The 57,027-nt window shown below is 61.0% G+C and carries 54 protein-coding genes and 2 pseudogenes (2 of these 56 running past the window's edge); 39 read left to right on the plus strand and 17 right to left on the minus strand.

Features of this window, described 5'->3' with window-relative positions; genetic code table 11:
* Positions 1-838 carry the 3' portion of an alpha,alpha-trehalose-phosphate synthase (UDP-forming) gene (gene otsA, locus SB772_RS12815; RefSeq protein WP_410833611.1) on the plus strand. 590 nt of this gene lie to the left of the window's left edge, so only the last 838 of its 1,428 coding nucleotides appear in the window; its start codon lies off the left edge, out of view; the stop codon is at positions 836-838.
* A 40-nt stretch (positions 839-878) separates the two neighbouring features.
* Here the strand turns inward: otsA and SB772_RS12820 are convergent, their stop codons facing one another.
* The 5 genes from SB772_RS12820 to SB772_RS12840 all read right to left on the minus strand — a co-directional run bounded on the left by SB772_RS12820 (position 879) and on the right by SB772_RS12840 (position 4,685).
* Positions 879-2,024 (minus strand): L-lactate dehydrogenase, encoded by a 1,146-nt coding sequence (locus tag SB772_RS12820; RefSeq protein ID WP_410833612.1) that lies wholly within the window; start codon positions 2,022-2,024, stop codon positions 879-881.
* A gap of 176 nt (positions 2,025-2,200) precedes the next feature.
* The gene (locus SB772_RS12825; protein ID WP_410833717.1) at positions 2,201-2,845 is read right to left on the minus strand and encodes a response regulator transcription factor; all 645 of its coding nucleotides are present in this window, start codon (positions 2,843-2,845) and stop codon (positions 2,201-2,203) included.
* Between the two features lie 42 nt (positions 2,846-2,887).
* Entirely contained in the window at positions 2,888-3,826 is a 939-nt protein-coding gene (locus SB772_RS12830) for a S1C family serine protease (RefSeq protein ID WP_410833613.1), read from the minus strand.
* Positions 3,827-4,031: 205 nt separating this feature from the next.
* Complete coding sequence (locus SB772_RS12835; protein ID WP_410833614.1) at positions 4,032-4,235, minus strand: hypothetical protein; 204 nt, start codon at positions 4,233-4,235, stop codon at positions 4,032-4,034.
* 9 nt (positions 4,236-4,244) lie between these two features.
* Positions 4,245-4,685 carry a hypothetical protein gene (locus SB772_RS12840; protein ID WP_410833615.1) on the minus strand — a complete coding sequence of 147 codons (441 nt, stop codon included), beginning with the start codon at positions 4,683-4,685 and terminating at the stop codon, positions 4,245-4,247.
* A 266-nt stretch (positions 4,686-4,951) separates the two neighbouring features.
* Here SB772_RS12840 and SB772_RS12845 point away from each other — a divergent pair, with 266 nt between their 5' ends.
* On the plus strand, positions 4,952-5,281 hold the full coding sequence (locus SB772_RS12845) for a DUF190 domain-containing protein (RefSeq protein WP_410833616.1): 330 nt from the start codon (positions 4,952-4,954) through the stop codon (positions 5,279-5,281).
* A 162-nt stretch (positions 5,282-5,443) separates the two neighbouring features.
* The gene (locus SB772_RS12850) at positions 5,444-5,812 is read left to right on the plus strand and encodes a DUF190 domain-containing protein (RefSeq protein WP_410833617.1); all 369 of its coding nucleotides are present in this window, start codon (positions 5,444-5,446) and stop codon (positions 5,810-5,812) included.
* Between the two features lie 67 nt (positions 5,813-5,879).
* On the opposite strand, the gene SB772_RS12855 is transcribed toward SB772_RS12850, so the two are convergent.
* Positions 5,880-7,112, minus strand: coding sequence for an NAD(P)/FAD-dependent oxidoreductase (locus SB772_RS12855; RefSeq protein ID WP_410833618.1), 1,233 nt, complete (start codon positions 7,110-7,112; stop codon positions 5,880-5,882).
* Between the two features lie 456 nt (positions 7,113-7,568).
* On the opposite strand from SB772_RS12855, the gene SB772_RS12860 reads away from it, so the two are divergent.
* Entirely contained in the window at positions 7,569-7,850 is a 282-nt protein-coding gene (locus SB772_RS12860) for a hypothetical protein (RefSeq protein ID WP_410833619.1), read from the plus strand.
* Positions 7,851-8,356: 506 nt separating this feature from the next.
* Positions 8,357-8,836 carry a glycine zipper 2TM domain-containing protein gene (locus tag SB772_RS12865; protein ID WP_410833620.1) on the plus strand — a complete coding sequence of 160 codons (480 nt, stop codon included), beginning with the start codon at positions 8,357-8,359 and terminating at the stop codon, positions 8,834-8,836.
* Positions 8,837-8,851: 15 nt separating this feature from the next.
* Here the strand turns inward: SB772_RS12865 and SB772_RS12870 are convergent, their stop codons facing one another.
* Positions 8,852-9,136 carry a hypothetical protein gene (locus tag SB772_RS12870; RefSeq protein ID WP_410833726.1) on the minus strand — a complete coding sequence of 95 codons (285 nt, stop codon included), beginning with the start codon at positions 9,134-9,136 and terminating at the stop codon, positions 8,852-8,854.
* On the opposite strand from SB772_RS12870, the gene SB772_RS12875 reads away from it, so the two are divergent.
* The gene (locus SB772_RS12875) at positions 9,092-9,787 is read left to right on the plus strand and encodes a phosphatase PAP2 family protein (protein WP_410833621.1); all 696 of its coding nucleotides are present in this window, start codon (positions 9,092-9,094) and stop codon (positions 9,785-9,787) included. The genes SB772_RS12870 and SB772_RS12875 overlap by 45 nt on opposite strands.
* An 86-nt stretch (positions 9,788-9,873) precedes the next feature.
* On the opposite strand, the gene SB772_RS12880 is transcribed toward SB772_RS12875, so the two are convergent.
* Positions 9,874-11,787, minus strand: a complete 1,914-nt coding sequence (locus tag SB772_RS12880; protein WP_410833622.1) for an SMP-30/gluconolactonase/LRE family protein — start codon at positions 11,785-11,787, stop codon at positions 9,874-9,876.
* Positions 11,788-12,058: 271 nt separating this feature from the next.
* Here SB772_RS12880 and SB772_RS12885 point away from each other — a divergent pair.
* The 3 genes and pseudogenes from SB772_RS12885 to SB772_RS12895 all read left to right on the plus strand — a co-directional run.
* Positions 12,059-12,628, plus strand: a pseudogene (locus SB772_RS12885) (LysR substrate-binding domain-containing protein); the annotation flags it as partial.
* A 364-nt stretch (positions 12,629-12,992) separates the two neighbouring features.
* Positions 12,993-13,226 carry a hypothetical protein gene (locus SB772_RS12890; RefSeq protein WP_410833623.1) on the plus strand — a complete coding sequence of 78 codons (234 nt, stop codon included), beginning with the start codon at positions 12,993-12,995 and terminating at the stop codon, positions 13,224-13,226.
* 116 nt (positions 13,227-13,342) lie between these two features.
* Positions 13,343-13,576: a hypothetical protein gene (locus tag SB772_RS12895; protein WP_410833624.1), complete on the plus strand. Its 234-nt coding sequence runs from the start codon at positions 13,343-13,345 to the stop codon at positions 13,574-13,576.
* A 150-nt stretch (positions 13,577-13,726) separates the two neighbouring features.
* Here the strand turns inward: SB772_RS12895 and SB772_RS12900 are convergent, their stop codons facing one another.
* The gene (locus SB772_RS12900) at positions 13,727-15,940 is read right to left on the minus strand and encodes a beta-glucosidase family protein (RefSeq protein WP_410833625.1); all 2,214 of its coding nucleotides are present in this window, start codon (positions 15,938-15,940) and stop codon (positions 13,727-13,729) included.
* A gap of 504 nt (positions 15,941-16,444) precedes the next feature.
* Between SB772_RS12900 and SB772_RS12905 the strand changes: the two are divergent.
* The 5 genes and pseudogenes from SB772_RS12905 to SB772_RS12925 all read left to right on the plus strand — a co-directional run.
* Positions 16,445-16,715 (plus strand): annotated as a pseudogene (locus tag SB772_RS12905) (cupin domain-containing protein); the annotation flags it as partial.
* Between the two features lie 274 nt (positions 16,716-16,989).
* The gene (locus SB772_RS12910; RefSeq protein ID WP_410833626.1) at positions 16,990-17,406 is read left to right on the plus strand and encodes a universal stress protein; all 417 of its coding nucleotides are present in this window, start codon (positions 16,990-16,992) and stop codon (positions 17,404-17,406) included.
* A 314-nt stretch (positions 17,407-17,720) separates the two neighbouring features.
* The gene (locus tag SB772_RS12915) at positions 17,721-18,008 is read left to right on the plus strand and encodes a DUF4148 domain-containing protein (RefSeq protein WP_410833627.1); all 288 of its coding nucleotides are present in this window, start codon (positions 17,721-17,723) and stop codon (positions 18,006-18,008) included.
* Entirely contained in the window at positions 18,008-18,976 is a 969-nt protein-coding gene (locus SB772_RS12920) for a LysR family transcriptional regulator (RefSeq protein WP_410833628.1), read from the plus strand. The genes SB772_RS12915 and SB772_RS12920 overlap by 1 nt, the downstream gene beginning before the upstream one ends.
* 117 nt (positions 18,977-19,093) lie before the next feature.
* A complete protein-coding gene (locus tag SB772_RS12925; protein ID WP_410833629.1) occupies positions 19,094-20,239 on the plus strand; it encodes a porin in 1,146 nt (381 codons plus the stop codon).
* 43 nt (positions 20,240-20,282) lie between these two features.
* On the opposite strand, the gene SB772_RS12930 is transcribed toward SB772_RS12925, so the two are convergent.
* Positions 20,283-21,533: an MFS transporter gene (locus tag SB772_RS12930; protein WP_410833630.1), complete on the minus strand. Its 1,251-nt coding sequence runs from the start codon at positions 21,531-21,533 to the stop codon at positions 20,283-20,285.
* A 108-nt stretch (positions 21,534-21,641) separates the two neighbouring features.
* Here SB772_RS12930 and SB772_RS12935 point away from each other — a divergent pair, with 108 nt between their 5' ends.
* The 12 genes from SB772_RS12935 (at position 21,642) to SB772_RS12990 (ending at position 33,030) form a co-directional block, all read left to right on the plus strand.
* Complete coding sequence (locus SB772_RS12935) at positions 21,642-22,541, plus strand: LysR substrate-binding domain-containing protein (protein WP_410833631.1); 900 nt, start codon at positions 21,642-21,644, stop codon at positions 22,539-22,541.
* Positions 22,542-22,837: 296 nt separating this feature from the next.
* Positions 22,838-23,884: an LLM class flavin-dependent oxidoreductase gene (locus SB772_RS12940; protein ID WP_410833632.1), complete on the plus strand. Its 1,047-nt coding sequence runs from the start codon at positions 22,838-22,840 to the stop codon at positions 23,882-23,884.
* A gap of 47 nt (positions 23,885-23,931) precedes the next feature.
* A complete protein-coding gene (locus SB772_RS12945; protein WP_410833633.1) occupies positions 23,932-25,404 on the plus strand; it encodes an aldehyde dehydrogenase in 1,473 nt (490 codons plus the stop codon).
* 10 nt (positions 25,405-25,414) lie between these two features.
* Positions 25,415-25,729, plus strand: coding sequence for an NIPSNAP family protein (locus SB772_RS12950; protein WP_410833634.1), 315 nt, complete (start codon positions 25,415-25,417; stop codon positions 25,727-25,729).
* Between the two features lie 70 nt (positions 25,730-25,799).
* Positions 25,800-26,834: an ABC transporter substrate-binding protein gene (locus tag SB772_RS12955; protein ID WP_410833718.1), complete on the plus strand. Its 1,035-nt coding sequence runs from the start codon at positions 25,800-25,802 to the stop codon at positions 26,832-26,834.
* Positions 26,835-26,869: 35 nt separating this feature from the next.
* Positions 26,870-27,754 (plus strand): ABC transporter permease, encoded by an 885-nt coding sequence (locus tag SB772_RS12960; RefSeq protein WP_410833635.1) that lies wholly within the window; start codon positions 26,870-26,872, stop codon positions 27,752-27,754.
* A gap of 1 nt (position 27,755) precedes the next feature.
* Complete coding sequence (locus SB772_RS12965) at positions 27,756-28,553, plus strand: ABC transporter permease (RefSeq protein ID WP_410833636.1); 798 nt, start codon at positions 27,756-27,758, stop codon at positions 28,551-28,553.
* Complete coding sequence (locus tag SB772_RS12970) at positions 28,550-29,632, plus strand: ABC transporter ATP-binding protein (RefSeq protein WP_410833637.1); 1,083 nt, start codon at positions 28,550-28,552, stop codon at positions 29,630-29,632. The genes SB772_RS12965 and SB772_RS12970 overlap by 4 nt, the downstream gene beginning before the upstream one ends.
* A gap of 101 nt (positions 29,633-29,733) precedes the next feature.
* Positions 29,734-30,417 carry a GntR family transcriptional regulator gene (locus SB772_RS12975; protein ID WP_410833719.1) on the plus strand — a complete coding sequence of 228 codons (684 nt, stop codon included), beginning with the start codon at positions 29,734-29,736 and terminating at the stop codon, positions 30,415-30,417.
* 222 nt (positions 30,418-30,639) lie between these two features.
* The gene (locus SB772_RS12980; RefSeq protein WP_115103593.1) at positions 30,640-31,227 is read left to right on the plus strand and encodes an amino acid synthesis family protein; all 588 of its coding nucleotides are present in this window, start codon (positions 30,640-30,642) and stop codon (positions 31,225-31,227) included.
* On the plus strand, positions 31,217-32,038 hold the full coding sequence (locus SB772_RS12985) for an alpha/beta fold hydrolase (protein WP_410833638.1): 822 nt from the start codon (positions 31,217-31,219) through the stop codon (positions 32,036-32,038). Before SB772_RS12980 ends, SB772_RS12985 begins: the two co-directional genes overlap by 11 nt.
* 68 nt (positions 32,039-32,106) lie before the next feature.
* The gene (locus SB772_RS12990; protein ID WP_410833639.1) at positions 32,107-33,030 is read left to right on the plus strand and encodes a flavin reductase; all 924 of its coding nucleotides are present in this window, start codon (positions 32,107-32,109) and stop codon (positions 33,028-33,030) included.
* A 99-nt stretch (positions 33,031-33,129) separates the two neighbouring features.
* Here SB772_RS12990 and SB772_RS12995 read toward each other — a convergent pair whose 3' ends face one another.
* From SB772_RS12995 to tssK, 7 genes are all read right to left on the minus strand, one after another.
* On the minus strand, positions 33,130-33,417 hold the full coding sequence (locus SB772_RS12995) for a hypothetical protein (protein ID WP_410833640.1): 288 nt from the start codon (positions 33,415-33,417) through the stop codon (positions 33,130-33,132).
* 26 nt (positions 33,418-33,443) lie between these two features.
* A complete protein-coding gene (tssE, locus tag SB772_RS13000; protein WP_410833720.1) occupies positions 33,444-33,875 on the minus strand; it encodes a type VI secretion system baseplate subunit TssE in 432 nt (143 codons plus the stop codon).
* Between the two features lie 10 nt (positions 33,876-33,885).
* Positions 33,886-36,615: a type VI secretion system ATPase TssH gene (gene tssH / locus SB772_RS13005; RefSeq protein ID WP_410833641.1), complete on the minus strand. Its 2,730-nt coding sequence runs from the start codon at positions 36,613-36,615 to the stop codon at positions 33,886-33,888.
* Between the two features lie 149 nt (positions 36,616-36,764).
* Positions 36,765-37,250 (minus strand): Hcp family type VI secretion system effector, encoded by a 486-nt coding sequence (locus SB772_RS13010; protein ID WP_410833642.1) that lies wholly within the window; start codon positions 37,248-37,250, stop codon positions 36,765-36,767.
* A gap of 104 nt (positions 37,251-37,354) precedes the next feature.
* Positions 37,355-39,076, minus strand: a complete 1,722-nt coding sequence (locus SB772_RS13015; RefSeq protein WP_410833643.1) for an OmpA family protein — start codon at positions 39,074-39,076, stop codon at positions 37,355-37,357.
* A complete protein-coding gene (locus SB772_RS13020) occupies positions 39,076-39,684 on the minus strand; it encodes a DotU family type IV/VI secretion system protein (protein ID WP_410833644.1) in 609 nt (202 codons plus the stop codon). The genes SB772_RS13015 and SB772_RS13020 overlap by 1 nt, the downstream gene beginning before the upstream one ends.
* A gap of 74 nt (positions 39,685-39,758) precedes the next feature.
* Complete coding sequence (gene tssK / locus SB772_RS13025; protein WP_410833645.1) at positions 39,759-41,108, minus strand: type VI secretion system baseplate subunit TssK; 1,350 nt, start codon at positions 41,106-41,108, stop codon at positions 39,759-39,761.
* A 541-nt stretch (positions 41,109-41,649) separates the two neighbouring features.
* Between tssK and tssB the strand changes: the two genes are divergently transcribed.
* From tssB to SB772_RS13090, 13 genes are all read left to right on the plus strand, one after another.
* Positions 41,650-42,165 carry a type VI secretion system contractile sheath small subunit gene (gene tssB / locus SB772_RS13030; protein WP_410833646.1) on the plus strand — a complete coding sequence of 172 codons (516 nt, stop codon included), beginning with the start codon at positions 41,650-41,652 and terminating at the stop codon, positions 42,163-42,165.
* Between the two features lie 73 nt (positions 42,166-42,238).
* The gene (gene tssC / locus SB772_RS13035) at positions 42,239-43,774 is read left to right on the plus strand and encodes a type VI secretion system contractile sheath large subunit (RefSeq protein ID WP_410833647.1); all 1,536 of its coding nucleotides are present in this window, start codon (positions 42,239-42,241) and stop codon (positions 43,772-43,774) included.
* Between the two features lie 144 nt (positions 43,775-43,918).
* Entirely contained in the window at positions 43,919-46,417 is a 2,499-nt protein-coding gene (locus tag SB772_RS13040) for a type VI secretion system Vgr family protein (protein WP_410833648.1), read from the plus strand.
* Position 46,418: 1 nt separating this feature from the next.
* Positions 46,419-48,395, plus strand: coding sequence for a hypothetical protein (locus SB772_RS13045; RefSeq protein ID WP_410833649.1), 1,977 nt, complete (start codon positions 46,419-46,421; stop codon positions 48,393-48,395).
* Positions 48,392-49,102 (plus strand): hypothetical protein, encoded by a 711-nt coding sequence (locus SB772_RS13050; RefSeq protein ID WP_410833650.1) that lies wholly within the window; start codon positions 48,392-48,394, stop codon positions 49,100-49,102. Before SB772_RS13045 ends, SB772_RS13050 begins: the two co-directional genes overlap by 4 nt.
* Before the next feature lie 53 nt (positions 49,103-49,155).
* On the plus strand, positions 49,156-49,422 hold the full coding sequence (locus SB772_RS13055; protein ID WP_410833651.1) for a hypothetical protein: 267 nt from the start codon (positions 49,156-49,158) through the stop codon (positions 49,420-49,422).
* Positions 49,419-49,853 (plus strand): hypothetical protein, encoded by a 435-nt coding sequence (locus tag SB772_RS13060; protein ID WP_410833652.1) that lies wholly within the window; start codon positions 49,419-49,421, stop codon positions 49,851-49,853. Before SB772_RS13055 ends, SB772_RS13060 begins: the two co-directional genes overlap by 4 nt.
* 46 nt (positions 49,854-49,899) lie before the next feature.
* Positions 49,900-50,604, plus strand: coding sequence for a hypothetical protein (locus SB772_RS13065; protein ID WP_410833653.1), 705 nt, complete (start codon positions 49,900-49,902; stop codon positions 50,602-50,604).
* Entirely contained in the window at positions 50,601-51,347 is a 747-nt protein-coding gene (locus SB772_RS13070) for a hypothetical protein (protein ID WP_410833654.1), read from the plus strand. The genes SB772_RS13065 and SB772_RS13070 overlap by 4 nt, the downstream gene beginning before the upstream one ends.
* A 46-nt stretch (positions 51,348-51,393) precedes the next feature.
* Positions 51,394-52,089: a hypothetical protein gene (locus SB772_RS13075; RefSeq protein ID WP_410833655.1), complete on the plus strand. Its 696-nt coding sequence runs from the start codon at positions 51,394-51,396 to the stop codon at positions 52,087-52,089.
* A gap of 44 nt (positions 52,090-52,133) precedes the next feature.
* Positions 52,134-52,391 carry a PAAR domain-containing protein gene (locus SB772_RS13080; RefSeq protein ID WP_410833656.1) on the plus strand — a complete coding sequence of 86 codons (258 nt, stop codon included), beginning with the start codon at positions 52,134-52,136 and terminating at the stop codon, positions 52,389-52,391.
* A complete protein-coding gene (locus tag SB772_RS13085; RefSeq protein WP_410833657.1) occupies positions 52,388-53,782 on the plus strand; it encodes a hypothetical protein in 1,395 nt (464 codons plus the stop codon). Before SB772_RS13080 ends, SB772_RS13085 begins: the two co-directional genes overlap by 4 nt.
* Before the next feature lie 52 nt (positions 53,783-53,834).
* Positions 53,835-57,027 carry the 5' portion of an ImcF-related family protein gene (locus SB772_RS13090; RefSeq protein ID WP_410833658.1) on the plus strand. The gene runs 377 nt beyond the window's last position, so 3,193 of the gene's 3,570 nt are visible here — the first part of the coding sequence; it begins with the start codon at positions 53,835-53,837; its stop codon lies off the right edge, out of view.

The raw sequence follows: 57,027 nt of genomic DNA on the forward strand, positions 1-57,027 counted from the left end.
GCATTTTTCTCACTACGTCGAATCGGAAGCGCAGGCGCAACGGTTAAGTCAGGATCGCCTTCGGGCGTTCGATCGAACGCTGCGAGTCGGCGCTTATCCGATCGGCATCGACGTCGGCGACTTCATTCGTCTCGCCAATTCGAAGGAAGGACAGGACATGTTTGTCCGGATGCGCGACGAATACTCTCGGCGGCGCTTGCTGGTGGGTGTCGACCGGTTGGACTACTCAAAGGGGCTGCCGCAACGCATCCATGCTTTCCGCGAACTGCTGACCTGCTACCCGGAAAACCGCGATAGCGCGACGCTGATCCAGATCGCGTCTCCTAGCCGCGAGGACGTCGGCGCCTACGACGATCTGCGGCGTCAGATGGATAGCCTGTGTGGTGCGATCAACGGCGACTTCGGCGAACTGGACTGGATGCCGCTGCGCTACATTCATCGCAACGTGGCCCGTAAGCGTCTGCCGGGCCTCTATCGCGCGAGCCGGGTGGCGCTCGTCACGCCCTTGCGGGACGGCATGAATCTGGTCGCGAAGGAATTCATCGCCGCGCAGGATCCCGCCGACCCGGGCATGCTGGTGCTCTCGCGCTTTGCCGGCGCCGCGGAGCAATTGAAGGAAGCGCTGCTGGTCAACCCCTACGACACGCAAGGTACGGCGCAGGCCATTCAGCGGGCGCTCACGATGTCGCTCGACGAGCGGATCAACCGGCATGAAGCGCTTCTTCAGCGGATCCGCAAGTTCGACGTGCACTGGTGGTGTTCGACGTTTCTGCAAGCGTTGGAAGACTGCGGCCCGAGAGAAGAGGCGGCGAACGGTATCCGCCGAACCTCCGGCTGAACCCCATCCACCGCCCAGGCGTGGCGCCCGGCGCGGGTCTTCAACGCCTGTCGGGCAACAGGATCCGTTCGTCCACCTGACGGATGTCGGTGTGGCCGCAAAAGGCCATGGTGATGTCAAGTTCCTTGTGGATAATCTGCAGGCACTGTGTGACACCCGCCTCGCCCATCGCACCCAGGCCGTAAAGGAAGCTGCGGCCGATCAGCGTGCCCCTGGCGCCGAGCGCAACGGCTTTCAGCACGTCCTGTCCGCTGCGGATGCCGCCGTCCATCCATACCTCGATGCGCGAGCCGACCTCGCGTGCGATCTCGGGGAGCGCAGAGATCGAAGAGGGCGCACCGTCGAGTTGACGGCCGCCGTGATTGGAGACGATCAACGCGTCGGCGCCGCTGTCGGCGGCAAGGCGCGCATCTTCGACATCCATGATGCCTTTCAGAATGAGTTTGCCACCCCACAGCTTCTTGACCCACTCGACGTCTGCCCAACTCAGCGCAGGATCGAACTGCTCGGCGGTCCACGAGCTCAGTGACGACAGATCGCCCACCCCCTTCGCATGACCGACGATGTTGCCGAAAGTGTGCCGCCGTGTGCCGAGCATGCCGAGGCACCAGCGCGGCTTGGTCGCCAGATTGACGAGGTTCGCGGGCGTCAGTTTGGGCGGCGCGGATAGCCCGTTCTTGATGTCCTTATGGCGTTGACCGAGGATCTGCAGGTCTAGCGTCAGCATCAGCGCGCTGCACCGTGCCGCGCGAGCCCGCTCGATCAACCGCACGATGAAATCGCGGTCGCGCATCATATAAAGCTGGAACCAGAACGGCTTGCTGGTCGCGGCGGCAACGTCCTCGATCGAGCAGATGCTCATCGTGGACAAGGTGAACGGGACGCCGAACTTCTCGGCCGCGCGCGCCGCGAGAATTTCGCCGTCGGCATGTTGCATGCCGGTCAGCCCCGTCGGCGCGAGCGCCACGGGCATGGCGACCTCCTGACCCACCATCTCCGTTCGCGTGCTGCGGCCCGCCATGTTGACCGCCACTCGCTGGCGCAGCTTGAAGCGCTGGAAGTCGCTTTCATTCGAGCGGTAGGTGCTCTCGGTCCACGAGCCGCTGTCGGCGTAGTCGTAGAACATGCGCGGCACGCGCCGTTGGGCAAGCACGCGTAAATCCTCGATGCAGGTAATGGCGGGCACGGTTTCTCTCAGCACAGGGAAGAACGACGAGTGTACGTGCTCGCGACGGTCGCGCGGTATTCAGGGAATTCCTGGGAAAAATGCAGGCGCTTTGTCGACCAATGGTTGCGCTTGAGCAAAGCCAATGGCGAAGATGTGCAAATGAGCGTGAAGTGGCTCGGCAAATAAACGACGCGCTACACCATGATGAATCCGTGCCGCATGCCGAGCATCACCGCTTCGGTGCGGTTGGTCGCGCCCAGCTTGCCGAAAATGGCGGCAAGGTGGAATTTCACGGTGTTGTCCGAGATATCGAGCTGCCGCGCGATCTCCTTGTTGCCGAGCCCTTCGGCGAGCATCGTCAGGACTTCGATCTCGCGTGACGTCAGGGTTTCGAAGGGCGCACCGGACGCCGTCTGCCGCGGCGGTGTCCGTGCACCGAGCAATCGCCCGAGGATCTCCGGCGAGAGTACGTAAAGGCCCGCGGCCACCGCTTCGATGGAGGCGACGATCTCGCCAGGCAACGCGTTGCGCGGCAGAATCGCCGCCGCATCGCCCGGCAAAGCGTCGAGGATCCACTCGCTGTCGGCCTCGTCGGTCAGCATGACGAGCGCCGATGGCACGTGCTCTATGTCGAATCCGGCTTTGGGTGCTTCGCTTGCCCCGGGTTCCACGTCGATTACGATCACATCCGGGGCCGAACCGGCAAGACTGTCGGCGAGCATGCCGGCGTCGGCTGCGCTGGCGGCGAGTCGGAGTGCCGGACTCGCCTCGACGAGCGCTTGCAGGCTTGCGCGCACCTGCGGCGAATCAGCAATGATCGCGACCCGGACGGGGCTCATCTGTGCCATCTGTCCATCCGACGTTTGACCGGTTCCCGGACTTCACCGGCACGGATCCCGTTGCGGGCGTTCACCCACGGTGACCGAACACTCGCTGCGTTCACCGCCCCGGATCAGCGCGATCTTCAACTGCTGTCCGATGCTTCCGGAGCCAAGTGCAGTGTGCACGTCGTCCATGTCGCGGCAAGGTTTGCCGTCCAGTTCGATCAGCACATCGCCCAGCAGCACGCCCGCTTGCTCCGCAGGACCGCCCGGCGCGAGTGAATTGACCAGCAATCCGTAGCTGGAAGACAGGCTCATTTTCGCGATCCACGCATCCGACAGGTTCACCTGTTGCGTGCCGATGCCGAGGTAGCCTCGCGAGACGCGCCCTTTAGCCAGCAGTTCGTCGGCGACGCGCTCCACGGTTATTCCGGGGATCACCATACCCAAGCCACGCGCCAGCGCCGACGTGCAAATGCCCATGACCTGCCCGCGCACATCCGCGAGGGCCGCGCCGGAGAAACCCGGATGCAGGCCGCCGTCGAGCCGCACGAACGCATCGAGCTGACCGCCTCGCCAGGTGCGCCAGGGACCGCCTGCGCTGCCGATCACGCCAAAATCGGCACTGGGGCCGAATCCGTCTCCCCGCGCGACTGCGAGTACAAAATGGCCTGCCTTGAGCGAGCGGGCATCGCCGGACGCGACTGGGTCCAGCTCCACACCGTCCAGTTTCAGCACGGCGACGTCGGTACCGGTATCCCGGCCCGCGAGGACGGCGGGGACCGTGCGGCCATTAGCCAGCGTGACGTCGATTCCTTCCGCGCGTCTGAGCGTGTGTGCAGCCGTGACGACAACACCATGCCGCCAGATTACGCCGCTTGACGCAATGCGATGCCGCCCGTGTACCGCGACGACGCTCTGCCCGACCCGCTCGACGATTGCCGCCAGATTGTCGGAGAGGTCCTGTAACGGATTGCCGCTGGATGTTGAGGTTTCCATGTGATTTCTCCTGCCTGCGCCTGTCGTTCGCGACACGAACCACTCGTGCCTCACGCCGCCCATTGCGCACGAACCCCATGCAAGTCGAGCGGCGACGAACGAACTCAGAATGACAGAACGACGATCGGCGCACACCACCCGAACGGGTAGTCGGCCACGCGAGCGCGCTGCGGCGTCGAATGACGATGTCGCGGGTCAGCCGGCACTAGCGGCGTCCGCTGCGGCCCCACACGTAGCGCACCCAACGTTGCCACCGGCTCTGTGGCGGCGCGAGCGAACGGCGCGCAGCCTGTGCTTCCCGGTCGCGCTCGGCGCTCTTTTGCACCTGCTCGTGGATCTCGCGCATCGTCAGGCCACCTGGACCTTTCAGTTTGTCGGGGTCGGAATCGGGGTTGGGTTTGTCTTTCATGGCGATAGACTAGGGACGGACGTGTTGCTGCCCACGCGCAGGCGGTTGCGGGTTGTTCGCCGGGTTGGTGTCGAACTTGACGACGCTTCTGATTCCAGCGTTGCCGATCAGCGTGGATAATTCCGATTGTAGTAAGTCGGCAATGTCTTTGCCGTAGACCTCCTTGCCGTCTACATAGACAGTGAAGGACTGCAGGTACTTCGCCTTTTTCTCCGGGTTCTCAATCGTGTCCTTGGTCCATTGATACAGCGGATACTTTTCCGTGCCGAGTCTTTGCGCTTCGCTCACGTAGTCGGCGAAAGCGTCGAACTGGCACCTCACGGATGCGTTGTGTCCGCGCATAACATGATGAAGCGGGTCGTGTACCGTACACGCTGGGTCTTCGCGCAGGCTGGCTGCAAGCTCCGCCGAGACGCTGATCCTGATCTGGAATTGCCATGTGTCGTTCATGTTCACCTTGCTCTTCGACTCGTTCATACATTAGCGGATATTTTCAACATGACTGAAATTGAAGCAGCCGGATTCGATCAGGGTTTCAAGGCTGTCGCTGCCTACACGTTCAACCCGGTCGCTGGAACCATATTTATGGAACTTGATTTGACCGGGTGGGCCAATTAAGCTGCATATCACCCCGGCGGGCGCGGGCCCGCACATTTTGGCCGGAACGCACGGCGAGCGGTACCTGGTGCCTTTCCACGGGTCAGGCGGAGGTCCCCATGAAAGGCAGTCATCTGACGGTGTTTGCGGCCAACCAGAGCCACCGGAAAAATCATATGTCGGTGGTCGACTGGATTGTGGACGAGGCAAAGAAGGCCGGCATTCGCGGTGCGACGGTCATCGAAGCGACCGAAGCCATTGACGCGCGCGGCAAGTATCACGCGGCGCGTTTCTTTGAAATGGTCGACCAGCCCGTTGCGGTCATGATTGCCGCCGACGACGCGCGCATCGATGCGCTGCTCGGGAGCCTCAAGCGCGGGGGTATTCAACTCTTCTATACGCGCTGTCCCGTCGAATACGAAATGCTCGGCGCGGAGGGAGAGCAGTAGCGGACCTCACAACGGCATCCGGCCGCGCGACGCACGCGTACCGATGGCTCGTATTGCGCCGCACAATCGCGCTTCGCGGTTCTCCATGAACTAGAATCAATCAGATGGGACGATCACCGCGCTGCGAGGCGCTGCGAGGCGCTGCGAAGATGGAGGCGGGCGATGCAAGGCTACCAACTGACGTTCTATACCGAGCAGAACCGCAAGCACGGCCATCAGACCGTATGCGAATGGTTGTTGCATGAGGTTCGCCAGTTGGGCATTCAAGGCGCGACCGTCATCAATTGCGCCGAAGGCATCGGTCACGCGGGCGCGCATCACACGGCCCATCTGTTCAAGCTTGCCGACCAGCCGCAGCAGATCATTCTTGCCGTGACCGACGAGGAGGCCGAGCGGCTGCTGGACCTTGTGCGCGCGGAAAACGTGCGCGTTTTCTATGTGCGTTTTCCGATCGAGTTCGGTCAGATCGGCGATGACGTGCCGCGCGAACCGTCCAGACATTTTTCGCTCTTCGGCAGGTCGGCGGGATAAAAGGACATGCCGACCTTGCATGTGCCGCTGCGTTATCCGCTTTGCCGAACGTTGCTGAAAACAGCCGCTAAAACCGATCCACCCTGAACGGTTGAGCGTCGACGATCGTTTGTTCGCCGGTCATCATTTCAGCGATCAGCCGACCCGTCACGGGTCCGAGCGTCAGTCCGTGATGTGCGTGCCCGAAAGCAAACCACAGATTCTTGTGGTTCACCGCCGGTCCGATAATCGGCATCATGTCGGGCGTGCAGGGACGACGGCCCATCCACGGTTCGTCGTCGAGACGCTCGCCCAACGGAAACAGCTTGCGCGCGATCGGTTCCACCGCGGCGAGTTGCGTCGGTGTCCTGGGTGCATCGCGCCCGGCGATTTCAGCGCCCGTGGTTAGCCGGATTCCTTGCCTCATGGGTGCGAGCAGGTAGCCGTTTTCGACATCCAGCACGGGATGATTCAGGCGTGCCTCGCCTCGCGGGGCATAGTGCATGTGGTAGCCGCGTTTGACGGCAAGCGGCAGACGATACCCGAGGCGCGAACTCGCCTGATCCGACCACGGCCCCAAAGCGATCACCGCCTCCGACGCCGTGATCGTCCCCTCGTCCGTATCGGCTTCCCAAAGAGGACGAAGCGAGTTCGCATCGCCGAAAAAAAAGCGTCCGCCAAGCTGCTCGAAATACTTCGCGTAAGCCGTGACGAGCGCGTTGGGATCGCTGACGGAGTCCGATTCGGTATAGCGCAATCCACCCAGCAAAGCGGTATCGAGATCGGGCTCGGCCTGCCGCAAGCGGGCTGCGTCGAGCGATTCGAACGCCACGCCATATTCCTGACGCCATTGCTCGGCGAGCCTTGTTTCCGCGTCCTGCTTCGCCGCGGTGCGAAAGACCTTCACCCATCCGATGGGGCGCAGCAATTCGCTGGCGCCCGCCTCGGCTGCCAGCGCCCGGTGCTCGCTCACACAGTGCTCGATCAACGTCGAGTAAGACCGCGCGATCGCGGCATGCTTCGCCGGGTGTGAATTGCGCCAGTATTGCCACAGGAATGGCGCTACCTTGAGCATGGCATTGGCGTGATAGCGGACGTCGAGCGATTCGTTACGCGCATAGCGGAGCAAGGTGCCGAGATCGCGCGGAAATGCATACGGATAGACGCCTTCACGCTGAATCAACCCGGCGTTGCCAAACGAGGTCTCGTTGCCCGGCAGCTTGCGGTCTACGAGGGCCACCTTGCGGCCGCGTTTCTGAAGATGCACGGCGACTGATACACCCACAATGCCCGCGCCGAGTACGATGCTGTCGAATTTCATTGTGCTCCCGGTCTCGTTCCTGGACCGTCGAGGTGCCGGCATGGCTGCCGCCGGCTTGATTGAAGAGAGGCGGCGCCGTAACGATGGAACTCAGCGAAGGATTCGCGTGAGTTGCCGCTGAACCGGTCGGCAAGGATACCCGTGAGAGGCGCCGCCACGAATAACGCGAGTGAACCGACAATACCTGAAGTCACGGCCGGAGTGGGCGATAAATGCAGCGCGCGGACTGCCCAATTCCCGGCATGATCCACGGAGGCGGTGTACTTGCCCCATCCCGCTCCTCTACAATCAGACCGTCGCTCCTGCTGGCGCGATAGCTTTGTAACTGACAGTCACGCTTACAAGTTCGCGTTGAAGCAGGCGTGGCAACGATTCACATAGAGTTCGATCATCAAACAACGGCTGCGCGCGGCGTGGCCAGCCGGCAGCGTTTTGCTGCTTTGTCCAAGGGATAACATGAAACATTTCTTTATTGCCGCGGCGTTCGCGGGTTTCGGAATCGGAGCGTCAGGACTTGCGAATGCCGTCGACGTAGGGGTTGGCATCAACATTGGCGTACCGCCGCCCGTCGTGGTCGCACCGGCGCCGGTGGTCGTCGTGTCGCCGGGCTGGCATGGCGACCGTTACTGGGACGGGCACCGCTACTGGGATCGCGACGAATGGGAAGAGCATCGTCACCATCACGGGCATGGGCCCGATCACTGTCCGCCGGGACACGCGAAAAAGGGCGAGTGCTAAGCCGCGTTTCAGAATACAGCCGCGAGGAATGACGCAAGTCGGTTCCAGCGGCTGTTTGCTGTGTTTCGTTTGTGCAGTGTCCAATACACGCCACGACGTCAACTCAACGCGACGCCGCGCCGCGCCGCTCAACTGTCGAACTCCCAGACCCGTCTTATCACAGAAGGAATCCTTATCATCAGGGGAGGCGACGATATGAACCGGGTGTCGAGGCGACTTCGCTTCTGGTCTTGATCCTTTCACCGCGTATCCGGTTGCAGCACCCGCCACAGCACTCACTGTGGTAATTGCTGGCAGCGGAACAATTTACACACTGTTACGCGGCGCAGTGAAAATATTCGGCAACACTTCCTTATACTCGGTGCCGAACCTCAACTTCGCCCGCTGACCAGCGGCGTCAAGACGTCGAGAGCATCGTGTACAACACTCAATTTGCCAAACCAATCTTCTACATCGCGCTGTGCGCAGCGTTGCCTCTGAGTGGGTGCGTGGTTCCTGGACCCAGCATGCCGTACGGTTCGAATCCCGCGCAGCCAGCCTATGCGCAACCCGCGTACGCCCAGCCGGCTTATGTGCAGCCCGCCTATCCACAGCCAGTCGATAGTTCAGGCGCCTATGGGTCCGCGAACTCCGGTTACGGTGTTCAGTACGGCGTCATTTCGGCAATTCAGCCTCTTGCCACTACCAATTCGCTGGGCCCGGGAAGCGTAATGGGCACCGTGGTCGGCGCGGTCGTCGGTGGTGTGGTCGGCAATCAGTTTGGGGGCGGACATGGCCGCGACGTTGCGACCGTAGTGGGCGCGCTCGGCGGAGCGGTGGCCGGAAATCAGATCGCGCAGCAGTACAGCAGTTCGAACGCGAGCGCTTACCGGATCGTTGTCCAACTCAACGACGGATCGTCACGCTCCTTCGACGTCCCCACACCCGGCGATCTCCGTCCGGGCGACCGCGTACGGATCGACGGTAACCGGTTGGACCGTTCCTGATCGACCTGCATGCCGCTATGGCAGGTTTCTGTGCTGCGCCGAGTTTTTCCATTGGGCGTTGCCGCGCGCTATCTCGTCATTCAGGATGCGATCATCGATATAACTAGTAGTTGTTCTAATCATAATCATCGCCTGATGGCGATGCATGGAAAGCAGGCGATCCACGCCTGTGGGTCGTGACACGTATCGAGCAGTTCGATTCAGGTCGGTTTTCCCGGCGGATTGACTGTTACGCATCGAAACGGAGGTGTTGAAATGAATAGTTTCGATACATGGATCCAGGTTTTTCTGACCGACCACGCTCTTCACCCGGTGGCGATGAATCACGCAATCAGGGTGGTCGCGGGCCAGATTATGTTCAAGGGCCTCATACTCATACCCATCTTGTGCTGGTTGTGGTTCAGACCCAGTCAGCGCACTGAATGGGAGCGTGAGATGATCATCGCAACGATCGCGAGTGGTCTTCTGTCGCTTGCCGGCGGAAGGCTTCTTGCTCACTACTTGCCGTTTCGGCAGCGGCCACTCTACGACTCGGCGTTGCACCTGGACTTTCCGTCAGTGGGTTTGCAGGAGGCCGTAGTGCGCACGTGGAGCTCATTTCCGAGCGACCATGCGCTGCTGTGGACGTCGATTGCGACAGGCATCTATCTCATCAACCGCCGTGCCGGCGCGCTCGCGCTGCTGTACACGGCCGTCTTCATATGCATGCCGCGCGTCTATCTTGGGTTGCACTATCCGACCGATGTACTCGCGGGAGCGGCGCTCGGCATAGCCATCACCTATATAGCGACCCGGGACGCCGTCAGGGCGCGTTATGCGGCGCCGATCCTTCAATGGATGAACAGGTCGCCCGGACTGGGTTACACGTTGGCGTTTCTTTTGTGTTTTGAACTGATCACCCAGTTCGACGAACTGCTCCTGTTCTTGCGGGCGGGCTTAAAAGCGTTATGAGCGTGTGGGATTGCCTTGCTGTTGCGGCGTTGGCGATCAAGGCTTGAGACTCCTGTCTGGGACGTAGGTGCGACGAGCACTGTTGATCAGGGTGTCCAGCGATAAATGACGACACTGGTCCCGTTGTAGTTGTCCTTCGTGATCACGTACTCCCCGGTCGACCGGCGGTACGATCTAAGACCGTACATCGAATCCACGTCATTGCCGACGTACACGGTGTTGGCGTTGCCGTTGATCAACGTGGTGTCCAGGCTGCCTGTGGTCAGATTGAAGGCATCGATGTTGGGCACGGTGTGTACGTATCCGACGAAGAGATAGTTGCCGGCCGCCGCGATCGACTTGGGATTGGCGCTGGTGAGGTTGATCACCGGATTGGGAACGGTCGTGTTGCCTGCGAGCCAGCCGTGATACACCTCGATCCGCGATCCGATCGATGTCCAGTCCGTGCTGCCGACAACGCCCTGTGCCAGGATCATCGTGTCGCTTTCCGGCAGGTAGATGATCCGCGTCAATGGCGTGACCGTGCCCGGAATGGGCGTTGCAATTCCTGCTCCCCAACTCGGCCGGCCGTTGGCATCGAAGCCGGTCAGCGGATAGTGCCAGATGGCATTCGTCTTGTCCAAACCGGCCCAGACGTCCCCTTTGCTGTCGAGGCAGAATCCGTCCCTGACGGGTGCGGTCGTATTGAACGCCGTACCTGGAAGCGTGGCGTCCGGTATTGCGATGTAGCCATTCGCAGCGTTGAAGTGGAAGAAGTAGAAGGTATCGGGATTCTGGCCGGACGCCACGAGGATCCGGTTGGCGCCGACAGTGGCAAGTTGACCGAAGTGCTCACCCCGTGAGCGGTCGTTGATGTTGATGCGTGGATCGGATGGATAGGCGATCGGATCGACAGTGTTCGCTACGAAGGTTCCCCCGGCAGTGCCGGTGTAGATGTTGGTGCCTCCATAGAAGTACGCGCCGTCGGTACCCGGGTCCGGAGCGGCGACCCCCTCGAAGTTGAGAGACTGAAGCTTCCATTGCAGGTGGCCAAAACTGTCGTAGGCGTGAATGTCGGTGCCGCCGTCGCGGCCGAGGTCCCAGTTTCCGCCCCACGGGTTGTTAAGCACGTACAGGTTGCCGGCGGCGTCTTTGCCGATGCCGGTGACGCGGGTAAAACGCTTGTCGCCAACCTGGCCTTTGGTTCCCGTTGTCGTATTGAGATATCCCCCCTGAATGCCAAATGTGCTGACCAGAACTGGAATGACCAAAATGCTATAGACCTTGATGTTCATGTCGGGGCCTTCGTCGCCGATCATGAGACACCCGGTCGACGAATCGAAATACAGCGAGGACGGTCGAGAGGCGACGGACATCTGGATGGTATTCACCAGCACGCCGGCGGGATTGAATTCGAGGATCGCGCCTGCGCTCTTCTGGGCTACCCAGATGTTTCCCGCGCTGTCCACCGCGAGCGCGCCAGGGCTTGAGACGGCGATATCCTGCCGCCAGCCCCCATCGGTTGTGTAGACGCGGACGCGATTGCCAGGAAAGTCGCTCGCATAAAGGAGCGAGCCCGACGTCGCGAGTCCCGTGATGACATCAGCCCGCTGCTCAGTCGTTGTTGCGCTGACCGAGATGAGAAAGTCGCGAGTTTGAGTGGTTCGGTTGTACCGCCCCACCGCGCCGCTGCCGTAAGTGGTATTGAATTGCAGAGCGGCGAAGATCGAAGTCGCGTTACCCGTAATGGCGCCGCCCTGAAACTCGCCGTGACCGCCTATGGACCCCACGCTTTGGCCGTTCTGGTATATCGCGACACCACCTTCGTTTTCGTCCCACATGGAAGCTGTGTAGATGACGCCCTCGGGCGCTATCCACATGGAGCGCGCGACGCTACCCACGCGGGTAGCGTTGGTTCCAGATGTGTTCGCCACCCAGTCGGTGGTGTACTGTCCCTGGCACTCCGGCGCAAGCGTAGCGATCAGCAGTGCGGCGAGGAACGTGGCATAGATTCGTTTCATGATCGTGAAGCGTGCCCTCCGAGGCACCTGAATGGGGGATTGCGGTTTGGCCCATGCTCGCAGCGTTGACAACCTGATGGGCGTTACAGGGGGAGCGAAGATGATTTCTGCGGCTGCGGCTGCCTTCCTTGTCGTGCTGGCATGCGCGCTAGGGGCAGGGAGTTGCGTCTGTCCAACCACTACTGCGTTCGAGCGGTATATCGGCGGGGTGCGGAAAAAGTTGAGTGTTCGCGTTTCCAGTACGGGCAAACATGCTGGACCGTTTCACTGCTATCCGAAAATCGACATCGCACTCGGCCTGACCGATCGCGCGATCGACCTTGTCGAAGAGCGCGTCGATTGCGCGCTGCGCGTAGGCAAACTGCACGATTCCGGCATGATCGCGCGGCCTATCGGCAATCTGCCGTTGATCAATGTGGCGAGCCCACTGTATTTGTCCCAGCGCGGCACGCCCCGCATGCCCGGCGACCTGGCAACCCACCAGGCCGTCCACTATGCGTCGCCATCGAGCGGCCGTATCGCGCCCTGGGAATGGCGCGACGGCGAAACCGTGAGAACTTTGCCGACGCAAGGCCGAGTGAGTGTCAATAGCGCCGAGGCGTATATCGCGTGCTGCCTTGCGGGACTCGGCTTGATCCAGATTCCTGCCTACGACGTGCAGCAGCATCTGCGCGCCGGCGAACTGATCGAGGTGATGCCCGAATACCGGGCGGCGCCGATGCCGATGACCTTGCTCTATCCTCATCGGCAGCATCTCTCGCGCAGAGTTCAGGTGTTCGCCGACTGGCTCGAGGCGCTGTTGAAAAGGCAACTCGTCGGCGATTCGGGCGTCAGCAAATGAAGCCGCAGAGGGCGTCTGACTGGCGCCTCAGGCGGACGATGCGCCGGGATACTCGACACGACTATGGCGTTGTGCGGGTACACAGATATCAGGTCAGTGAATGCCGGGTTCTGTCGCGGACCTGTTGTTCGAAAACAAACAGTCACTGAGAGACGTGTTTGTCGTAGCAGGACATCTTTTTTTCTCCAGCCCTTCGGAATGCTTCGCAACAGCTCATGCGAAATATTTATTTCGCTTTGTTTTCATGCGGTTAGGTGATTCTTCACGGCTCGCGATTTGAGAGTGGCACATCCTGTGCATTTGTACCTGTGAGCGCAACGAATAGTGCTCTTTCCCAAACCGAAGCAAACCCAGGAGATTTACCATGACCTCGCTGATGATCAAAGACCTCGCACACGCCGAAGAACTGTCCGCCAAGGCCCTCTCCGCTGTACGCGGCGGCAGCAACTACAACGTAGGAAACGTCAACGCGGCATTGGGTGGCGGCTTCGGCAGCCCGGGCGTCGTGGTGGCACCGGTCACCCAGACCGACACGCACACGAAGGTCGAGATTCCCACCGTCCAGAATTTCGGCGGCCTGCAGTTTGTCGCACTGTAAGTTAAGTGGATTGGAGAGTCCTTCTGAGCGGGGACACCGTTCACCCCTACGGGGACTCTCCACCGCTTGCAACGAATCGCGTTTTTCCAAACCGAAGCAATCCCAGGAGATTTACCATGACCTCGCTGATGATCAAAGACCTCGCACACGCCGAAGAACTGTCCGCCAAGGCCCTTTCGGCTGTACGCGGCGGCAGCAACTACAACGCAGGAAACATCAACGCGGCGTTGGGTGGCGGCTTCGCCAGCCCGGCCATCGTGGTGGCGCCGGTCACCCAGACCGACACGTACACGAAGGTCGATATTCCCACCATCCAGAATTTTGGCGGCCTGCAGTTCGTCAAGGCATGAGTTAGCGGGACGGGAGAGTCGCACCGACGGGATGCGGTCCGATCCTCCGACGTGCGCTCGCCGCTCGCCATGTCCTGTTGGCGAGCGGTTCAGCCCATTGCCCCGGGCGCGGAACATCCCGCGCCCGGGTGCGGGACGGGAGTACGAGGTTTAGCTCCCTTGCAGCCGAATGTCGCGCGACGACGCCCCGACGTACACCGTCCCGCCAGGCACATACCGCCAGCCATTGCGCGATGTGTCCCACACGCTCTGCATGCGCGGCGTGACCGTGATGCGAACGTGGCGCGCTTCGCCGGGGTTCAGGCCGATCTTCTCCCAGCCGACCAGACGTCGCGGCGGCTCGTCGCGGTAGGGCACGCCGAGGTACACCTGCGGCACTTCCGCACCCGCCATGCGGCCATCGTTGCGCACCGTGAACGACACGTCGATCGCGCCGTCAGGGCGATGTTTGACGGAAAGCCCCGAATACGAGAAATGCGTGTACGACAGCCCGTATCCGAACTCGAACATCGGGGTGATGTTTTTCGCGTCGTACCAGCGATAGCCCATGTTCAGCTTCTCTGCGTAGACGGGATCCGGCTCGAACGCGCCGCTTTGCCCCCACGTCGGCGTGTCCTGATCGCGCACGGGGAAGGTGACGGGCAGCTTGCCGGAAGGATTGACCTTGCCGAACAGTACGTTCGCGATCGCATTGCCGCCGCCTTCACCCGGATACCAGGCTTCCACGATTGCCGCCACGCGATCCTTCCACGGCATCAGCACCGGGTTGCCGCTTTCCACGACGACGATCGTGCGGGGATTGGCGTGGGCCACCGCGTCGACGAGCGCATCCTGGTTCGACGGATTCGCAAGGCTCAGGCTTTGCAAATCGCCGAAGTCTTCACCCGCCGGCTGCGCGACGACGACAATTGCGACATCCGAGCGGGCCGCGAGCGCCGCCGCCTGGTCGATCTCCTGTTGCGTGTACGCGCGAAACGGCGTTTGCTGATCGCTGTTGCCGGCAAAGCTCACTTGCGCCGACGGCGCGAGCGCGCGGATCGCTGCAACAATAGGCGTGTTCAGTTTCAGCCACGGATTGGTCCACCAACTGCACCCAGTCGATGTGCCGAACGTCAAGCCGCCGCAACCCGCGAATGCTCCCGTGACCGGATCACGCGTATTGCCTGACCCGCCGCCCGTCATCACGGCTGCATCCGCGTGTCCGCCGATCACCGCAATCCGTGAGAGTGAGGCCGCGGAGAGCGGCAACTGGTTGTTGTCGTTCTTGAGCAAGACCATCGACTGCTCGGAGACCGCCTGTACGAATGCGTTCGCGCCAGCGAAGTCGATCGTGGCGCCACCCTTCGGAGGATCATTCATCACGCCGATGCGGATCATCACGTACAGCTTGCGTCGCACCATGTCGTCGAGGCGCGCGGTCGAAACCGAGCCGCTCGCGATCGCCTGCCGAACTGCCGTGGGTGTCAGATAGACGGTGGAACCGACGTCCTCTTCCTCGTCGAGGCCTGCGTTGATCGCGTTCGCCGTGCTATGCGTCGCTCCCCAATCCGACTGGACCTGTCCTTCAAAGTGCCAATCGTTCTTCAGCACGTCGTTGAGCAGATGCGCGTTCTCGCACGCATAGTCGCCGTTGAGCCGGTTGTAGCTGCACATCACGCTGCCCGGCTGCGCGCGCTTTGCGGCAATTTCAAACGGCAATAGATAGAGTTCGCGCAGCGTGCGCTCGTCGATCTGGCTGTTGCCGCCCCCCCGGTTATGTTCCTGCTCGTTGCCGGCATAGTGCTTGATCGTAGCGATGACCTTCTCACGCTGCGTGCCGTCGGTGCGCGCTGCGAGCATCTCGCCGGCGAGCACCGGATCTTCGCCGAGATACTCGAACAGCCGGCCGCCGCGCGGCTCGCGCGCGAGATTCGTGCCGCCGCCAAGTCCCATTCCGAAGCCCTGTGCACGCAGTTCTATCGCAACCTGTCTGCCGAAATTGGAAGACAGGCGGCGATCCCAGCTTGCCGCAAGCGCGATCGTTGCCGGGAAGGTCGTGCTGGCCTGCGATGTGCTGCCGGAGCCCGTCGCGGAGTCGACCATGTTCAGATCGGGAATGCCGAGGCGCGGTACCCCTTGAATGTAGCCCGCACCACCTCCCGGCACGGCAGACATTGCGTATTCCGAATGAATGAACTGCAGCTTTTCGTCGAGCGTCATCTTGCTGACGAGGGTGTCGGCGCGCCGATGCGCGGCCGCCGATCCGAACGCGTTCATCGCAGTTGAAGTGGGTGCGAAATCGAGTGGGAAGTCGGGTACATCCGCACGGGCAGCGATGCACACGGCCGCCGCTAACGCGACCGCTGGCCATAGTTTCTTCTGCATATCTGTCTCTCCGAGATTCTGGTTTTGTTGGAATGCGGAAACGGAGCGAGTCCGACAGGTTCCATACCGGACACGAAGGCTGGCGACGCAGGATGGCTGCACAAACGCTTGCCTGCCCGAACGGAATCGGGGCCATTGGATTGACTGTAGCGACTCTCCGTGCTGAGTAATGTAAGAATGTAGTCTGACTACAGCATCGGTACTTTTACTAATACAATGCGTTTTTATGCTGAATGATGGTTGCCCGTTAAAAACTATTGGCGATTAAACGCATTGAATGCGTAAAGCCCAATGCATTCAGCATGACATTCGAGGCACCCGAAGCCCTATTAGAGCGACGTTCCTGAACGGCCGATTTGCATCCACGTGATTGTCCCAATCGGGTCGATCTGAGCCGATTGTCGTCCGTCTCAGTGCGGCCAAATGGTTATTCGACATTGATGAAAAGATCGTAGAAAAGCGGATTTTCACCCAAAGCAATACCCGTCAGAGACGAGGCGAATAGTGTCGAATCAAGCACGCGAGCTGCTAAAGGGCAAGCGAAATCGACGCAATGGAGCCCCAGCGCTCCGTCCATCCATTGAATGAACGAGCGGTTCGTCTTAAAAGGTCGCTGAGCGAAATGACCGGACTCACCCAGTTCGGCTTTCACCTCGTAACGCTCCAGCCGGGGCACGAGTCCACCGAATATCATTGCCACCTTTACGAAGAGGAATGTATCTACATACTCTCAGGCAAGGGCGAGGCGATTATTGACGATCAGGTACACGAAGTCCGCCGACGATCTGGATTTTTAGCTGCGATCCGCGCGTAGCGGCACGGTTTCGCCGCCGCCGGATTTGCCGTTGCCGTTCGATGACATGCAGTTGCTTTTCGCCGCAAATTTTACGGTACGTTAACGCGGATTTAGCTACCCTTAAGTTAGAAGAAGGACGGTAGAAATGCGGTACGCAACAGTCGTTCAACGAGTTGTTGCAGCCGCGCATTCACAGCAGGGAGACTAGAATGAAAGCATCGTATTCGCGTGACACACAGGATAGGAGTTTTCGATGTTACGGATGCTGATTCCTGTTCTCGACCGCGGCGGCGCGGTGCAGGCCGCGCGTTTTGCCGCGTTCATGTTTCTGGAGCGTTGCGTGACCGAAGTCGAATTGCTGGAAGTGCTCGAGCCGGTCGATCAAGGGCGTGCGGCAGCCTTTCACACTCGCAGCTCGCTCGTGCGCCATGAAAAGCAGGCCATGTTAAGCGCGCTGATCGACGCTCGCGCGATTCTCGAAGAAGCCGGCGTTCCGTACCGATGGAAGCGGGTATTCGGACACAGCACAAAGGCAGTGGCCGCCTACGCTGCCAGGACCCAGCCGGACGTGATGGTGATCGACGCCAGCCGTATGGGATTCTTTCGAAGACTGACAATGCTTGCCGGCCTGTCGAGGCGGACGATCACACCGGTGACGATGGTTCACTAGGACGGTTCGGGTTCGTGATCCTTATCCGACGTTCATCGGCAGCAGCACCATCTGCCGACCTTGTAAATGCAGACGAGTCTGTAAACAGCCGGTTCACCCACGGCAGCGCGTGCATGCTTGCGCCGCGGTGCTTTCCCACCAGGCTTGCGAAGCCGACATTCTGAAAGGAAGTGTTTTACCTCAAAAGCGTCTTTTGTCAGCTCGTTGCCAAGATGACGAAAACGTAATCCCAAGGTAAGAGCCGGGTCATGGTGCGCCTACAACAATGGGAATCGTAACAGGAGCGTTTTGTCACGATTCTCAGGAGAGGCATCATGAAATTGCTTACCGCCGTCGCCCTTGCGGCACTCAGTCTGCCGTTCGGTACGAATGCGTTCGCGCAAACCTCGACATCCGGTCTCACGCGTGCCGAAGTTCACGCGCAGCTCGTCGAGGCTGAAGCGGATGGCTTGGTCCCCGCACCCAAAAACGACTATCCGCCAAGTGCCCAGACTGTCGCGCACAATCGGGAACTCTACGCTATCCGGCACCAGGACAGCGGTGGCACTGCTTCTGCCGCGACGAGCGTGCCGCGGACTTCCGGCGATTCCGCTGCGGACTGATGAATCAGCTCGCGGCAATTCGTATATTCGCCAAGATCGCCGAGTGTTTGAACTTCGCTGAGGCGGCCAAACAGCTCGGCATCTCGAGCTCGGTCGCCACGCGCAGCGTGGCGGTGCTTGAGCAACATCTCAGTGTTCGCCTGATTAACCGGACCACGCGTCGTGTGTCGCTTACGCCGGCTGGCCAACTTTACTGGGAGCATTGCGCAGAATTGCTAAGGCAGCTCGCCGTGATGGACGAGAGCGTGGCAACGACCACAAGCCAACAGGGAGGCGTGCTACGTATCGCGTCGTCGTCTTCTTATGCCTCGACCGATTTGCCGGAGGTGCTGGCGGCTTACCGGCTGCAAGAGCCGCGCATGCAGTTCGAGTTGACGGTATTCGACAACATGGCAGATGTCACCGCGACGGACTTCGACCTTTGCTTCAACGCCGGGCGCCGTTTGCGCGACTCCTCGCTGGTTTGCCGTCCGCTCGCGCGTACACGGGACGTGATCGTTGCGAGTCCGGCATACCTGTCGCGCCGTCGCCCGCCGGGCACACCGGCGGAGCTCGCTTCGCATGACGTACTCGTGGCCTCGGACGCCCCTAGCCGTTACTGGGAGTTCCGCGACATGCACGGCACGCAACGCGTAGTAGTGCGGCCTATCCTGAACATGCAGAGTCCGCTTCTGGTGAAGCACGCGGTGCAGGCAGGCTTCGGCATAGCGCGCCTGCCAACCTCGCTCATTCAAAGCGAGTTGTCGGATGGCACATTGCGGCCGCTGCTGACGCATGTCGAATTGTGCGGCGATGAGCGCACCGTATGGGTTCTTTACTCCGGACAGCCGCACATGGCGCTGGCGCTCAGAAGTTTTGTCGACTTCGTGGTCGAACGCTACCGCCAAAGGGCGGCGGAAGACAAGAGGGAGATCCTGGCGCCCGTGGGACGGGTACAACACCATTTTGGCAATACTGAGTTGCTGTAGAGCCGTTTTATGTAGGTCCTAAAGTGCGAACACCTGTCGCCGGACATTCAGTCATTTGCGCCATCGCGTGACGGATGTGCCGGTGCGGTACTTACCCACATTTAGGAAGCTACATTCATGAAGCGACTTCTCATTACGGGTGCAGCGCTCGGTTGTGCTGTTGCTCCGATGGCGGCCATGGCACAAAGCAGCGTCACACTGTATGGCCTGATCGACGAAGGTCTGAACTACACGAACAACACCAAAGGTCATTCCGCTGTGCAGATGGAAAGCGGTTTTGCACAAGGTAGCCGGTGGGGTCTGAAAGGCACCGAAGATCTGGGCGGCGGAACCAAGGCGGTCTTTCAGCTGGAGAACGGCTTCGACGTCAATTCGGGCAAGCTTGGGCAAGCTTCGCGGATGTTTGGCCGGCAGGCCTATGTCGGCCTCAGTTCGGCCCAATTCGGAACGTTGACGATGGGGCGCCAATACGATTCTGTCGTCGACTTTCTTGCGCCACTTACCGCGAACGGCAATTGGGCGGGTTTTTTGATGTCGCATCCGTATGACAACGACAACACCGACAATTCGTTTCGCCTGAACAACAGCGTCAAGTACACGAGCAACACCTACGGCGGATTTTCATTCGGCGGCCTTTACGGTTTCAGCAATCAGGCTGGCGGCTTTGCGAACAACCGCTCGTATAGCCTCGGTGCGCAATACGTGGGCGGTTCCGTTTCGGTTGCCGCGGCGTATATGCAGATCAACAATCCTGGTGGAAACGCCGGCGGTTCGCTCGCCACCGACGACACGGACTTCTTCGCTGGCCGTCAGCAGGTCTGGGGAGCAGGCATCAACTATACGATCGGCTCGACAGTGCTCGGCTTTGTGTACAGCCACACGACACTCAACAACGCAACGGGATCCGTGTATGTCGGCAACTTCGCGAATACCGCGAGCAGCTTGAAGTTCGACAATTTCGAGTTGAATGCGAAGTACCAGTTTGCGAAGAACGCCTATGTCGGCGCGATGTACAACTACACGCTAGGGCACTTCAATAGCGCGGCCGGCGACTCCAAACCGAAGTGGCATCAAGTCGGCCTGATGGCGGACTACAACCTGTCGTTGCGCACCGACGTGTACGTGCAGGGCATGTATCAACACCTCGCGGGTGGAACCGCTTCTGCTGCGCCGCTTAACACGGCGTTTATCACGGGTGCGGATGCCCCTTCATCGACGGCGAATCAGGTCATCGCGCGCGTGGGCATTCGACACCAGTTCTAAGTCCGTCGGGGTGGTCGGGCGTGGGTGCCGGTTTCGACGGGCCTCACGCCGACCGTGCGCGCAGCCGCAGCGCAATGGCAATGGCCGCCAGCAGCAGCGCGCTCGTCATGGCGATCACCCCATGCCAGCCGTACAGGTTCCAGAACACGCCGCCGAGCGAGCCGACCACGCTCGATCCCAGGTAGTAGGCAAACAGATAGAGCGACGACGCCTGTGCCTTGCCCGTCTGCGCGCGGGCGCCGACCCACGCACTCGCGACCGAATGCGTGCCGAAGAATCCGATGGTCAGCACGGCAATGCCGATGACGATCAACCAGAGTTCGCCGGACAGCGTGATCAGCGTGCCGGCCAGCATCAGCCCCAAGGTGACCGGCAGCACGACGCGGCGGCCAAGCCATCCCGACAGGCTGCCCATCCACGCCGAGCTGACGATGCCGCACAGATAGACCGCGAAGATCAAGCCAATTTTTGTCTGGTTAAGCGAGAAAGGCGGCGCGATCAGCCGATAGCCGACATAGTTGTACACCGTCACGAAGGCGCCCATCAGCAGGAACCCTTCCACGAACAGCAGTGGCAGGATGCCGTCGCGCAAGTGGATGCCGAATGCGCGTGACAGCGGCGCGAGGCGGAGCTCGCGCCGCGCAAAGTGACGCGATGCCGGCAGGTAGCGCCAGAGGATCGCGGCGCACAGTACGCCAAGCACGCCGATTACCATCACCGCGGCTCGCCAGCCCCAGAAATCGGTGATCACGCCCGTCAGCAGACGGCCTGCCATTCCGCCAAGACCCGTACCGCCGACGTACAACCCCATCGCCAGACCTAGCGAACGCGGGTGCATTTCTTCGCCGACATAAGCCATCGCAACCGCCGGCAATCCGCTCAACGCCACGCCCATTAGCGCGCGGACGACGAGCAGTGTCGGCCAGTGCGGCAGCACCGCGCAGACGACCGTGAGAACACCCGAGAGCAGCAGCGAAGCCACCATGATCGGCTTACGGCCCCAGGCTTCCGACAGCACGCCGGCGGCCAGCATCGACACCGCCAGAAACCCGGTCGTCAACGACAGGGCCAGGCTGGCGCCCGCGGCGCTCACGCCGAAATCCGCGGAGAACAGCGGCATCAGCGGCTGCACACAGTAGAGCAGGGCGAAGGTCGCGAAGCCGGCGGCAAACAGGGAGAAATTGGTGCGCCGGAATGCGGGCGTGCCGTGTTCGATTTTCTCCGCCACCTCGCGCGGCATGGACCCGGCTGCCTTGATCACCGCCTCCATCGTGTCGACGCTCTGTTGTTGCATGACTCGATCACCCCAACCGAAAAAAGTTGCTTCCAGCCATGAATGATCGAACCTCGTTATACCGGTGTCCAATATCGATTTCGCGAGAAATGATACATAATTCATATCATGGATCTACGTCGTATTCGCTATTTCATCGTGCTGTCCGAGGAGTTGCATTTCGGCCGGGCGGCGGTGCGTCTGAACATGGCGCAGCCTCCGCTCAGCCAGCAGATTCGTGTGCTCGAGGAGGAGTTGGGCGCGCGGCTTTTCGAGCGCAGTAACCGGCACGTGGCGTTGACGGCGGCGGGCAAGGCGCTGCTGCCTGAAGCGCGCGCGCTGGTTGCGCAGGCAGAGCGGGCCGGCATCGTGACGCAGCGCGCCCAGCGCGGCGAACTCGGCGAACTCCGGGTGGGATTCACCGGCTCGGCTGCATTCAGCACCATCATTCCGCAACTGATTTTTGAGTACCGGCGTCGTTTGCCGGGGATGCATTTGCGGCTGGAAGAGTTGACCACCCGGCAGCAATTGACGGCGATGCTCGAACGGCGGTTGGAAGTCGCATTCGTGCGCGGCACGGAACGGCCGGATCTGCCGCCGACGCTACAGGCGACACGTCTTTTCGAAGACTCCCTGGTGGTGGTGCTGCCGCCGCAACACCCGCTGGCTTCGAGCCGGGCGGCGCTTTCCGTGGGCGCGCTGAAGCATGAGGCGTTCGTCATGTATCCACGCGAGAGCGGGACCGGCGTGTATGACCAGATCATCGCCCTTTGCCGGCAGTCCGGCTTTGCGCCGCAGGTCGCGCAGGAAGCTCGGGAGGTGCCGACAATCGTAGGGTTGGTGGCGGCCGGCCTTGGTGTTGCGCTCGTGCCGGCCTCCCTGCGCAGCATCAACGTCAATGGCGTGGCGTACCGGCCGCTGCGCGAGAAAGGCGCGCGCTCCGCGATGTGGCTGGTGTTGCGCTCGGGTGAACTGTCGCGGCAGGAGGCGTTGTTCGCTGAGCTTGCGAGTGAGATCGGTCCGGGGTGACCTCTTCACGCGGGTGATTGATCTGGAGTGCGAATCTTGTCTGCGTGTTCCTATCACTGACGCCTGGCGCGGTTTCACTACCACCGCGGGGCAGCCGCTTTAGCGGTGCCAGATCAGCAGATACCTGGCTTCAATATTATGGAATACCATAATATTGAAATGCTTGCGTCAAGCCATTTGGTGGAATACCGTAATACCAACCGCAACATTCTAGCGGTCGACACGAAGCGGGGCGTTCAGGTCTACAGCGCCCGTAGCACGACTGATTCGTCGTTTTCCTGCATACAGGGTCGATCATGAAATTCTCGTTGTTTCTGCACATGGAGCGGTACAACGCGGCAACACCGCACCGGCAACTCTTCGATGAGCTCACCGAGCTGGTCCAGATCGCGGAGAAAGGCGGGTTCGAGACCGCCTGGATAGGCGAACATCACGCGATGGAATTCACGATCGCGCCCAATCCGTTCCTCAATCTTTCGTATCTCGCGGCGCGCACCCAAACAATCCGGCTCGGCACCGGGACGGTCATCGCCCCCTTCTGGCATCCGATTCGTCTCGCCGGGGAGGCTGGCATGGTGGACGTCGCAAGCAATGGGCGGCTCGACCTCGGCATCGCGCGCGGCGCCTACTCCTTCGAATATGAACGTCTGCTGCCGGGCCTCGATGCATTCGGCGCAGGCGCCCGGATGCGTGAACTGGTGCCCGCGCTGCGGCAGCTGTTCAAGGGGGACTACGCACATCAAGGCGAATTCTGGTCCTGGCCGTCCACCACACCGGTGCCGCGCCCGGTCCAGCAATCCCTTCCGCCGATGTGGCTCGCGGCCCGCGATCCGAATTCGCACGAGTTCGCGGTTCGCAACGGCTGCAACGTGCAGGTCACGTCGCTGGCAGCGGGCGATGGCGAGGTGGTCAGCCTGATGGAGCGCTTCAACGCGGCCTGCAAGGCAAATCCCGAGGTGCCGCGGCCGCAGATCATGATGCTGATGCACACCTTTGTGGGCGCCGATCCGGCCGAAGTAGACGCCGCCGTGGAAGATCTGAGCCGCTTCTATTGTTATTTCAGCAAGTGGTTCAAGAACGAGCGGCCGGTCGAGCAAGGCTTTATCGAATCGCTTACGGCAGAGGACATCGCATCGTTCCCGCAATACGCGCCGGAACAGATTCGCAAGAACCTCGTGATCGGTCAGCCGGCGGCTGTCGTCGAGCGGCTTAAACAGTATGAAGAACTCGGCTTCGATCAATACAGCTTCTGGCTCGACAGCAATATGAGCTTCGAGCGCAAGCGCAAGTCGCTCGAACTGTTCATCTCGGACGTGATGCCCGCGTTCGAGCCCCGCGGCTGAAGGTGGATGTTCTTCGCTACGACATCCAGCCACGAGGAGCCGATGCCATGTTGAAGTCTTTCCAGCATTACATCGACGGCGAGTTCAGCGACGCCGCCAAGACCTTCGGGAGCATCAACCCGGCCACTGGCGATGTGTGGGCAACGATGCCCGCGGCGAGCGCAGCCGACGTGGATCGCGCCGTGCAGGCCGCCGACCGCGCGTTGTTCGCGCCCGAATGGGCTGGCCTGAGCGCGAGTCAGCGCGGCAAACTGCTATACCGGCTCGCCGACCTCGTCGCGGCAAACGCGCAGGAGCTAGCAGAACTCGAAACGACCGATACCGGCAAGATCATCCGTGAGACGCGCAGCCAGATCGGTTATGTCGCCGAGTACTACCGTTATTACGCCGGCATCGCCGACAAGATTCACGGGGCCTGCCTGCCGGTCGACAAGCCCGACATGGATGTGTTTCTGCGCCGCGAGCCGGTCGGTGTGGTCGCGGGGATCGTGCCGTGGAATTCGCAACTGTTTCTCTCGGCGGTGAAGATCGGTCCGGCGCTCGCAGCTGGCTGCACGATCGTGATCAAGGCATCCGAGGAGGGTCCCGCGCCACTTCTCGCTTTTGCGCGGCTCGTGCATGAAGCCGGTTTTCCGGCGGGCGTGGTGAACATCCTGACGGGCTTCGGTGCGGACTGCGGCCGTGCGCTCACGAGTCATCCGCTGGTGGCGAAGATCGCGTTCACCGGTGGTCCGGAAACGGCGCGTCATATTGTGCGCAATTCGGCTGAAAATCTGGCCGCGACTTCGCTCGAACTGGGTGGCAAGTCGCCGGTGCTGGTCTTCGATGACGCCAGCTTGGAGAGTGTCAGTAACGCCGTGATCGCCGGGATTTTCGCGGCGACGGGTCAAAGTTGTGTCGCGGGCTCGCGGCTGCTGGTTCAGCGCGGCATTCGCGATCGTCTGATGGCTCGCCTCGTCGAGAAAGCGCAAGCCATCAAAATCGGCGATCCGCAGGATGTGGCTACCGAGATGGGACCGCTTGCCACGCTCAGGCAGCGCGACCATATCGAGGCGGTGCTCGCCGCCAGCCTTGCTGCGGGCGCCACGCTGCTGACCGGCGGCGCTCGCCCGTCAGCGCACGAGAAAGGCTTCTTCTTCGAGCCGACGATCGTCGACTGCCCTGACTCCACGGTGCCGAGCGTGGCGCAGGAGCTGTTCGGACCGGTGCTGAGCGTGATGAGCTTCGACACTGAAGCCGACGCCGTCGCGCTGGCCAACGACACGAAGTACGGGCTCGCCGCGGGCGTGTTCACGCGCGATCTCACTCGCGCGCACCGTCTCACGCGCCGGCTGCGCGCGGGCATTGTCTGGGTGAACACCTATCGCGCTGTCTCGCCGATCGTCCCGTTCGGCGGCTACGGGCTGAGCGGGCTGGGCCGCGAAGGCGGGCTCGACGCGGTACTCGACTACACCCGCACCAAATCCGTCTGGATTCGAACCTCGGATGAGCCGATCGCCGATCCTTTCGTCATGCGCTGAAGAGGGCACGATGTATTACGAAATCCGCACTTACAAGATCAAGACCGGTGCCGTTCCAGCCTATCTGAAACTTGTCGAAGAAGAAGGCATCGAGTTGCAGAAGCGCCATCTCGGCGAACTGGTGGGTTACTTTTTTTCGGAGATCGGGCCGCTGAACCAGATCGTTCATATGTGGGCCTATCCGAGTCTCGACGAACGCGGGGCGCGCCGTCAGCGCCTCGCCGAAGATCCGGCGTGGCAGGCGTTCTCACCGAAGATCCAGGCGCTGCTGGAAACAATGGAGAGCAAGATCATGAAGCCTGCCTCGTTCTCACCGCTCAAATAAAAAAGCCGTTCGCTGTCGATCCTTTCCGGAGGCGGCGTTTTCACTCTAAGGAGTAGTCCTCATGAAAGAAATGCTACGTTGGCGAACCCTTGGTCTTGCCCGCGCAATCGCGGTGACGGCTATCGTCTCGGCTACCGCGCCCGTTTTCGCAGCCGACGCGCCGATCGTGTTCGCCAGTTGGGGCGGCACGACGCAATCCGCGCAGCAGAAGAATTGGGCACAGCCGTATACTTTGGCGTCTGGCGTTCAGGTGTTGATGGATGGCCCTACCGACTACGGCAAGCTCAAGGCGATGGTCGATAGCGGCAACGTGCAATGGGACGTGGTCGACGTGGAAGGCGATTTCGCCTATGCGGCGCTGCGCGACGGACTCGTCGAACCGATCGATTATTCCGTGGTAAACAAGAGCGACCTGGATCCGCGTTTCACGTCGACGGGGGCGGTGGGCAGCTTCTACTATTCGTTCGTGCTCGGCTACAAGAAGGCGGCGTTCAAGAGCGGCAGCCCTGCCAACTATGCGGACCTGTTCGATACCAGGCGTTTCCCCGGCAAGCGCACTTTCTACAAGTGGTCGGCGCCGGGCGTGCTCGAAGTCGCCTTGCTGGCCGACGGTGTCCCGCCGAACAAGCTCTATCCGCTCGATCTCGATCGCGCGTTCAAGAAGCTCGACACGATCAAAAACCAGATCGTCTGGTGGAGCGGCGGCGCGCAGTCGCAACAACTGATGGCTTCGGGCGAAGCACCGATCGGCGTGTTCTGGAACGGTCGTCTGCATGCGCTTCAGCAGACCGGCGTGGATGTCGGCGTGTCGTGGAATCAGAACCTGACAGCCGCCGATATGCTGGTGGTGCCGAAAGGTGCGAAGCACAAGACTGAGGCGATGAAGTTCCTCGCGAGCGCAACCGGCCCGCAGGCGCAGGCAAAGTTCGCTGCTGAAACGGGCTATGCGCCGATCAATCTGAAATCGGCGGCGCTGCTGCCCGCCGATGTCGCCAAAACGCTGCCTGATCAGTACAAGGCAACGCAAATCAACCTCGACATGAAGTACTGGGCCGACCATCGCGACGAGATTGCGAAGCGCTGGTATGCGTGGCAATCGAAATAAGGCGGTTGCCGGTCGAACATATCGAGGGAGTCGTCATGTCGAATGCATTGAGTACCGTCGCCGAGCCCGAGGTGGGCAAGCTGCAACTAGGCGCCGGATTCAGGGCCGCCCGGCTGGTGTTGCCGGCCGTGCTGCTGCTGGTGGTGTTCTTTCTGTTGCCGGTGCTGTCGTTGCTGCTTCACAGCGTGCTGGAACCGAGCCCGGGTTTGCAGAACTATACGCAGCTGTTCGGCTCGACGACTTACCTGAGAGTGTTCGGCAACACGTTCTTCGTGGCCACGGTAGTGACGGCGGTGACGCTTGTGATCGGCTTTCCGACTGCATGGTTGCTGGCCATCGCGCCGCGCTGGATCGGCAAGCTGGTGTTCGCGATCCTGCTGCTTTCGATGTGGACCAACCTGCTGGCGCGCACGTTTGCATGGATGGTGCTGCTGCAGCAAACCGGGCCGATCAACCGTCTGCTGATGTCGCTCGGGTTGATCGATGCGCCGCTTACGCTGGTCAATAACCTGACCGGTGTGACGATCGGCATGACCTACATCATGCTGCCGTTTCTCGTGATGCCGCTGCACGCCACCCTGCGCGCGATCGATCCCACCACGCTGCGGGCCGCCGCCATTTGCGGGGCGAGCCGCTGGCAAGCCTTCTGGCGGGTGCTGGTGCCGCTCGCGATGCCGGGCATTGCGAGCGGGGTGCTGATGGTGTTCGTGATGGCGCTCGGATACTTCGTCACGCCCGCGCTGCTGGGCGGCCCGGAATACATGATGCTCGCCGAACTGATCGCGCAACTGGTGCAACAATTGCTGAACTGGGGTCTCGCGGGCGCCGCGGCCTTTGTCCTGCTGCTCGTCACGCTTTCGCTCTATGCACTGCAATTACGCTTTTCCGGGCGTGTGAGCGGTGCTTCGGGAGTCCACTGACATGCTGCTCGATTTCGATCGTCTCGGACCGCTGCGCTGGCTGCTCCTCGCCATTGGCGCGTCGGTGTCGCTATTCCTGTTGTTGCCTGTGCTGTTCATCATTGCGTTATCGTTCGGCAATTCGCAATGGCTGATGTTTCCGCCGCCTGGCTGGACCCTCCAGTGGTATCGCCTATTGCTCTCCGATCCTGGCTGGCTCGATTCGCTGATGACCAGCGTCGAGCTGGGCCTCGTCGTGATGGTGTTGTCGGTCACGCTAGGTCTGTTCGCTTCGCTCGCGCTGACGCGTGGCGATTTCCGCGGACGGGCGCTGCTCAAGGCATTTTTTCTCACGCCGATGGTGTTGCCGGTCGTCGTGCTTGCGGTCGCGCTGTACGCGTTCTTTCTGCGCATCGGCTTGACTGGAACTTTGGTCGGCTTCGTGATCGGGCATCTGATCATCGCGCTGCCGTTTTCGATCATCGCAATCAGTAACTCGCTGGAAAGCTTCGACACCACGCTCGAAGATGCCGCGCTGATTTGCGGGGCGGGGCCGTTCGAAGTGAAATGGCGCGTCACGCTGCCAGCCATTCGTCTCGGCCTGTTCGCGGCGGCGATCTTCTCGTTCCTCGCTTCCTGGGATGAAGTGGTGGTATCCGTTTTCATGGCAAGCCCGACGCTGCAGACACTGCCCGTGCGAATCTGGAGCACGTTGCGGCAAGATCTGACGCCGGTGATTGCCGCTGCATCGTCGCTGATGGTCGGACTAACCGTCGTGCTGATGTTGCCAGGACTTGTACTCAAGCGAGGTAAATCGTGAGCTCACCGTTTCTGCAGATTCAACGGCTTCGCAAGACCTACGATCAGGTCGTGGCCATCGATCAAGTCTCGCTCGACATCAGGAAGGGCGAGTTCATGACTTTTCTCGGACCGTCGGGCTCGGGCAAGAGTACGACGCTTTATATTGTTGCAGGCTTTCAGTCGCCCACCGAGGGGCGCGTGCTGCTCGACGGAAAATCGTTGTTGTCGGTCGCGCCGAACCGACGCAACATCGGCATGGTGTTTCAGCGCTACACGCTGTTCCCGCATCTCACCGTCGGCGAAAACGTGGCGTTTCCGCTGCGCGTGCGGCGCCTGCCCGACGCCCAGGTGAAGTCGAAGGTCGAACAGATGCTCAAGCTCGTGCATCTCGGCGATTGCCGCGATCGCATGCCGGGGCAACTGTCGGGCGGGATGCAACAGCGCGTGGCGATCGCCCGCGCGTTAGCCTATGACCCGCCAGTGCTGTTGATGGACGAACCGCTTTCCGCGCTGGATAAGAAGCTGCGCGAGGAGTTGCAGACGGAGTTGCGCCGCATTCATCAGCAAACGGGCGTGACGATTCTCTATGTGACCCACGATCAGGAAGAGGCCTTGCGTCTGTCCGACCGGATTGCGGTATTCAACAAAGGGCGTATCGAGCAGGCCGGAACCGGCGAAGATCTTTACGCCCAGCCGGCATCGCGTTTCGTCGCGGGTTTCATTGGTAATTCGAATTTTCTGCCGGTTACGCTGGCGGACGGCAACGGTGGGTCGCATGCGGTGTTCCCTAACGGAAAGCCGGTAAGGGTGGGCACTTTCGATCGCGCGTTGAGTGCCGGCAGCAACGGTGCGTTGATGCTGCGTCCCGAACAGATAAAGATTCGTGCGCGGCCCGTGCAAAGCGCTGACGGCAGTCTGCCGGTGACGGTGCGTGACGTCACCTATCTGGGCGACACGATGCACTATTCGGTGGCGACGCCGTGGGCACAGGAGATCGCTGTGCGCGCGCCGGCCGGTTTGCGGGAGGCGAACCTGGCGGTTGGTGCGCAAGCGTGGCTCGACTGGGATAGCGTGAGCGCCCGGGTCTTTTCTGTCTGAGCAGCGCGAGCTACGGATTTGCCAGGTGTCGTCTATGCGATACTATGGGATTCCAAAAACCACACTATCCGGATGTCGCCTGGAGACGGGAGAGAGCCATGATGGATCAAATGCGTGTCGACCGCAGTGCGCCGACGCTGCGCGAACTGACTCTTGAGAAATTGCGTGAGGCCATTTCTCAGGGCTTCTATCGACCCGGCGATCGCTTGATCGAGCGTACGCTGTGCGATCAACTAGGCGTAAGCCGCACGGTAGTGCGCGAGGTATTGCGCCACCTCGAAACGGAAGGCCTGGTTGAAACCGGCTCGCATTCCGGTCCGATCGTCGCAAGACTCGATCCGGCGCAGGTAGAGGAAATTTACGAAATCCGCGCGCTGCTGGAGTCGGAAGCCGCGCGTGCTTGTGCCGAACGTGCTACGCCTGTGCTGGTGAAGCAACTGCGCGAGATCCGCAAGGAGATCGAGGACGCTTTCGACAAGGAGGATTTCAAACGCGTGCTGCTCTACACCGAGCGTTTCTACGAAACGATGTTCACCGGTGGCCAGAAGCTGATGATGCATCAGGTGGTCAAGTCGCTGAACGCGCGAATCAACCAGCTTCGCTCGATGACGATTTCATCGCCTGGGCGAGGTACGGATTCGAATCGCGAGATGAACAAGTTGCTCGCGGCCATCGCCAGGAAAGATGGCGATGCGGCGGCTGCCGCGTCGCTTGAACACGTGAGACGCACCGCCGGTATCGCCATGGCGGCGCTCGCCGAAAAGGAAGCCGCGACAAGCGACTGATCCGCACTCCTGCAGCAGGCAAGAAGTCATCGAGCCGTCGATTCCGACGGCTTTTTTTTCGCCCGCGATTTGCGGGGCTTTCCGGTTAACCCCGGCGTCAACGCCCCCGCGTAAACCCCGTCGACACCTGAAAATTCTTGCGTACAATAATATGGAATACCATAATATCAAGAAGGCGCTATCGCATGAGGCCATGGCGCATTTGCCCGCGGAGAAAGTCAGATGAAGCTCGAGATTCGCAAGCTGGTCACCTATGTGGAAGACACGTTTATCGAGGGTGGTAAAGCGGCTTCGAAGCCGCTGAAGCTCTTCGCCGCTGCCGCCGTGCTGCGCAATCCCTGGGCGGGGCGCGGTTTTGTCGAAGACCTGAAGCCGGAGATTCACGGGCTCGCTCCGCAACTGGGCGAGATCCTGACGGCCGAGATCCTGCGCATCGCCGGGTCCGGTGCAGCTGTGGAAGGCTATGGGAAGGCGGCGATCGTCGGCACGTCGGGTGAGGTCGAACATGCGTCGGCGCTGATCCATACGCTGCGTTTCGGCAACAAGTTCCGTGAGGCTGTCGGCGCGAAGAGCTATCTGAGCTTTACTAATCTGCGCGGCGGCCCCAATTGTCCGGTGACGATCCCGCTGATGCACAAGGGCGATGAAGGCATGCGCTCGCATTACCTCACCGTCCAGTTCTCGATCGTCGATGCGCCCGCGCCCGACGAACTCGTGATCGCGCTGGGCGCATCGATCGGCGGCCGGCCGCATCACCGCATCGGCGACCGTTATCAGGATCTGAAGGAGCTGGGATCCAATGAAGCATGAAACCGTCATCGAGCGTGCGTCGACGAACGGGACGTTCGACGGCACGGCATACAACGTGGCAGGCGAGGGTGCCGCACTCGTGCTGATTCACGGCGTAGGCATGAACCGCAGCGTGTGGGCGCCGCAAGTGGCCGAGTTGCAGGCGCATTTTCGGGTGGTGTCTTACGACGTGCTGGGACATGGTGCGAGCCGTCTGCCGGCGCCCGAGCCGACCCTCGACGAATACGCGGCGCAACTGGCCGCGCTGCTCGACTATTTACAGATCGAGTCGGCGCATGTGGTCGGTCATTCGATGGGATCGCTGATCGCGTTGGAATTTGCGTTGCGTTATCCGGCGCGGGTGTCGAGTGTCGTTGCGCTCAATGCGGTCTACGACCGCACGCCGACGCAGCGGGCCGCGGTTATGCAGCGAGCGGCGTCGCTCGAAACCAGCCGCATCGAACAGCCGAGTATCGACGCGACGATTGCACGCTGGTTCGACGATCCGGTGCCAGGGCATCTCGCCGAGGTCGCGGAGTTGGTGCGTTCGTTGCTGGAGTCGGTCAATCCGGAGGGCTATGCGCGAACCTACCGGCTCTTTGCCAGTTCCGATCGGGCACATGTTGGCCGCTTGCCGCAACTCGCCGTGCCGGCGCTTTTCATGACCGGCGAGTGCGATCCGAACTCAAGTCCGGCGATGTCGCAATCGATGGCGGCCGCAGCGCCCAACGCGCGCGCCGAGATCGTCGCGAACCAACGGCACATGATGAACGTGACAGCGCCGTCGGTGGTGAATCAGCGGCTCCTGCGTTTTTTCAGCGAAGTCAAATGAAGCGAAGCGAGAAGTGGAGTCAGTGATCCGGGCCCGGACCGGAGTTGTTTATCTTGAGGAGCAAGACCATGGGCGAATCCGTTTTCGATGTTGCTGAATTCCGTCGGGCGCTGGGCGCCTTCGTGACCGGTGTGACCGTGGTGACGACCATTCAGCCGGACGGCTCGCCGCGCGGCTTTACTGCGAACTCGTTCACGTCGGTTTCGCTCGACCCTGCATTGATCCTTGTGTGCATTGCCAAGACCGCGTCGAGCCATCCGGTGTTTTCGCAAACGCAGCGTTTCGCGGTGAGCGTGCTGGCCGAAGATCAGAGGCCTGTCTCGGGCGTGTTCGCGTCTAAGAGCGCGGACAAGTTCGCGCAGGTTGCCTGGCACGCGCGTCAGACTGGAAGCCCGTTGATAGACGGTGCGGCGGCGAGTTTCGATTGCGAGACCCATCAGGTGGTGGATGCAGGCGATCACATCATTCTGATTGGCCGCGTGGTGGAGTTTACGAATACGAGCGCGACGCCGCTGGGGTATTGCCGCGGGGCTTATGTCGATTTCAGGCTGTCGCAGGAGGCGCTTGCCGCGACGGGGCAGCGCACTCAGGTTGGCGCGATTCTTGAGCATCCACGCGGACTCGTGCTGGTCGAAACAACGGCGGGACTGCAGTTGCCGACTGGGACGCGGCTGGAGCCTGCCTCCGATGGTGGGAGTCTGCGCGGCGTGCTTGACGGGTATCGATTGAATGCGAATCTGGACTTCCTGTTCGCGGTATTCGAGGCGAAAGGCGTCACGCATATCTATTATCGCGGCCGTATTGTCGATGAGGCGCCGGCTGCCGAGCTTGTCCGCTATGTTCCGCTCAACGAGATACCCTGGGGTGAGATCCGGGATCCAGCTGTGCAGTCGATGCTGCGGCGATATGTGAAGGAGCGCACGGAAGATGCGTTTGGAATCTACGTGGGGGATGTCGAGTCGGGGACGGTGAGGTCGTTAGTGACAAGTTAATGGTTTTTTGTGCGTAGCGCGTGGTTGGTTTTTTTGCCTTTGGCGGCGGCATTTGGTGGTTTACCTGCGGCTCGTGACTTTTCATTTTTTATTGGTTTATTAGTCATCTTCGATCTTCAGGCAAAAGCGCCGGCCGGACGGGATCGCCTTGCAGGTGTTGCGATAGGGTTTGTCGCGCGCGCCGGTATGCGTGACTTCGATCATGACCTGGCCGTGCGGGGCGTCCGGCAAATCGGTGCGCAGAATGCGGCCGACACGCAGGCCATGAATGTTGCTTTCGCCGTCATAGACGACCTGCAAGGCAAGCGCCGCTTCGTGGCGTAACTGCGTTTCCCATTGCGCGCCGTTAGCGTCCCACTCTAAGCGAACTGGCGAACAGGCCGACATGGTAGTCAGTCATTCGATGCCTGGCTTCACTGGTCCGGCTTCGGCGGCTGCACCCGCTCCACGCGCATCCGCCCAGGCGGCTCGAAATAGGTCCCGAAACGTATGAGCCCGGCCTTTTTCAGGTGACAGGTCATCCAGAAGCTGACGAGCAGGCCGGGGTCGGGCCTGTCGTCGATATCGACCTCGATTGAGCGGATACGCGGCTCGAACTTCAGCAGCGTTGCCTCCATCTGGTTCCTGAGGTCGTGGACGGAGGCGGGAAGATTCCTGTATACGTCGGTGAGATCAGGCAGCCCATAGTCGGGCACGTGCTTCAGCGCTCCGGCTCGCGTGTTGAGAATGCGCCGGATATTCGCCTGGACGCTGAGAATTTCAAGCGTCTTGTCGTCGTGCGCTTCGAGCGGCTCGCCTTCGATATGGCCGAGCAGCATGTCATAGAGGGAGGGGCCGGTTGGCATCGCATTGACCTCAGGTCGAAGCTTCAGTGGCGGGAGCGCGGCGGTAAGGCGTAACCGTTGCGTCTTGGTCACCGTCGGCACGATCGACAAAATCGATCGTGAGATTGCCTTCATCTGACATCGACAGCCGGATCTCTGCGGGCGTCAGGCCGTCGGCCATGCGGGCGAGCAGCTCGCGCGACATCGCGGGCAGAATCCGCTGGTTCAGGAATGCGTCAACGTTGCGTGCGCCGGACTCGCGGGCGAGACACAGTTGCGCGAGGGACGCCGTCAGCGCTTCATCGCACGTAAGCGCAACGTCATGCTGCCGGCGAAGTCGTTCGGCCACCTTGCCGATCTTCAGTTTCACGATGGATTCCAGCGCAGATGCTTCCAGCGGGCGGTACACGAGCGTCTGGAAGCGCGCAAGCAGCGCGGGCTGGAAATGTGCGACGAGCCTCGGATGGATCGCCTCGAGCAGTTCATCCTGCGGGATGGCCGGATTCGCCGCGGTCGCCTCGTCGATCTGGGTGCTGCCGAGATTGGACGTCATCAGGATCACGCAGTTGCGGAAGTCGATCTCGCGTCCTTCACCATCGCGCATGGCGCCGCGATCGAACACCTGATAGAACAGGTCGAGCACGTCACGATGCGCCTTCTCGACCTCGTCGAGCAGCACCACACCGTACGGGCGCTGGCGGACCGCTTCGGTCAGCACACCGCCCTTGCCGTAGCCGACATAGCCTGGGGGAGATCCTTTCAGTTGCGAGACCGTATGGGCTTCCTGGTATTCCGACATGTTGATGGTGGTGAGCGCGGCTTCGCCCCCGAACAGCAGATCCGCCAGTGCCAGCGCGGTTTCGGTCTTGCCGACGCCCGACGGCCCGGCGAGCAGGAAAACCCCCAGTGGCGTGCGTTCGCTTTTCAGGCCCACCTTGGCGGTGCGCAGGCTCTCGGCGAGCGCATCAAGTGCATCGTCCTGCGCGACAACCCGCTGGGCCAGGCCATGTTCGATCGCCAGCAGGCTGCGCAGTTCGTCCTCAACCAGATTGCCGACCGGCACCCCGGTCCACTCGGACACGACCCGCGCGATTGCCTGCGCATCCACGTCGGCGAAGATCAACGGTGTCTTGCCCTGCGCATCGGACAGGTTACGCTGCGCGGTCTCGATCGCAGCACCGTCGCTGCCGGCTTCCCGATGGCCCAGCAACCCGCTGACCAGTTCCAGTTCGCGCATGTAGCGTTGCTGCAACTGCTCGCTCTCGGCTCTCGCAGCAGCGAGTGCCTTGGTCAGCGTCTCACGGTCGCCGGCCAGCCCTGACACACCAACCCGCTGATCAGCATCGAGTGTGGCAAGCTCAAGTTCGAGCGCGCTCACCGTTGCGGCTGCACGTTGCAGGTCCGGCGGCGGCGATTCGAGTCCCATCCGCACACGTGCGGCGGCGGTGTCGATCAGATCGACTGCCTTGTCCGGTAGTTGTCGCGCAGGGATATAGCGACGTGAGAGCTTCACGGCGGCCGTAATTGCTTCGCCGCGGATGTGCACCTTGTGGTGTTTCGCATAGCGGCTCGCCAGTCCGCGCAGCATCAGGCACGCAGCGTCGTCATCGGGCTCTTCGACCTTGATGATCTGGAAGCGCCGCTCCAGCGCGGCGTCGCGTTCGAAGTATTCCTTGTATTCGGCCCACGTGGTCGCCGCGATCGTGCGCAGCTCGCCACGCGCGAGCGCGGGTTTGAGCAGGTTCGCCGCGTCGGCGCCGCCAGCGGCGTTACCTGCGCCGATCAGCGTGTGGGCTTCGTCGATAAAAAGCAGGATCGGCACGGCCGAGGCCTGCACTTCGTCAATCACGTTCTTCAGCCGCTGCTCGAACTCGCCTTTGACACCCGCGCCCGCCTGAAGCAGGCCGAGATCGAGCGTGAGAATACGCACGTCACGAATGGCATTCGGCACGCTACCCCCGGCCACGCGCAGCGCCAGCCCCTCGACCAGCGCGGTTTTGCCGACACCCGGCTCGCCAACGAGAATTGGATTGTTCTTGCGGCGCCGGGCCAGTACGTCGACCATCTGCTGGATTTCGCGATCGCGTCCGAACACAGGGTCGATATTGCCGCGCTGCGCTTTGTCTGTCAGGTCGATCGCGAAGCGGGCAAGCGCATCACCGTCTGTGCTCCGGTTGACCGCAGAGGAGGGCGGCGCCTTCCGTTGTGCCGCACCGTCTGTTGTCGCAACCGTGCCGGGCGATACGGATGCATCGTCTTCGGCGGCTCCCCCCACATCCGGCTGTACCCCTTCAACCGAGTAGCGGTCCAGTTCGCGCAGCAGCCGCTGAATCTGGAGCGAACTTACGGACAGAAGGGGCCAGGCGTCGGTTGCGCGCAGCACGTGCGGCGCGTCTACAATCGCCTGCAACAGGTTCGCGGAGCGGATTGGTTGCGCGGAATCACCGGCCGATGCATAGAGCCAGGCGTTTTCGAGCACACTCGCGAGTGACCGGGAAAGGGACGGCTTGCCGCGCAACTCGCGAGGCAGACGGTCAATCGCCGCGAGCAACGAATTCCATACGGCATCGATGTCTATCTCATAGCGGCGCAGGATCGCGGGAATATCGCCATCGCCTGCTTCGATCAGCTTGAGCAGCCAGTGCTCGACGGTGATTTCACCGGCAAGCCGTGCGTTACAGAGATTCGCAGCCGCTTCGAGCGCGCTTGCGCAATGCGGATTGAGTTTGCGAAGCAGGTGCGTGGTGTCGCGCATGTTCATGTTCGTACCCGGTCCTGGGACGCGGCATAGAGGTGTTCCGCCGGTAACAAAAAACGCCAGTCCACAGGGTGAACTGGCGAAAAGAAGGCCGGCACACAACCGATGCGGGGATCAGTCGGGCCAGTGCCGGCTTCCTGAGAGCCTGTCTTTTATGAACGCTCGTTCCACGTGTCCTTGTGGATGATGTTGCCGTCCTTGTACGACCATGTGACTGTCTCGTACCGAAGTTCGACCTCTTCGAGATGGTTGTGCTTCTCGTATGCCGGGTCCTTGATGTCGAGCATCTTCGGCCGCACAGCAACGATCTTCACGTTTTCGAGCTTGGTGTTGAAATACTCTTTCTCCTTGCCGGCGTCGTCGATCTTGTACCACCTGATCTCGACCGCCTTGAGCGTCTGGCCGCTCGTGACCGCCTTGTACAAATACGGCGTCGACGCATCGGTTTCCTTGGTCAGCGTAACCGGCTTGTGCACGCGCGTGCCGGTGAGCTTGCCGGTGTTGCCGTCGGTCGGGATGTGGATGCCGTGATCGAACGCGGTGATCTCGACGCTGCCCTCACGCCCCTGGACCGTGACCGAGCCCTTGACGTCCGCACCGCCGTCGTCCTTGAACCACGCATATGCCGGAATTGCCATTGTTTCTACTCCTTTTACAGGTACTGCGACAATCGCCCGGAGCCAGCCCCCGAGCCTGGGTTTCCCGAAGCGCTCGCTCCGGGGGCTAAAACGTTGTTTCGGAATCAGCTGCCCGCGGCACCGGGACTCGCGGGAACGTCCGGCACGAGCGTGATTTCAACGCGCCGATTTCGTGCCCGTCCGTCCGCACTGTCGTTACTCGCGATGGGCCGCGTGTCGCCGTATCCCTGAATGGCAAACTGGGTAACGGGCAGGCCTGAGACCTCGACGAGCCAGTCGCGCACGGCGCCGGCGCGTGCGACAGACAACTTCAGGTTGCTATCGGGATTGCCGACGTTGTCTGTGTAGCCTGCGACGAGAACCCGCTTGTCGGGGTGCACCTTGATCATTTCGAGCGCGCCGACCATCGCACGCGTTGACCCGGGCTTGAGCTGGGCGCGTCCGCTGTCGAACAGCGACATGCTGTCAAGCGTCATGACCGCAGGCGGGGCAGGCGGCGGCTGATACGAGGCGATCGCGTTGTTGAGCGGGGGTATCAGTGCCGCGCCCCGGTACATGCCGAACGAAAGTCGAAGCGGCACGCCGCTGCGCTGGTATTCCTGCAGCCGGTCGCGATCCGCAACGAGCGCCTTGAGCGCGTCCCGCCGCGCGGCGTCGTGGTCAACGGGGATCATCGAAAAGCGCCCGAGATCCGATCCAACCTGCGCGAGCTGGCTCCGGTTGTTTTGTCCGGAGGACCAGAATGCGACGGCGGCGGCGCACCCCGCGACACACAGCGCATAAGCCAGCGCGCGAAGACGCGGTGAAACCCAGAGCCGTCGCGGCAGCGCTTGAATAAGGGCGTGCGGCAGCGGCCACGGCGCAGGCGACGCGCCAAACGATGGAGGCGTCAGCTGCGTACGCGTCTGCAATGTTGCCGCCCAGGCACTGTGAGTCTCGCTTGCAGGTCTGCAGTCGATCCACCCCGCACCGTACAGGGAGCAGGGTGCGGCCGGCTGCAGGAGATCGCGCAGTGGACCGACAACCGCACGTTGTGTCCAGTCGATCAGCATCGGCAGGCCGGCTGCACGCCAGGCAACGGAGCGATCGGCGTCCGGGCCTCGCGCCATAGCTTCGGCGCCCCGGATGACGGATTCGAATCGGCCCGCGTTGGTGATCGGCGTGGCCGACGACACGCCGTACCATGCTGATGGAGAGGCTGGCTCCGATGCATTTGCCGTCAGTCGCTGGTAGACGGCGATATACCCGGGCAGGCGGGAGCCGAGCATGCGCGACGCATCGCTGAGCGCCTGGCGCGTGAGGCGCATCCTCTGTGTCAGTGCGTCATCGTCAGGGTGGAGCGCCGGGGCGACAGTCAGGACCACGCCATCGGGCACGCGTCCATCGCGCCACCGCCGCACGGCAACGCCGAACTGCGGGAGGCTTTGCGGATTGTCCACACGCAGCCAGATCGCGCCGTCGCCCACGTGCGCGAACCGGTCAGTGTCTGTGCCGCGATTGAAGATCGCATCCAGCCCGTCGCCTGTAACGAGCACAACGGGCAACCGTGAGCGCAGGCTCTCAGGGAGGCTGGCCATGCTTCGGGTCAGCGCCGCGAGCGCGGCGGTGTCCTGTTCTACCCGATGTCGCAAACCGAACGTTCGCCACGCGATCAGTGCTGCACCGATCACAAGCGCAGCACCCGCGAGGCACCAGGCGAGTCCGGTCCCGACCGGCAATACGGCCAGCGCGAGGACAATCGCGAGAATGGTCGCGAACGCAACCAGCGTCCGGTAAGGGTGGCCCGAACGAATGCCGTTACGAAACGAACCGGGCGCTGCGGGCATTACGATTTCGCCGCGAGCAGATGCGATACCTGCAGATCGAGTGCCTGTCCGACGACGACAAACACGATCACCGCAGCGGCGCATGCAAGCCCTGCCACCGCCCACGGCGAGAGGCGGTAGAGCCAGTCGAGTCCGCGCGTGCGTGCCGCATCGACGATCAATCCGTCATCGCCTTTCGGCGCGGACCGGGCGAGGAGGTCCTTTAACGCGTTGATGACGGCCGTGCGCTGCAACTCGCCTTCACGCGCATAGCGCCCTTTGAATCCGAGTCCGAGCACCGTCGCATAGCATTCGAGCAGTTCGATGTTGGGCGGTGCTTCGCGCATCCGTTCCGATAGTCTGTCGAAGACATGCTTGCCGGCATCGTGCTCGCCGAACTGCTCCACCTGCAGCGGTTGCGCTTCCCACTGCGACCGGACTTCTTCTGGCAGATGCAAGAGGACGGTCTCATCAAGCAGTCCGCATTGCGCATAGAGCGCGTCGTGCCGGACGTCGGCACTGGCGTGGCGCTCCTCGAGTGCGCTTTCGAACTCCTGGACCAGCGCAAGACCGCGCTGCCTTAACTGGGGAACGGATTCAGTCGTTGCGCCCTGCGCAAGCAGGGACACCTCGAGCGCCGTATTCCGGAGCAGGGCGACGAGGGGAAGCCGTGGAAGAGAGGCGGGCGTCGTCATCGAAGGGTTCACGATGTCAGCACGGCATACAGTTCAAGGGATGCATCCGCTACCGTGATGGGCAGATAGATCTGGCAGGCGTGTGCCGCAAGCATTCGCGCGTGAGCGGCGTCGCTGGCGTCGAGCGCGAAGTACTGGTTCTCGAGGCGCACCGGGATGGCCGCCGGCACGCGCTGGACGGCCCTGAGCGGAACGCCGGGAAGCGCCGAGTTGACAATGTGCGTGATGTCGTCGGGCGCCCCGATCTTGCAAGGCTTCGGGATCTGTTCGGCGAGATCAAACGCCGGCAGCGACGCGCTGACCGACAGGTAATAATCGGCGCCTTCCAGCAGGCGCTCATCCTCGAACTGTCCGGCCCACGTAGTCGGACTCTTCTTCGTGAGACCGATCGGGATCACGCGGGACGGAATCACCGCATTCAGCAGATCACGAATCAGCGATTCGAGCTTCCCGAAGATTTCATCCTGGCGTGCGTGCTCGTAGGCCGGAAGCTCGGTGAGTGCCGTGCCGGTCGAGAACGTCATCAATGCTCCGGTGAGGCGGGCGAGCACCATGTACAGTCGCTCGGGCGGCTGATACGGATGGTTCACGAAAAACCGCAGCTCCGGCCAGTGCGTGTGGAGGCAGTGCATCAGCCAGAAGAGCGACACGTCCGCCACGCCGAACTCGGCCACCTGGTCGATACGCTCACTGCGCCGGCCAGCCAGCGCCGTCGCTTTCGCGAGCAGGATGTCGGCGATACGTGCCACGCGATCTTCGTGACGTGTGTGACCACTGAGTGTCAGGCACGGCGGAACATACGTGGCGTCGACTTCAAAGATGCCCTGTGTACTGCGGACAATCCTTGCTATCGGGCAAACCACATCATCCGCGTGTGATTCGAAGTCGAACAGCAGCCGCACTGCGTGGCGTTCGACGGCTATCTCCGCGTCGAGCGAGCCGTTCACGTCGGGCACCTGCACATATTCGCGAAAATACCGCCGCGGGCGTGCGAGCGTCTCTTCTTCCATCTTGCAGTTGTTTCCCTCCGCGTTGATCAGCGGAAGGGCGGCAAGCACGACGGCGCTGTGCACGTCCGGGGCGATGTCGCGCCCCAGATCACGGGCGGGCGGCAGTGCGTCGGCAATCGACGTGTCGATCGGGGTGCCGTCCCGGAACCGGAGTTTGAGGCCCTCGAGCTTGAGACGACCCAGTTCGAGCGCTTTCCTGTCGACGTCAACGGTCAGCACACCCCAAGGCTCGGCGACCGCAAGGGGCGCGAACTGCTGCTGTGCGAATCCCCACCAGCGATCTTGTTGCTGGAAGTGATGTTGGGCAAGGACGAGGCCCTCCTGCCAGAGCGGTTTGAAGGTCCGCATGGTGTGGTTACTGAGTTTACCTAATGATCGTGAGGACGGATTTTAACCACAAGAACTGGTGATTCGTCTATAGCCAAGTGCGACTATTGCTATCTCAAAAAAATTAAAAGCCTTTGAATAGCGGTCGGACACGATGGGTATTTGTCAATCTCTGACATCCCTGCAGTTTGGTGGCAACAATTGTTTAGAAATGTCATTGGAAATAGTGTTAATTCTATTGACGGAGGCAGTGCTAGCGTGGATTTTTAGCGTGAAAGCGGAGTAAGGATTTTTGGTGATGCTTACGCATTGATGTGGAACAAATAATGTTTATCCTTCTTCACAATCGGTAATGAATTTTGAGACGAACTTCCATTTGACGAGTAACGGGTTTACCGCGTTTAATGCAGTCCTCACTAAGTATCGGGTAGTGCGCGTGTGATGTGGGTAAACCCAAACCCATGAAACCATTGCATCGCGGACTACGCGGGCGCGAGGGGTTTGCGCTGGTTGTGTTTGATGCACGCCGCGCTCCTGAGTCTCATCTACCGTAGAGGGATGCATGGCAGACAGCTATCAGAAAGAAATTCCAAAAAGCCGGATTCAGATCAGTGTCGATCTACACACGGGCGGCGCACAGAAGCGCATGGAGCTGCCGCTCAAGCTGCTCATCGCGGGCGACTTCAGCGCGGGTAAGGCACGGGGCTCGCTGGCGGAGCGCAAGAAGGTCGACATCAACAAGCTGAACTTCGACAGTGTGCTCGGGGAGTTCAACCCGCAACTGAAAATTTCCGCGCAGAACACGCTCGCCGGCGACGGTTCCGAGTTGCCGGTATCGCTCAGCTTCAAGGCGATGAAGGACTTCGAGCCGGAGCAAGTGGCACGCCAGATTCCCGAGCTGCAGGCGCTGCTCGCGATGCGCAATCTGTTGCGAGATCTGAAATCGAACCTCCTCGATGACAGCACGTTTCGCCGTGAGTTCGAGAAGATCCTGAAGGATTCGGCGCTCTCCGCGCGTCTGCGTGGGGAGCTTGCGCAGATCGCGACTGCGGCAACGCAGCCTGAAGGTCATGCCTGAGGGTGGCAAGCCCGGAAGCAGGCCCAAGGCCGCTTTTACCGCATCCCGGACACATGTAGCGATAGGACAACCCATGGAACGCAACGAATCCCAGCAAGGCAGTGCGACCGAAACGGTCGTGCTCGAAAGCGACAGCGTCTACGAGTCGCTGTGCAGCAAGATCAACCTGAAACCCGTCAATGCGGCGCGACCGATCGAGGCTTTCCAGGATAACGACCTCCTCTCAGAGTCGTCGGCCGACGAGCGGCTCGCAAGGGCGATGAGCGTCTTCATGAATCTGGTCGTTGACGCAAGCAAGCCCGTCGATCGCCTCGATAAGTCGCTGCTCGACTTCCATATCGGCCGACTCGATGAACAGATCAGCCGGCAGCTCGACGCTGTGATGCACACGCCTGAGTTCCAGGCGCTTGAGGGACGCTGGCGGGGCGCGAAGTTCGACATCGACCGCACGGACTTCCGCAGGAACGTCCGGATCGAGCTTCTCGATCTGTCGAAGGAAGCGCTGATGCAGGACTTCGAGGATACCCCCGAGATCATCCAGAGCGGACTGTACCGGCACACTTACATTGACGAATACGACACGCCGGGCGGCCAGCCGATCAGCGCGCTGATCAGCGACTACGAGTTCACCAACTCGCCGCAGGACATCGCGCTGCTGCGTAACATCTCGAAGGTGGCGGCTGCTGCGCATATGCCATTCATTGGCTCTGTCGGGCCGAAGTTTTTCGGCAAGGAATCGATGGAGGAGGTGGCCGCTATCCAGGACATTGCCAACTACTTCGACCGCGCGGAATTTATCAAGTGGAAGTCGTTCCGCGACACCGACGACGCCCGCTATGTGGGCCTGACGATGCCGCGTGTGCTGGGCCGGCTGCCTTACGGTCCGGACACGACGCCCGTGCGTGGTTTTAACTACCAGGAAGATGTCAAGGGTCCGGACCACGACCGCTATCTGTGGGTCAACGCATCCTTCGCATTCGCCGCGAACATGGTGCGCAGCTTCATGGACAACGGCTGGTGTGTGCAGATCCGCGGTCCGCAGGCCGGCGGCAAGGTCGAGGACCTGCCGCTGCACCTCTATGACCTTGGCACCGGCTATCAGCCGAAAATTCCCACGGAAGTGCTGATCCCCGAGACGCGCGAGTTCGAATTTGCCAACCTCGGCTTTATCCCGCTTTCGTTCTACAAGAATCACGACTTCGCCTGCTTCTTCTCGGCAAACTCGGCGCAAAAGCCCGTGCTGTACGAGACCAAGGAGGCTACCGCGAACAGCCGCATCAATGCGCGCCTGCCGTATATCTTCCTGCTTTCGCGCATCGCCCACTACCTGAAGCTGATCCAGCGCGAGAACATCGGCACGACCAAGGACCGGCGTCTGCTGGAGCTTGAACTGAATACCTGGGTCAAGGGGCTGGTGACGGAGATGAAAGACCCGGGCGACGAGCTGCAATCGTCGCACCCGCTGCGCGAGGCCAAGGTCATCGTCGAGGACATCGAGGACAACCCGGGCTTTTTCCGCATCAAGCTGTTCGTCGTGCCGCACTTCCAGATCGAGGGTATGGATATCGGTCTGTCGCTGGTGTCGCAGATGCCCAAGGCCAAGAGTTAAACCAGCCTGCTGGCCCGCGTGCTCCACGTCTGTGAGGTACGCGGCCAGCGACTGCATCGACAACGGTTTGATGTTGCGCGGCGCCCGTGCATGTTTGGGGCGCCGCGTAGCGGTTGACGTTCTGAAGGAGCAGCGAAAGTGGGAGTGAATGAAGCGATCGGCGCCCTCAAGGGGGGCGGCATCCTGCAGCCGTATCATCTCGGCGTGCCCGGCGCCGCGAGCGCGCCGGGTTTTGATGTTGTCGAATTCAGGAGCGTCGAGGAAACCGGTGCGCCGACTTCCTGCAGGATCACGCTGACCCATGCGGTTGCCGATTTGCCCCGTGCGGATTTTCTCACGAAGACCGCCACATTTTCCATCCGCCCGCCGACGCTGGCAGGCGTGCCGTTACCTGCCGGACCCGGGCGTCGTTTCCAGGGTGTCATCACCCAGTTTAACCAGCTTTCGAGCAGCCGGGACCAGACCACCTACGAGGTCGTTCTGGAATCGCGTCTTGCGCTGCTGCGCAACGTGCGGCGCTGTCGCTTCTTCCTGGGCATGACGTTTCCCCAGATCGCCGAGCAGATCCTGCGCGAACATGGTTTCGGTGGGGGTACGAGCGACTTTGAATTCACGCTCCTGCGCGACTACGAAAAGCGCGCACTGGTCACGCAGTGGGGGATGACGGACCTCGAGTTCATCACGTATCTCTGCCGGCGCTCCGGGATGTGGTTCGTGATGCGCGAGGGCGAGTATGGAGAGGTCGTGCACTTTGGCGACGACTTCACGCACTATGAGCGCAATGCCGCGTTCGCCGCACCCTACAGGCCGACCTCTGGGCTGGAAAGTACCGGAGCCGAGGCGGTGGAGTCGTTCGAGACGCGCACGAAGACCATCGCCCAGTCGGTGTCGGTACGCCACTACAATTACAATGCCGCGCCGCAGAAAATTGACGGCGAGGCGAATGTCGCGCCCGACGACAAGACGACGTACGGGACGCCGGATGTCTGGGCTGCGGGGCACCTGACGGACGAGCAGGCCGAATGGGAAGCGCAGTTGCGCCATCAGGCCCTGCTGTGTGAGCAGGTCGTCTATACCGGCGCTGGCAATGTACTGTGCGTGGCACCAGGGCGGGTTTTCAAGTTCACGAACCGTACCCTGCCCGATGCGGAATACGGCCAGTTCATCACGCGCGTCGAGCATAGTGGCTCACGCAAGGTGGCGTATCAGAACTCCTACACTGCGATTCCCTCGCACCTGATCTACCGTTTGCCACTGCTCGAAGAGACATGGCCGAAGGTCCACGGTACAGTCAGTGGCCGTATCACATCGCCGGACCGGTACAAGTTAGGCTATATCAACAACAAGGGCGAGTATCAGGTTGCGCTCGATCCGGACCGCGATCCGCGCATGGCGGGACTGACCAGCTGCTGGATGCGTCTGGCTAAACCGTTCGCAGGCGCGAAGAATACCGGCTTCCATTTCCCGCTGATCGACGGAACCGAGGTCCAGATCGCCTTCGAAAATGGCAATCCGGATTGTCCTTTTGTCGCCCATGTCATGCATGACGGGGTGAACCCGGACCTGATCACAAGTGACGATCGGTGGATGAGCCGCAACGCGATTCATACGCAGTCGAACAATACCTTCCAGCTCGAAGACTTCCCAGGCGAAGAGCATGTGAAGGTTGCTACCGAGCACGGCAAGTCCCAACTGAACCTTGGGCACATCGTCGATCGGGCAAGAAAAAAACGCGGTTCCGGGTTCGAACTTCGCACCGACATGAAGGGCAGTGTCCGCGCTGGCGAGGGGCTCTTTCTGTCCGCCGACCAGCAGGAGAAGGCGGCCGGCGAGCAGATCGACATGAAGGCGGCGATGAATTACCTGCAGATTGCCGTCGCACAGGCGCAAGGTCTTGCCGACCTGGCGCGCGTCGCCCAGGCGGAGATCGCAGATCTGAAGGCCGAGAACCAGTGGCTTAAAGACAATGTGGAGGATCTGAGGAAGGCAGTCCTGGTTCTTTCTGCGCCAGCAGGCATCGCAGCCGTCACGCCCGAGCGCATGTCTATTGCCGCCGGCAAGGATGTCAACGTATCGACTGCTGCGGGCTTCAACGTCAGCACCGTGCGTAACGTGGTGATTGCCGCTGGCGAAGTCCTGTCGATGTTCGCAAGCAAGATGGGGATCAAACTGTTTGCCGCGCGTGGCAAGGTCCAGATCCAGGCTCAGTCTGATGGCATGGACATCGTGTCGGAACAGGACATGCACCTGACCAGCGCCAGCGGCACGCTCACAGCCAATGCGGCAAACGGGGTGGTGATCGGCGGTGGCGGAAGCGCGTACATCAAGGTCGCCGGCGATAACGTCGAGATCGGCGGGGCGGGGAACCTGATCCTGAAAATCGTTGAACTGAAGAAATCGGGTCCTGGCTCGTTGTCGCTTCCCCTGCCCAAGTTCAATCAGACCGCCCTTCGCCACGATGACGCGTTTGTGCTGACCGACCAGCTGACGGGCCGCCCTTTGCTGGATCGGCCGTACCGGGTTCAGCTGGCGAGCGGCAAGATCATCGAGGGTGTGACGAACGCAAAGGGCGAAACATCGATCACCGCAGACGATATTGCTCAGGGGATCAAACTGTTTCCGAAAATGGGCAAGGGTGCTTGAGATGAGTGACGAAATCCAGACGACGAATACCTCCGACGGCTCGACCGACGCCGCGGCGCCGCGCTACCAGCACGATTATCCGACGCGCGTGCTGCCGATGCAGAAGGACGTCCACGGCAAGCCTTGCTTTGAGTCGTATCTGACACCGTCGAGCTACTGCGTTCGGTCAGAGGCACCACTTCCGCCGCACTTGCCGGGCGTGATCATCTTCGTCCATGGCGTCAATTCGGAGGGCGAGTGGTATGACGCAGCAGAGATGGCCCTATGCAAGGGTTTGAACGAGCGACTGAACCGGACCGACCTGAAGGAGAACAGGTATAGGGACGAAGACCCAACAACACGGAAAAAAATACCTCGTGAGATTGATCCTGATTGGAACGGGAGGTCTCCGGTAATACGGTTTTATTGGGGCTACCGGGCGCCAGGTGGGCAGGAGAAGAAGTGGCGGATCGCACTGAAAAACGAGCGCGGAACGGACTTCTGGAACCAGAAGGGCGCCGAACAGCCAGGGCCATGGTACTGGGGCGGTGGGCCGTTCGCGAACGGTACGAACAACCTGCAACAGCTATGGAGCAAGGAAGGCACAAAGCGGCATGTGGCCGGTTTTTTCGACGTTCAGCTCTTCAATCCGGAGTGGGACCGGGAACTCCACGACTGCCCGCCGCGCGATTATTACGCGCACGCAGCCGAACGGCTGGCGTCGCTGGTCGATGATGTCCGAAGGGAGCATCCGGACGATACCGTGACTATCATGTCGCATAGTCAGGGAACCATGATTGCCCTTGCCGCTACTGCGTTGTGCAAGGAGCGTGCACCAGATTCCGTCCTGGTCATGAATTCACCCTTTGCACTCGACGACAAGATCACCGACTACCTCACCTGTGGCAATACGCGCCCGACCACAGGTGCCCGCGCGCGCACATTCAAGGCGATCGCCCAGCGGATCGGCAAGGACAAGAAAGTCCTCGGTCCGGACCAGCTCAAACGTCTGCAGGTCGGAGCTACGGCCGATATGGACTTCTGGAAGCCAGACGTTGCCCTTCCGAATGGTGTATCGGAACGTGATAATCACGGTCGACTGTACGTGTATTTCTGTCCTCACGATCGCGTGATGGGAACGAAGCCTCTGCAGAGTATCGGCTGGCAAGGGATCGACGACAAACTGCTCGCCGAGCTTGGCGATACGGTCAAGCAACGGATGCTCGCTCGGGGGACCGCGTGTGGCGACGAGCCAGGAGTCAGGAATTTCGGTAAGTTACCGCCGATTCCCGACCCGATGAAAAAGCCGGAACGGCCTGTTGAGCCTCATATCGAACCGCCCAGGACGCCCAATGATTTCTGGAACGGCAACAAGACAGTGTTAGGTGCGCCGCTGTGGGTGGTGCCCGACGAAAACCAGACCGTCACCATTAATGCCGAACGCGTTCCGAATCCGATCACTGCGGAGGAAATGTCGCAGCCAATGAAATATGACGAACACGGGGTCGCTATCTACTTTGATCGAGCGCCGCAAACCATGCCGCCTTGGGGCGAGATCGACCCGGACAATGGCGAATATGTCGAACCTGACTTTCCGAATTTTGCATCCATCTACCAGCGCCAGAAGTATATGGAGCGCGCCGACGTTTATGCGCCTACAGGCAAGACTCGCACCCTCGAATCGGATTCAGAACTTCAGACCCGTATTGCCGGGTACCGACCGATGCCGACCAATCACAGCTCGTTGCCGCAGCATGAGGCATTCATGCGGCGCGTGGCGGCATACGACTTGCCGGTCGGATTTTGCGACAGCTACGAATCGCCCGAATTCTGGGGGAAACTGATCCACAAGGCTGACTGGACGCATTACGGAGAGGATCCCTATTTCATGTCGGGCGAACTTGCCGTGCCGAAGCAGCCGGCCGGAATCGACGGCGAGACCGTTGCGGAAGAGGCCAGCAAGGCTGACGCTGAGCAGCGCCGGTGGAGAGGCGCATGAACATCCGCTCCGTTTGCCGGGTTCTGGTCACGGCCATGATCGCTGGCATTGCGCTCCCCGGTTGCACGACGGATCTGTCAGCCCCGTCCTACGAGAAGGCGGCGGAAGAACCGCACTACGATGGACCGCCGAAAGTCATCTACCGGATCGACGATCACCGCTTCGTCTCACTGGAAAACTACGACCGCTGCTATGGTGACATCTACTACAACAACACAAGGCTAGGTATCCGGCACAAACTGGCGCGGGGAGGGGGGATCGTGACGTATAGCGGCCGCCTCATCATTGACGACCCTACGGAGATGAACGTGGTGATTCCATCCGCTCCGGCACGTGGGTGTAGCTCGCGTGGCTGTAACGCCTCGCTGGTGTACTCCACCGACGGGGGAAATACGTTTCACGGCATGTACTACATAGAAGGAAGTCAATTGCCGGCCAAAGACTCGGAGAGGTACACCATTGCCGTGACGAAGGACAAGCTTTTTGTGGCTGAAAGGTCATACAACTCGTTTGTCACGGACTTATATGTGAAAGAGTATCCGCTCGTCCGCGGTATTGATCTTGGTCAGCCGTACCCGGCTGGCGTTCGCGGGCGCAACTTTGCTGCCCCTGATACGCCGGCCTTTCCGCTAGGGATCAGGACACCGTCCGGACAGGATCGCTTCATCTGCGACATGTCGGTCCCCGACGGCTCGTCTGCAAAATAGTGGGAATGAAAACGGATGCCGACACTGATCAAGGAAAACATGTGAAGGAGAGCATGAACATCCGCTCTGTTTGCCGGGTTCTGGTCACGGCCCTGATCGCTGGCATTGCGCTCCCCGGTTGCACGACGGATCTGTCCGCCCCGTCCTACGAGAAGGCGGCGGAAGAACCGCACTACGATGGACCGCCGAAAGTCATCTACCGGATCGACGATCACCGTTTCGTCTCACTGGAAAACTACGACCGCTGCTATGGTGACACCTACTACAACAACACAAGGCTAGGTATCCGGCACAAACTGGCGCGGGGAGGGGGATCGTGACGTATAGCGGCCGCCTGATCATTGACGACCCTACGGAGATGAACGTGGTGATTCCATCCGCGCCGGCACGTGGGTGTAGCTCGCGTGGCTGTAACGCCTCGCTGGTGTACTCCACCGACGGGGGAAATACGTTTCACGGCATGTACTACATAGAAGGAAGTCAATTGCCGGCCAAAGACTCGGAGGACTACACGATCGCTGTGACGAAGGACTCTTTTTTCGTGGCGAAGAAAGTGAGTGACACCACGGGGTTGGTCGTAACGGATAAATATCCCCTTCTGCCAGGACACGTGTACGGCGAAGGAAAAGACCTTCCCGAAGGCAAGCGCGTTGAGTTTAACGTCAAGATGCCTTTGTCATTGCGCACACCGTCAGGCCAGGATCGCTTTGTGTGTGACATAGGGGCTCCCGATGGCGCGTCAAAAAAATAGCGGTAATAGGGGCACGCGCACCAGCCTTTTGCATGTGGAGAGGCGCATGAACATCCGCTCGGTTTGCCGGGTACTGGTCACGGCCCTGATCGCTGGAATTGCGCTCCCCGGTTGCACGACGGATCTGTCAGCCCTGTCCTACGAGAAGGCGGCGGAAGAACCGCACTACGATGGTCCGCCGAAAGTCATCTACCGGATCGACGATCACCGCTTCGTCTCACTGGAGAACTACGACCGCTGCTATGGTGACACCTACTACAACAACACAAGGTTAGGTATCCGGCACAAACTGGCGCGGGGAGGGGGAATCGTGACGTATAGCGGGCGCCTGATCATTGACGACCCTACCGAGATGAATGTTGTTATTCCGTCGGCACCAGGAGGCGGATGCAGTTCGCGTGGCTGTAACGCCTCGCTGGTGTACTCCACCGACGGGGGAAATACCTTTCACGGCATGTATTACATCGAAGGGAGCCAAGCAGCTAGCAAGGACTCGGAGAGGTACACCATTGCCGTGGCTAAGGATGCCCTTTACGTATCGAAAAGGGCGTCCTACACAACCGACACTACAACGGACAGGTTTCCGCTTGTTCCGGGATATGTCTACGACAAGGGTATAGGACTTCCCGCAGGCAAGCGCATCGAGTTTGACGTCAAGTTCCCTTCGTGGTTGAAAACGCCATCCGGGCAGGACCGCTTCATCTGCGACAAGTCGGTCGCCGGCGGCCCGTCTGAACAAGGGCGGGAATGAAAACGGATGCCAGCACTCATCAAGGAAAACATGTGAAGGAAAGCATGCACATCCGCTCTGTTTGCCGGGTTCTGGTCACGGCCCTGATCGCTGGCATTGCGCTCCCCGGTTGCACGACGGATCTGTCAGCCCCGTCCTACGAGAAGGCGACGGCAGAACCTCATTACGATGGACCGCCAAAAGTTGTCTACCGGATCGACGATCATCGTTTCGTCTCACTGGAGAACTACAACCGGTGCCACGGGGACACGTACTACAACAACACAAGGTTGGGTATTCGGCATAAGTTGGGCCGGGGAGGGATCGTAAGTTATTCCGGCCGCTTGATCATTGACGACCCAACCGAAATGAACGTGGTGATTCCGTCCGCACCAGATGGTGTGTGTGGCGGTACCCGCGGCTGTAGCGCCTCGCTGGTGTACTCGACGGACGGCGGAAATACGTTCCACGGTCTGTACTACATGGAAGGAAGTCAATTGCCGGCCAAAGACTCGGAGGACTACACGATCGCTGTGACGAAGGACTCTTTTTTCGTGGCGAAGAAAGTGAGTGACACCACGGGGTTGGTCGTAACGGATAAATACCCCCTTCTGCCAGGGCACGTGTACGGCGAAGGAAAAGACCTTCCTGAAGGCAAGCGCGTTGAGTTTAACGTCAAGATGCCTTCGTCATTGCGCACACCGTCAGGCCAGGATCGCTTCGTGTGTGACATATGGGCTCCCGATGGCGCGTCAAAAAAATAGCGGTAATAGGGGGACGCGCACCAGCCTTTTGCATGTGGAGAGGCGCATGAACATCCGCTCGGTTTGCCGGGTTCTGGTCACGGCCCTGATCGCTGGCATTGCGCTCCCCGGTTGCACGACGGATCTGTCAGCCCTGTCCTACGAGAAGGCGGTGGAAGAACCCCATTACGATGGTCCGCCGAAAGTCATCTACCGGATCGACAATCACCGTTTTGTCGCACTGGAAAACTACAAGCGCTGCTATGGTGACACGTACTACAACAACACAAGGTTAGGTATCCGGCACAAGCTGGCGCGGGGAGGCATCGTCGACTACGCAGGTCGGCTGATCGTCGATGATCCTACCGAGATGAACGTGGTGATCCCGTCCGCGCCAGGAGGCGGATGCAGTTCGCGTGGTTGTAACGCCTCGTTGGTGTACTCCACCGACGGGGGAAATACGTTCCATGGCATGTATTACATCGAAGGCAGCCAGGCAGTAACCAAGGACTCGGAGAGATACACCATTGCTGTGACAAAGGACGCTTTCTTTGTGGCGAAGAAAGTAAGTGACACCACCGGGTTGGTCGTAACGGCTAAATATCCCCTTCTGCCAGGACACGTGTACGGCGAAGGAAAAGACCTTCCCGAAGGCAAGCGCGTTGAGTTTAACGCCAAGATGCCTTCGTCATTGCACACACCGTCTGGCCAGGATCGCTTCGTGTGTGACATATGGGCTTCCGATGGCGCGTCAAAAAAATAGCGGTAATACGGACCCGCACCAACCTTTTGATCAAGGAAATCCTCATGAAGAAGCCTGCCTGTCTCGGCGATCCGACCACGCATGGTGGAAGGATCATCACCGCCTCTTCGACCTTTTCGTTCGATGACCGCAAGGCCGCCCTGCTGGGCGACCTCGTTTCATGCCCGCTACACGGAGACAATGAACTCACGGAGGCGGGCGAAGGCATGACGGACGAAGGAAGGCCAATGATCATGTCCGGCTGTCACTCACGATGCGGATCGATGGTGTTGCCTGGCGACACGGGCGTTTCGATCGAATGAGCCTGCGCTGGCTGATACCTGAGCTCGCCGAACAGGCGGAACTGCCCCCGCCTCCGATCTGGCAATACGGAGCCTTGTACCTGTTGATCGAACTGGTCGGTGCGGGACTCGTCGTGCTTGCGTGGCCGAAGGGGCAGGCGACGATGACGCCTGCCTTCTGGATTGCCATCGTTGGGCTGCCCGCGTTGTTGTGGGGCGCGGCGAGCGGAGCGGTCTACTGGCGTTACGAGGAAGACCGGAACCAGCGAGCCTGGTGGAATCTTCTCGGAAGGGTCCGAAGCTTCAGATGGCGCAACTGGGCACATGCGCGGGTCGCCATCGTCAGCAGCGTCGTGTTGACGCCCGAGAAAGGGCTTGCCGAACGCATGCTGGGTCTCGAAGGGTCTGCGCCCACCAATCCAGACAAAACGCTGTCACTGGACCAGTTCGGCACATCGCATGGGCGCAACAGGCTTGAGGAAGTCTTTGCCGGTTTGCTGACGCCGCTCAGGAACGACATCGACAAACTCGCCCGAACGAACGACGTCGAGGTCGTGTTACACGTCGGTAGTGCAGACTGTTCGAGAGATCTGGTGCGCGTATGGAAGCGTCTGGAATTTCGTGGGACGCCGGCGGTAAAGTGGCTAGCGGCCGATATGGAATGGCCATTGGCCGAGCGTTGGTTCTCTGAGCCGATGCCCTCCTGTCGTATCGTACTCGCGTGCCAGCTACGCGGCGAAGGAGAGAGTGAGTTTTCGGAAGTGGCTGTCGGCCTCGTGCTGGCTAACCCGTCGGCATTGGAGGCGCGGCGCTCGGGCGTCAAGCCCCAGGCGGTCATATTCAGGCCGATCGTCGCGGAGGCGGATGACATTGCACAATCCCTGACGACGCTGCTGCGGGCCGAACAGGCAGCCGCGAGCAAGATCCGGCATGTCTGGGTGAGCGATCTCGAAAAAATATGCGCGCGACGTACCGACGCAGCGGTGCGGGAGGCAAAGCTCGACGTCTCCAGTCACGACGTCGACCGTGCGCTCGGCAAGCCCGGTTCCGCTAATCCGTGGCTATTGCAGGCCGCCGCGGCAGAGGCGGCCCAATATGGGCAGGGTGCCCAACTGGTCGCCACCGGCTTCCGAAATGGTGTGGCGCTCAACATCGTTGCGCACGGGACTGAGCCGTCCGATGCGCCGCCGCAGGGAACGAACGACGTGGTGTCGATCGGCTGGCTCATCGCGATGACCTCGCTTTTCGTCTTCATTCTTGTGGGCGCGAGGGTATTCATGCCGTCCGATAAGGACGGGCCGCTGATCACCGTGCTGCTTGCTCTTTGTCCTCTTTTTGTAGCATTGCAGGTAGCGATCACGCTCTATCTGCGGCGCTCTACCGCGCGCAGATTCTGGCAGCAGTTCTCCTGAATTGATCTCGCGTCGCAAACCACTTCCCGAACGCTGCTTTGAGCGATAGAACATGGTAAAGCCAGTTGTACACAACACCCAGGCACCGCATATGCGCGGCGCGAGCTTCGTCGTCTTCGCCCTCGTGCTGCTCATTGTCCTTGGCTTGCTGACGTGGATCGCTGCACGGCAGTACGAGTGGTCCGACGCACGGCTGCTGGGCATCGAACTCGCGCTGGTCATGGCGGTGTTCGCGCTGATCGGCGGATTTGTGCTTTCGGGACGCGGTACACGCGATGCCCTGCAGGGTGCCGGGCTCTCGGGGCAAAACGAGCTTGGTACTGGAACTGCCTCTGCAGGCGCTGTTACGCTGAAAGAGCTTGCTCGCACACTTTATCTGCGACACGGTCTGTTCTGGCGCTACCGGGAATCGTGGCTGCTGCTTGTCGGCAATGCCCCCGCAGTTGCGGCGCATATGCCGGGTCTCGCGACCCAGGACTGGCATGTGACGGGCGATACGGTGCTGCTTCATTGTCCCGCCGACCAGAACGGCCTGCCGGACCGGACATGGCTGCGACGCCTCGCGCGCCTGCGCTGGCGCAGACCGCTCGATGCAATCGTGTGGCTGACCGACCCGCTCGGGGACGAGTTGGCCGCGCAGCGCTCGGCGGTCGCGGCGAAAGCGACGCTCACGGAGATCGCGATCGGCTTGCGCTGGTCGGCACCGCTGCATGTCGTCACGGCGACAGACCTTGCCGCCGTGGAAGGAGATGGCGAGGAGCCGATTGGCTGTACTCTGCCTCGCCGCTACGACGACCGCGCGGTGAGCAACGCATTGCAATCCCTTGGTGAACGCCTCGCGATCGATGGAACACGCATTGTCGCCCGGGACCGCCGCCGACGCTATCTGGCGGAACTCTCCCAACGGCTGGAAACATGGCGCGCACCGCTCACCCGGTTTGGCGTCATCCTCGCACAATCGCGCCACGTGCCAGTCGAGCCGCGTGGGGCGTGGTTCCTGCCAGCCAGGAGTCAAATGCCGTCGACGCCGGAAGGCGAGTTCGTCGCGCCGCTCATCTGGCAGCGGATCGGATCACTGGGGCGTCGCTCCGGTGGCCGACGGGTCGGCTGGCATTCGAGTACGGTCGGCGCGACGATCATGACGGTGTGTGCGTGCCTGTGGATCGGGGGCATGGCAGTCTCCGCAGGGGCGAACACACGCGATCAGCTTTTCGCGAAGACCGTAGTGCAGGGTGCTGCAACGGCCCGCGACGACCATGCGGGATTGCGCGCGCTGCTCGACCTGCAGCACGAGATCGAGCGGTTCGAGTACCGCGCGACGGACGGCGCTCCGTGGTATTCGCGCTTCGGGCTGAACCGCGATGCGATGATCCTGAAGGGGCTGTGGCAGGCGTACAGTCCAGCCAGCCGCCGCCTGCTGGTGACGCCCACGCAACAGGGCCTCGAGAACGCTCTCGCGACTGTCGCAGCGATGCGTACCGACGTCGCTGACCCGGCAACGACGCAGCAGGCCGTGCAGGGTCACAAGACGCTCAAGACCTACCTCATGATGGCCGAACCGCAACGCGCCGACGCGAAGCTGATGGAGCCGGAAATGACGCGTAACTGGCTGACGCATGCGGCGCTGACGCTCGGCGAGCGGCAGGATCTCGCTCATCAGTTTTTCCCGTTCTTTGCGCAGCATCTGCCGACTCATCCAGCCTGGGCAATCCAGCCCCGCGCCGACCTGGTCAATGGCACGCGACAGACGCTCCTTGCGATCACGGGCGTGAAGAATTCGACGGACACGCTTTACCATTCGATCCTCGACGCGGCGGCAGGAAAATACGGCGACCAGACCCTCGCAACGATGCTGGCCGGTACGGACGCGAGAGGACTGTTCCACACGTCGGCGACCGTGCCCGGCGTCTACACGCGGCAGGCCTTTGACGGTCAGATTGCGCAGGCGATCGACGATGCCGCAGCGCGACAGGACGTTTCGACCGACTGGACGCTTGGCGCAACGTCTTCGGTGCAGCCACGCGTCGAGTCAGCCGATGTGCTGCGCAAGGAACTTCGACAGATGTACTTCGACGATTATGCCCAGCACTGGCAGGCCTTCGCGAACTCGATCCAGTGGGAATCGGCTCCCACCCTTCCGGCGGTTGCCGAGCAGTTGCGCCTCTTTGCGGACGCGCGACAATCGCCGCTGATCGCGCTGATGAAAACGCTCGATTACCAGGGGCGGGCGGGCGAGAACGTCCAGTCGCTGTCCGATACGCTCGTCGCCAAGGCGCAGGGCCTGATCGGCAAGCATGAGTATGCCGGGCAGGTGGAGGGCGAAATCAAGGCGATGATGCCGGCGGCACCGCTCGACGCAGCATTCGGTCCGGTCCTGCGACTCGTCGGCCCCGCCCAGGCACAGGGCGGCGTTGCTTCCAGCGTGAGCATGTCGGGCTATCTCAACGCCGTGACGACGTTGCGCCTGAAACTCGAAGCAATGACGAACAGCGGCAGCATGAACGACCAGGCGAAGCAGGTCGCGCAGTCCCTGTTTCAGGGCAGGAATTCCGACCTCTCGGATACGCGCAGCTATGCCAGCCTGATTGCGGCGAGCCTTGGCGAACAATGGTCAGGTCTCGGGGCATCGCTCTTTCTGCGCCCGGTCGACCAGGCCATGCAGGCGGTCCTGCAACCCGCACAGGCGAGCCTGAACGACGCGTGGCGGCAAAGCGTCGTGGAGCCGTGGGCGCGGTCCTTCCAGGGGCGCTACCCGTTTGCGTCCAGCGGCGACGACGCGTCGTTTCCCGAACTGGTGCGCTTCATCCGCGATCAGACAGGGCTCATTCCGGCCTTCATCAACCAGCAACTGGCCGGCGCCCTTGAACTGCACGGCGACCAGTGGGTGCCGGGCAGTGCGGGGGCGCAGGGCATACGGTTCGACCCAACGTTCCTGCGCAACCTTAACGTGCTGCAGGGCATTGCGTCGCACCTGCTTGCATCGGGCGCCGCGCAGTATCGTTTCGACCTGATGGCGCAGCCGACTGGCGACGTGACGGAGACGCTGCTGACGATCGACGGCCAGAAGCTCAAGTATTTCAATCAGGCTGATCACTGGCAGCCGTTTGTCTGGCCGGGAAACGATCTGCTTGTGACCGGTACTCGCCTGGAGTGGCAGACCGTGCAGTCGGGGCTGAACAGGAGTTTCGAGCGCGATGGCCGCTGGGCATTTATCCGCATGCTGGAATCGGCCCATGTGGAGCCGT

Source organism: Paraburkholderia sp. SIMBA_030 (assembly GCF_046535245.1).
Taxonomy (GTDB): Bacteria; Pseudomonadota; Gammaproteobacteria; order Burkholderiales; family Burkholderiaceae; genus Paraburkholderia.

Bases quoted from the DNA above. Each gene is read 5' to 3' on its own strand.
- tssH (WP_410833641.1), bottom strand. From the start codon at position 36,615: ATGAACATGCGCGACACCACGCACCTGCTTCGCAAACTCAATCCGCAT.
- SB772_RS12940 (WP_410833632.1), top strand. From the start codon at position 22,838: ATGAAATTCTCGTTGTTTCTGCACATGGAGCGGTACAACGCGGCAACA.
- SB772_RS12840 (WP_410833615.1), bottom strand. From the start codon at position 4,685: ATGAACGACACATGGCAATTCCAGATCAGGATCAGCGTCTCGGCGGAG.
- SB772_RS13075 (WP_410833655.1), top strand. From the start codon at position 51,394: ATGAACATCCGCTCGGTTTGCCGGGTTCTGGTCACGGCCCTGATCGCT.
- SB772_RS13045 (WP_410833649.1), top strand. From the start codon at position 46,419: ATGAGTGACGAAATCCAGACGACGAATACCTCCGACGGCTCGACCGAC.
- SB772_RS12935 (WP_410833631.1), top strand. From the start codon at position 21,642: ATGGATCTACGTCGTATTCGCTATTTCATCGTGCTGTCCGAGGAGTTG.
- SB772_RS12835 (WP_410833614.1), bottom strand. From the start codon at position 4,235: ATGAAAGACAAACCCAACCCCGATTCCGACCCCGACAAACTGAAAGGT.
- SB772_RS12900 (WP_410833625.1), bottom strand. From the start codon at position 15,940: ATGCAGAAGAAACTATGGCCAGCGGTCGCGTTAGCGGCGGCCGTGTGC.
- SB772_RS12930 (WP_410833630.1), bottom strand. From the start codon at position 21,533: ATGCAACAACAGAGCGTCGACACGATGGAGGCGGTGATCAAGGCAGCC.
- SB772_RS12860 (WP_410833619.1), top strand. From the start codon at position 7,569: ATGAAACATTTCTTTATTGCCGCGGCGTTCGCGGGTTTCGGAATCGGA.
- SB772_RS13070 (WP_410833654.1), top strand. From the start codon at position 50,601: ATGAAAACGGATGCCAGCACTCATCAAGGAAAACATGTGAAGGAAAGC.
- SB772_RS12945 (WP_410833633.1), top strand. From the start codon at position 23,932: ATGTTGAAGTCTTTCCAGCATTACATCGACGGCGAGTTCAGCGACGCC.
- SB772_RS12915 (WP_410833627.1), top strand. From the start codon at position 17,721: ATGAAATTGCTTACCGCCGTCGCCCTTGCGGCACTCAGTCTGCCGTTC.
- SB772_RS12950 (WP_410833634.1), top strand. From the start codon at position 25,415: ATGTATTACGAAATCCGCACTTACAAGATCAAGACCGGTGCCGTTCCA.
- SB772_RS13065 (WP_410833653.1), top strand. From the start codon at position 49,900: ATGAACATCCGCTCGGTTTGCCGGGTACTGGTCACGGCCCTGATCGCT.
- SB772_RS12985 (WP_410833638.1), top strand. From the start codon at position 31,217: ATGAAGCATGAAACCGTCATCGAGCGTGCGTCGACGAACGGGACGTTC.
- SB772_RS13050 (WP_410833650.1), top strand. From the start codon at position 48,392: ATGAACATCCGCTCCGTTTGCCGGGTTCTGGTCACGGCCATGATCGCT.
- SB772_RS13085 (WP_410833657.1), top strand. From the start codon at position 52,388: ATGAGCCTGCGCTGGCTGATACCTGAGCTCGCCGAACAGGCGGAACTG.
- SB772_RS13055 (WP_410833651.1), top strand. From the start codon at position 49,156: ATGAACATCCGCTCTGTTTGCCGGGTTCTGGTCACGGCCCTGATCGCT.
- SB772_RS12830 (WP_410833613.1), bottom strand. From the start codon at position 3,826: ATGGAAACCTCAACATCCAGCGGCAATCCGTTACAGGACCTCTCCGAC.
- SB772_RS12925 (WP_410833629.1), top strand. From the start codon at position 19,094: ATGAAGCGACTTCTCATTACGGGTGCAGCGCTCGGTTGTGCTGTTGCT.
- SB772_RS12990 (WP_410833639.1), top strand. From the start codon at position 32,107: ATGGGCGAATCCGTTTTCGATGTTGCTGAATTCCGTCGGGCGCTGGGC.
- SB772_RS12875 (WP_410833621.1), top strand. From the start codon at position 9,092: ATGAATAGTTTCGATACATGGATCCAGGTTTTTCTGACCGACCACGCT.
- tssK (WP_410833645.1), bottom strand. From the start codon at position 41,108: ATGCGGACCTTCAAACCGCTCTGGCAGGAGGGCCTCGTCCTTGCCCAA.
- tssC (WP_410833647.1), top strand. From the start codon at position 42,239: ATGGAACGCAACGAATCCCAGCAAGGCAGTGCGACCGAAACGGTCGTG.
- SB772_RS12855 (WP_410833618.1), bottom strand. From the start codon at position 7,112: ATGAAATTCGACAGCATCGTACTCGGCGCGGGCATTGTGGGTGTATCA.
- SB772_RS12890 (WP_410833623.1), top strand. From the start codon at position 12,993: ATGACCTCGCTGATGATCAAAGACCTCGCACACGCCGAAGAACTGTCC.
- SB772_RS12880 (WP_410833622.1), bottom strand. From the start codon at position 11,787: ATGAAACGAATCTATGCCACGTTCCTCGCCGCACTGCTGATCGCTACG.
- SB772_RS12980 (WP_115103593.1), top strand. From the start codon at position 30,640: ATGAAGCTCGAGATTCGCAAGCTGGTCACCTATGTGGAAGACACGTTT.
- SB772_RS12850 (WP_410833617.1), top strand. From the start codon at position 5,444: ATGCAAGGCTACCAACTGACGTTCTATACCGAGCAGAACCGCAAGCAC.
- SB772_RS12895 (WP_410833624.1), top strand. From the start codon at position 13,343: ATGACCTCGCTGATGATCAAAGACCTCGCACACGCCGAAGAACTGTCC.
- SB772_RS13080 (WP_410833656.1), top strand. From the start codon at position 52,134: ATGAAGAAGCCTGCCTGTCTCGGCGATCCGACCACGCATGGTGGAAGG.
- SB772_RS12960 (WP_410833635.1), top strand. From the start codon at position 26,870: ATGTCGAATGCATTGAGTACCGTCGCCGAGCCCGAGGTGGGCAAGCTG.
- SB772_RS12825 (WP_410833717.1), bottom strand. From the start codon at position 2,845: ATGAGCCCCGTCCGGGTCGCGATCATTGCTGATTCGCCGCAGGTGCGC.
- SB772_RS13015 (WP_410833643.1), bottom strand. From the start codon at position 39,076: ATGCCCGCAGCGCCCGGTTCGTTTCGTAACGGCATTCGTTCGGGCCAC.
- SB772_RS12920 (WP_410833628.1), top strand. From the start codon at position 18,008: ATGAATCAGCTCGCGGCAATTCGTATATTCGCCAAGATCGCCGAGTGT.
- SB772_RS12995 (WP_410833640.1), bottom strand. From the start codon at position 33,417: ATGTCGGCCTGTTCGCCAGTTCGCTTAGAGTGGGACGCTAACGGCGCG.
- SB772_RS12975 (WP_410833719.1), top strand. From the start codon at position 29,734: ATGGATCAAATGCGTGTCGACCGCAGTGCGCCGACGCTGCGCGAACTG.
- SB772_RS13010 (WP_410833642.1), bottom strand. From the start codon at position 37,250: ATGGCAATTCCGGCATATGCGTGGTTCAAGGACGACGGCGGTGCGGAC.
- tssE (WP_410833720.1), bottom strand. From the start codon at position 33,875: ATGCCAACCGGCCCCTCCCTCTATGACATGCTGCTCGGCCATATCGAA.
- SB772_RS12865 (WP_410833620.1), top strand. From the start codon at position 8,357: ATGCCGTACGGTTCGAATCCCGCGCAGCCAGCCTATGCGCAACCCGCG.
- SB772_RS12910 (WP_410833626.1), top strand. From the start codon at position 16,990: ATGTTACGGATGCTGATTCCTGTTCTCGACCGCGGCGGCGCGGTGCAG.
- SB772_RS12965 (WP_410833636.1), top strand. From the start codon at position 27,756: ATGCTGCTCGATTTCGATCGTCTCGGACCGCTGCGCTGGCTGCTCCTC.
- SB772_RS12955 (WP_410833718.1), top strand. From the start codon at position 25,800: ATGCTACGTTGGCGAACCCTTGGTCTTGCCCGCGCAATCGCGGTGACG.
- SB772_RS12845 (WP_410833616.1), top strand. From the start codon at position 4,952: ATGAAAGGCAGTCATCTGACGGTGTTTGCGGCCAACCAGAGCCACCGG.
- tssB (WP_410833646.1), top strand. From the start codon at position 41,650: ATGGCAGACAGCTATCAGAAAGAAATTCCAAAAAGCCGGATTCAGATC.